Here is a 56,117-nt window from a genome sequence, read left to right on the forward strand (position 1 = left end):
GTTGCCTGCACGACTTCGGCCCGCGCGCCGACAAGCCGTTCGTGGCGCTGAACTGCGCGGCGATCCCCGAGCAGTTGTTCGAAGCCGAGTTGTTCGGGCATGAGAGCGGCGCGTTCACCGGGGCCTCCGGCAAGCGCATCGGCAAGCTGGAATACGCCGATGGCGGCACGCTGTTTCTCGATGAAATCGAAAGCATGCCCTTGGCTCAGCAGGTGAAACTGCTGCGGGTGTTGCAAGAGCAGAAGCTGGAGCGGCTGGGGTCGAACCAGAGCATTCGGGTGGACTTGCGGATCGTCGCGGCGACCAAACCCGACTTGCTGGATGAAGCGCGGGCCGGGCGTTTTCGTGAAGACCTGGCGTATCGCCTGAACGTCGCCGAGCTGCGACTGCCGCCGCTGCGGGATCGTCGGGAGGACATTCCGCTGTTGTTCGAATCCTTCGCCCAGAGCGCCGCCCAGCGCTTGGGCCGCACGTTCCCGCCGCTCAGTGGCGCGCAGTTGAGTCATCTGCTGAGTCATGACTGGCCGGGTAATGTGCGGGAGCTGGCGAACGTCGCCGAGCGGCAGGTGCTGGGGCTGGATGAACCGGTGCAGGGGATTGATCCGGGGCAGTCGCTGGCGGCGCAGCAGGAAGCGTTTGAGGCGCAGTGTTTGCGGGCTGCTTTGACCCGGCACAAGGGGGATGTGAAAGCCGTGCTTGAAGAACTGCAACTGCCGCGTCGTACGTTTAATGAAAAGATGCAGCGGCATGGGTTGAGTCGGGAAATGTTTTTGGTTGATTGAGTTCGGCTGGATATTTTTCGCGTGGCTGAAATCCATCCCCCTCACCCCAGCCCTCTCCCCCAAGGGGGCGAGGGGGAAAGGGAGCCGATTTGCGCTGGTTTTCAAACCTGAGTTCGACTCGATATCTCAGGTCGGTGCACCTCGAATAATCTACTCCGTCAGTCCCCTCTCCCTCCGGGCGGTCCGACGTTTCGGGAGGGCTAGGGTGAGGGGGCTTTTGATTCAAGCCCCCATAAGCGGAAATCCGCTCATTCATTCCGGATCATCGGCAAAATCCCGCTCAACCCATCTCCCCAGCCCCTCTAAACCGGCCCTCCCCCCGTTGGCACAGCTCCTGCTATAGCCCTCGCAGGCTGCGTTCCAACGCGCTCCACAAAAACAATTAAACGAAGGATCCTTCAATGGATAACTCCAACGCCCTGCCCCTTGGGTCGGCTGCCGTGCCGGCCAAAGAACGAACCACCGCCAGTCGCATCAAGTCGATCTTCAGCGGTTCCGTCGGCAACATGGTCGAGTGGTACGACTGGTACGTCTATGCCGCCTTCTCGCTGTACTTCGCCAAAGCCTTCTTTCCCAAAGGCGACACCACCGCCCAACTGCTCAACACCGCCGCGATCTTCGCCGTGGGCTTCCTGATGCGCCCGATCGGTGGCTGGCTGATGGGCCTGTACGCCGACAAGGTCGGACGCAAAAAGGCCCTGATGGCCTCGGTTTACCTGATGTGCTTCGGCTCGCTGATCATCGCCCTGAGCCCGGGTTATGAAACCATCGGTGTCGGCGCGCCGATCCTGCTGGTGTTCGCCCGCCTGCTGCAAGGCCTGTCGGTCGGTGGCGAATACGGCACCTCGGCGACTTATCTGTCGGAGATGGCGACCAAGGATCGTCGCGGCTTCTTCTCCAGCTTCCAGTACGTGACCCTGATTTCCGGCCAGCTCATCGCGCTGGGCGTACTGATCGTGCTGCAACAGTTCCTGACCACCGAAGAGCTGTACGCGTGGGGCTGGCGTATTCCGTTCGCCATCGGCGCGCTGTGCGCAATCGTGGCGCTGTACCTGCGTCGCGGCATGGAAGAAACCGAGTCGTTCACCAAGAAAGAGAAGTCCAAGGAAAGCGCCATGCGCACCTTGCTTCGTCATCCGAAGGAACTGCTCACCGTGGTCGGCCTGACCATGGGCGGTACGCTGGCGTTCTACACCTACACCACCTACATGCAGAAATACCTGGTGAACACCGTCGGCATGAGCATCTCCGACTCCACCACCATTTCTGCCGCCACGCTGTTCCTGTTCATGTGCCTGCAACCGATCATCGGCGGCCTGTCCGATAAAATCGGTCGTCGTCCGATCCTGATCGCCTTCGGCGTGCTCGGTACGATCTTCACCGTGCCGATCCTGATGACCCTGCACACCATCCAGACCTGGTGGGGTGCGTTCTTCCTGATCATGGCGGCGCTGATCATCGTCAGCGGCTACACCTCGATCAACGCCGTGGTGAAGGCCGAGCTGTTCCCGACCGAAATCCGCGCCCTGGGCGTCGGCCTGCCGTACGCACTGACCGTGTCGATCTTCGGCGGCACCGCCGAATACATCGCACTGTGGTTCAAGAGCATCGGCATGGAAACCGGTTACTACTGGTACGTGACCGCGTGCATCGCGGTGTCCCTGCTGGTGTACATCACCATGAAAGACACGCAGAAACACTCGCGTATCGTCACTGACTGATCGCAAAAAAACGCGCGAAGGTGCAAGACCTTCGCGCGTTTCTTTTCTGTCCGATTTCCCGATCAGGACAATTCGGCAACCCCCTGTTTGCTGCCATAGCGCTTCTGCGCATACGACGCCCCGACGATCATCACCAACAGAATCCCCGCCAGCACCGCCGACGAACCGATGGTGCCGAAATCCAGCCCACCCTTCTCATGGGACTTGGTCATCAAGTCGCCCAAGGTCGCGCCAAACGGCCGGGTCAGCACGAACGCCACCCAGAACAACGCCACCGACGAAATCTTCGTGAAGTACTTGAGCAGCACGACCACACCAATCGCCGAGCCGATCAACAGCGCGCCACCGGCAAAGCCCAGGCCGGAGTCGTCCGCCAGGTAATCGCCGAGCGCGGTGCCCAGGGTGTTGGAGAACAGAATCGCCATCCAGTAGAACATCTCGCCGCGAAAGCTCTGCACCTTGGTGACGTTGAGCGAGTCGCCGCTCAGGCGCCAAGCCGCGAAGATCGCCAGCAGGATCGCGATCAGGATCATGGAACCGGTGGCGTAACCCAGTTCCAGCGTGCGGTCCATGAAGTCGGACATGGTGGTGCCGGCGGTGCTGGTCGACAGGATCACGATCCAGTACAGCAACGGCTTGTAAGTCTTGGACATCAACTGCGCGACCAGCGTCAGGACAAACACGCTGATCAGGATCAGCGAGCTGATGGCGTAGCCGACGTTAAGGGTCATCGACAACAAATCCCCCGCGGTTTCCCCCAGGGTCGTCGCGCAGATTTTCATGACCCAGAAGGCCAGGGTGATTTGAGGCAGTTTGTTCATCGCGGGCAACGCTCCAGTGTGTGACGGCCGGTTTTTGGCTTTATGGCCGTGGGCAGACTGGCGTTGCGCGGGTGAAAAACCGGTCGGGAATCCATGAAAATTCTGTCACACACGCAAAAAACGGCGATTAATCACCGGTTAATGCCCCTGCCGCATCCTGCACCTACCTGATCGATTAACTGCGCGACGCTCGCTCCGACGACGAAAGCGAATTGAATGTGTCGCCCTTAATATCAATTTAATCGATTGTTTCTAGCATTATTTTGCGCTTTTTAATCAATTTAGTTGGCGTAGCATGAACCCCATGCGAAACACATCGCCAACGAATTTCGAATCTGGAGAACGACCATGAAAACCAAACTGATCCTCGCCCTGACCCTGTCCGTACTGGCCGCCAACACTTTTGCCGCCGACGGTTCGGACAAAACCAAATCCGCCGACTTCATTTCCGGCGCCAGCGCTGCCATCGAAACCAGCCACACCGGCGCCTACGCTGCCGATGGTTTCGATAAAACCAACGTTGGCAAAGCCGTTGCTGCCGATGGTTTCGATAAAACCGGCACTGCCAACGCCATCGCTGCAGACGGTTTCGATAAAACCGGTACCGCCAACGCCATCGCCGCTGACGGCTTTGATAAAACCGGTACCGCCGCTGCCATCAGCTGATTGCCAGAATGCAGACACCAAAGCCCGGCCATTGCCGGGCTTGTTCATTTCCAAAGGTCGGTATTTGATCTTCGCGGATCGGACTTGCACTATTGGTCGCTTATAGAAGCCTTCAGGATCACCCCGCCATGCCCGATGACATCCATTTCTACGAACCGGCCAACGGCCACGGCCTGCCCCACGACCCGTTCAACGCCATCGTCGGCCCGCGTCCCATCGGCTGGATTTCTTCGCAGGATGCCGAGGGCCGGCTGAACCTGGCGCCCTACAGCTTTTTCAACGCGTTCAACTACATTCCGCCGATCATCGGGTTCTCCAGCGTCGGTCGCAAAGACAGCCTGAACAACATCGAGCAGACCGGCGAATTCGTCTGGAACCTCGCCACCCGCCCGCTGGCCGAGCAGATGAACCAGAGCTGCGCGATGGTCGGCCCCGAAGTCAATGAGTTCGAACTGGCGGGGCTGACACCGGTGGCGTCGAAGGTGATTGCCGTGCCGCGCGTAGGCGAAAGCCCGGTGTCCTTCGAATGCAAGGTGACCCAGATCATTCAGTTGCAGCGCGCCGACGGCGAGACCGTGCCGAGCTGGCTGGTGCTCGGCGAAGTGGTCGCCGTGCACATTGCCAAGTGGCTGTTGAAGGACGGGATCTACGACACCGCCGCCGCCGAACCGATTCTGCGGGGCGGCGGGCCGGCGGACTATTTCCAGCTGGGGCCGGAGGCGTTGTTCAAGATGTGGCGCCCGGGGGCGACGAAGTAAGCGCTTACCAGATCAGCTCGGCGTCGTCGGTGACGCCCTTGAGCTTGTCCAGCTCATTGATCGCGGCTTCATCGGCGGCGATGGCGCCGGGGAAAACCTGATCGTTCAGCAGTTTGTGAAAGCGCGGTGCACCGCCGTCGACCAGGGCCTTGACGGCGATTGCCGCGTGATAACCCTTGTTGCCGCCCAACTCGACGGGGACGACAGCGGAAACCGCTTCGAAGTGTTCGAACTCTTTACGTGCCATATCGCAGGTCCTGGCTCAGTCGGATAAGCCAGACATTAAACATTCAACCGGCGAGTTTGTGTATCGGCGCAGTGCATTGCCCTACGGCCTGAGCGGCCGAGACTTCCTTGAACGTGTGGAAATCCAGGCTGTTGACCACCAGCTCCTGCACCAGCTCGGCAAAGATTTCCATCGACGGGCTGCTGAAATACGCAGTCATCGATTGCTGGTTGCTCCAGAAACCGGAGACCAGCCACAAATCCGGATCGCACTGCGAATGCTGCAAGGCAAAGCTCAGGCAACCGGGGGCGGCGCGGGACGGTTCGATCAGGGCGCTCAGGCGCATGCCGAGTTCCGCCGAACGTCCGGCACGCGCTCGAACGAAGGCCATATGACTGACGGGAATCTGCTTGGACATGTTCAACCCTCCCAGGGAGTCGCGTGGCAGCCGGGGACGGGCTGCGACAGGATTCAAGGTTAAGGGCCGCCCCCCATTCGCCGTTAGTCGATTCCTGCCGTCGCGTTGCACAATCCTGCGAGACTGTCGTGCAGACCTGTAACAAGTCGTGAATTGCTGTCACCGTCCTGTCACACCGGTTTCGGGCAACTCTGACGATCTGCGTCCTGCTATGGCTGGACAGGCCAACAACCCGATGCAGGATCAGGCAAGCATTTCGCAGGATATGTCTACCGCTTGCGCTTGCACAAACTTATGCTCTGCTCCCATTCCATCCCTTGCCGAGGAGGCTGTGCATGACGTCGTTCGATCGTTTTCAGGCGCCGCCCGATGCCGACATGGAAAAGCAGCGCGCGGAACTGGCGGCCATCATTCGCCGCAACACATCCGAAGATGGCAGTTATGCCACTGCCGTCGGCTCGCTGTTCATGTCGCGCCACACCCAGTCCCATGACTTCGCCCCGGTGCTCGCGCAACCGGCGCTGTGCATCATGGCCCAGGGTCGCAAAGAGGTACGGCTGGCGGACGAATTCTTCAATTACGACCCGCTTAATTACCTGGTGGTATCGGTCTCGATGCCGTTGAGTGGTCGGGTGGTGAATGTCTCGCCCGAAGAGCCGATCCTCGCCGTGCGCCTGGACATTGATCCTGCGGAAATCACCGCGCTGATCGCCGATGCCGGCCCGATGGGCGTGCCGACCCGTCCGACCGGACGCGGTTTGTATGTGGAGAAGATCGACAGCGCCATGCTCGATGCGGTGCTGCGTCTGGCCCGCCTGCTCGACGCGCCGAAAGACATCGCCATGCTCGCGCCGCTGATCCGCCGGGAGATTCTCTATCGCCTGCTGCGCAGTCCGCAGGGCCATCGGCTGTACGAAATCGCCATCGCCAACAGCCAGAGCCACCGCATCAGCCAGGCGATCAAATGGCTCAACGGCAACTTCGAACAGCCGCTGCGCATCGATGATCTGGCGAAGGAAGTGAACCTCAGCGTCTCGACCTTGCATCACCGTTTCAAGGCGATGACGGCGATGAGTCCGTTGCAGTATCAGAAGCAGCTGCGCCTGCAGGAGGCGCGGCGTTTGATGCTGGCAGAAGGGCTGGAGGCTTCGGCGGCCGGGTATCGGGTGGGGTATGAAAGTCCGTCGCAGTTCAGTCGCGAGTACAGTCGGCTGTTTGGGGCGCCGCCGTTGCGGGATCTGGCGCGGTTGCGGCTTTCGGTGTGAATTCAAAAGCCCCCCCTCACCCTAGCCCTCTCCCGGAGGGAGAGGGAACCGATTGGGGGATCTTGACGAGGTTCACCGACTTGAACGATCGGCTTTGAATCCAGAATCAGGTGGATCGACTGACTTGAATCCATAATCAAGTTGACCGATTGGCTTTGAATCCATAATCAAGTTGATCGACTGGCTTTTAAATCCATAATCGACTCGATCTTTTAGGTCGACGGACAGCGGCAGACACCTCGGTCGGCTCCCTCTCCCTCCGGGAGAGGGCTGGGGTGAGGGAGCGATTTTGAGCAGAAGCACAATCAGGCGCCGAGCACCCGACACGCCTCACTCGGCAACGTCACCGACACCGGATGCCCGATCCCCAACCCGAAGCCCTGACACGGCGTACTCAGCGCCGTGAAGGTCACCCCGGAACATTCCACCGTGGTCTCGATGGTCGCGCCGATATCCCGCACAAACGTCACCTTGCCCAGCAGGCGATTGCCCGCCGTGGCCTGGGGCGCCGACAGTTGCAGGTCTTCGGGGCGGATCAGCATTTTCACTTTCTGTCCGACCACGATGCTGCTGCAGATCGGCACTTGCAGGGCATCACCGCCCGGCAGCACGACCTTGCCATCGCCCAGCGCGGTGGCCGGGAAGATGTTGCCGGAGCCGATGAAGTCCGCGACGAACTCGTTGGCCGGATGGCGGTAGATTTCGATCGGCGTACCCACCTGCTGCACCCGATGCTCGCCCAGCACCACCACGATGTCAGCCATGGTCATGGCCTCGCGTTGATCGTGGGTCACCATGATCGTGGTGATGTTCAGGCGTTGTTGCAGTTGACGGATTTCCACCTGCATCGACTCGCGCAACTTGGCGTCCAGCGCCGACAGCGGTTCGTCGAGCAGAAGGATTTTCGGGTGCGAAGCAATCGCCCGGGCAATCGCCACTCGCTGACGCTGGCCACCGGACAGTTTCGCCACCGGACGATCAATCATCGGTTGCAACTGGATCAGCTCCAGCAACTCCACCACCCGCGCCTGTTGATCAGCCTTGCTCACACCGCGCAGTTTCAGCGGATAGGCGATGTTCTCGCCCACGGTCATGTGCGGGAACAGCGCCAGCGACTGAAACACCATGCCGAAGTTGCGCAGATGCGCCGGGGTGTGGCCGATGTCCTCGCCGTCCAGGCGGATCTCGCCGCCGGTGAGGGTTTCCAGCCCGGCGATCATGCGCAGCAACGTGGTCTTGCCGCAGCCCGACGGGCCGAGGAAGCACACCAGTTTGCCCTCGGGCAAATGCAGGTTGACGTCTTTTACCGCGCAGGCCGAGCCGTAGTGTTTCTCGACGTTTTCCAGAATCAGACCAGACATAAATCACCTCAAGAAATCAGAACGAAACGCCGCCCTCACCGACCAGCTTCTCCAGCGCCCAGATCAGGACGAAGTCGATCAGCACGATCAGCACGGCAAACGAGAACACGGTTGGGTCGAGCGAAGACACGGTGCGGCTGTACATCCAGATCGGCACGGTCATGACGTCGATGGTGTAGAGGAAATAGGTCACGGTGAATTCGTTGAACGAGACGATGAACGCCAGCAGCATCCCCGCCAGAATCCCCGATTTCATCAACGGCACCACCACATCGACGATGGCCCGCAACGGCGAAGCGCCGAGCATCTGCGCCGCCTCTTCGACTTCGCTGCCGATGGAAAGCATGGCCGCCGTGCAGTTCTTCACCACGAACGGCAGCGCCAGAATCACGTGAGCAATCACCAGCCGCGAGGTGGTCATGTGGAACGGCAGGCTGTCGAACACCAGCAGCAACGCCAGCCCCAGCACCACCATCGGGAACACCAGCGGCAGCGACATCAGCTGCAGCGCCACACCCTTGCCACGGAACTCGCAACGGGTCAGCGCGTAGGCCGCCGGCACCGCGATCAGCGTGGCGAAAATCATCGTCAGGCACGCCACCAGCAAACTGGTGCCCATGGCCTGGCCGAGGCTCAGCACATCGCTGGCATCGGGCGAAACGAAGGTGTGCCACGCCGCTTTGTACCACTGCAGGCTGTAGCTGCTCGGCGGGAAGTCAAGGTTAGACGCGCCGCTGAACGACATCACGATCATGGTCAGGATCGGCAACACGGCCAGGAACAAAATGATCCCGGAAAGAATGCCGGCGAACTTGCCGGTGTCGCCCGGCAACAGCGACTGACGCTTCTTGATCAGGGCACTCATTGCGAAGCCTCCAGCAGACGGCGACGGCGGCCGGTGATGTATTCGGACAAGGTCATGATGGCGAGCGTGGTGACGATCAGCACCACACCGGCGGCGGATGCGGCGGGCCAGTTCATCAGCGGGGCGATCTGGTCATGCACCATCACCGCGAGCATCGGCACGCGCCGACCGCCGAGCAAAAGCGGCACCACGAAGCTGCTGGCGTTGTAGGCGAACACCAGGGTCGCGCCGGTGATGATCCCCGGCAGACTCATCGGCAACACCACCTGACGGAACACTTGAAAGCGGCTGGCACCGAGGGTCGCGGCGGCTTCTTCATAGCTGCGAGCAACACCGCGCATGGCGCTGGCAATCGGCAGCACAGCCAGCGGGAACGCGGTCTGCACCAGGCCCATCAACACGCCGTTCTGGTTGTACAGCAACATGATCGGACGCTTGATCAGACCGAGGCCCATCAGGGTCTGGTTGAGCATGCCGCCAGGGCCGAGGATCACCAGCCAGCCATAGCTTTGCAGCAGCAGGTTGACCAGCAGCGGCAGCAGCACCGCCGCCAGAAAAATCCGTCGCACGAATGGCGAAGTCAGGCGCGACATGGTGTACGCCACCGGGATCGCCAGCACCACGGCGATCACCGCGCTGATCAGCGCCAGACGCAAGGTCAGCAGCAACGATTTGAGGTAGTAGGGTTCGAGCAACTGGGCGTAACTGGTCAGGCTGAAACCGGACCACTCCGCACCCTTGGTACCGACACTCATGCGCAGCACCAGCAGGCTGGCGGCAATCAGCACGCCGAGAAACAGCATCGACGGCGTGAGGAAAAACCACGCCCGCGCGGTCGGCGAAACACCGCGCGCCGGGCGCGCGTCACCCGCGCCGACCGGTTGGGTCAGGGATTGATGTTCCATAGCAATGATCTCGTCAATGGAAAAACAACTGACAGACACTGCCTTCAAATCCACCGAGAAACCTGTAAGAGCGAGCTTGCTCGCGATAGCAATCTGTCAGTGACATCACTGTCGACAGGTAGGCCGTCATCGCTGGCAAGCCAGCTCCCACAGGGGTTTGCGGTGTTCTGAAGGTTTGTGTTTGCGTCAGGAAGAAAAGATTTCCGTGTAGCGACGAATCCACTGGTCATGCACGGTCGCCAGGAAGGCGTTGTCGTGCATGATCGCCTTCTCCGCGATTTGCTCCGGCGTGAGGATGAACGGGCTCTTGCGCGCTTCGGCGGAGATGATCGCCTTGGCGTTGACCGGGCCGTTGAAGATGTCTTCGGCCATCTTGCCCTGCACCAGCGGGTCGAGGGAGTGGTCGATGAAGGCGTAGGCCAGGTCGGTGTCGCCCGGACGGTTCTTCGGCATTACCGACAGCATCAGGTCGGTGTAGAAACCTTCCTTCATGCCGAACGTGGCGCCGAGGCCATAGTTCGGGTCGCGGATCTGCTTGGGGAAAAACGCCGGGGCATACAGGCCGCCCATGTCCAGGGAACCGGTGCGGAACAGCTCGGCGATCTGGTTCGGGTTTTCGCCCAGGGTCACCACGCGGTCTTTCAGCTCGGCGAGTTTCTTGAAGCCCGGCTCGATGTTGTGCTCGTCACCCCCGGCCAGTTTGGCGGCGATGATGATCAGGTCCATGGCCTCGGTCCAGTTCGGCGGCGGCAGGAAAATGCTTGGTGCCAAATCGGCGTCCCACAGCGCGGCGTAACTGTCCGGCGCTTCCTTCTGGGTGCGGGTGCTGTAGACCAGACTGTTGCACCACAGCAGGTAACCGATGCCGTGACCGTTGGCCCCGGTGCGGTATTTTTCCGGGACGTCGACCAGGTTGGGAATACGGTTGAGATCGGGTTTTTCCAGCAGTCCGGCAGCCGCCAGACCTTCGGCGCCGACGCCAGCCAGGGTGATGATGTCGTACTGCGGGCGGTCACCACCGGCCTTGAGCTTGGCGACCATTTCCGAGGTGCTGCCGGTACGGTCGGCAATCACTTTGGCGCCGGTCTTGGCTTCGAACGTTGCAGCGATGTTGCGCAGTGCAGCGAGGCCCGTGTCATCGGACCAGGTCAGCAGGCGCAGGGTCTTGCCGGCAAAGCGGGTGTCGCTGGCACTGGCCCGGATGAAGGGCATGCTCATGGCCGCCGCGGCCACCGAGGCCACGCCGACGGTTTTGATGAATTGACGCCTGTTCAGATCGTGCTCGCCCATTTAGGACTCCCATTTTTTTTGTAAGTATGAGACTGATCGCAACCCTTGCATCTGCCTGACCGACATGGCTCAAGCGCCCGGTTTCAAAGGGCTTGAGCGTGGTCTGCGGGTTCATCCTGAGGTCGTGCAAAACACCTGACTATCGATAAAAACTCATTGGAGCCATGACGCCGGCGCATGCCTCGTTGCGAGGCATGCGCTGACCTTTTTCGGGCATTCAGAGCGCGCGAATCACGTGCTTGATTTCCTGAAATGCCGCCAGGCCCCATGGCCCCAATTCGCGGCCGATGCTGCTCTGTTTGTAGCCGCCCCACGCGGTCTGCGGGAAGATCACCTGCGGCGCGTTGAGCCACACCAGCCCCGCCTGCAGGGCGTTGGCGACCCGATCCGCGGTCTCGGCATTGCGCGTGACGACACTGGCGACCAGCCCGAACTGACTGTCGTTGGCCAGGGCAATCGCCTCCGCTTCCGAAGCGAAACTGCGCACGCAGATCACCGGGCCGAAAATCTCTTCACACCACAGCGCACTGTCGAGGGGCACTTCGGTGAAGATCGTCGGCTGCAAGAAATATCCGCGCGGCAGATCGGCCGGACGATTACCGCCACAGATCAGCTTGGCCCCGGCGCTGAGGCCACGGTCGATGTGACCGAGCACACGCTGGTACTGCGCCTGATTGACCAGCGCGCCCATCTCGACTTCAGGATCGAACGGATCGGCCACCCGGATTTTTTCCGCGCGGGCCTTCAGACGAATCAGGAATTCATCGGCGATTTCATCGGCAACCAGCACCCGGCTGGTGGCCGAGCACATCTGCCCGGCGTTGAAGAAACCGCCACCGCAGGCCAGTTCCACCGCCAGATCAAGGTCGGCATCTTCCAGAATCAGCAGCGAGGATTTGCCGCCCAGTTCCAGGCTCACGCCCTTCACGGTTTCAGCGGCGCGCTGCATCACCTGCACACCCACGGCGTTACTGCCGGTGAAGGAAATCTTGGCGATGCGCGGGTCCGCCGACAGCGGCGCGCCGACTGCCAGACCGGTGCCGCACACCAGGTTGAACACGCCTTTTGGCAGACCGGATTCGGCAATGATGGTCGCCAGTTCCAGCTCCGGCAGCGGTGTGACTTCCGACGGTTTGAGCACCACGCAGCAACCGGCGGCGAGAGCTGGCGCGAGTTTCCATGCGGTGGTGACCATCGGGAAATTCCACGGCACGATAAGCCCGACCACGCCGCACGGCTCGCGGCGCAGACGTGCGCTGAAGTCATCGCTGGGCAGCGGCACATTGCTGTTCTGTTTCGCATCGAGGCCTTCGGCGAGTTCGGCGTAGTACTCGAAGGTGGCGATCACGTCGTCGACATCGATGCCCGCTTCGAACTGCGGTTTGCCGTTGTTGCTCGACTGCAACTTCATCAGATGTTCGCGACCGTTGCGCACGCCATTGGCGATGCTGCGCAGTATCGCGGCGCGCTCGGCACCGGTGGTTTTCGACCAGCCCTTGAAGGCTTCGGTCGCCGCCGCTACAGCCTGGTTGACGGCGCTTTCGTCACCGCCATTGACCGTGGTCAGCAGCGCTTCGGTGGCCGGGTTGATGACGCGCAGGTGTTCGCGGCCGGCGGACCATTGGCCGTTGATGTACAGGCCGTCGAGTGTGGTCGGGAAATTGATCATTGGGCCACCGCCTTCATCCATTGGGTCTGGTCGATTTCGATCAGGGTCGGGCCCTGACGATCGGTGGCGACGCGCAGTGCACCGCGCAGGTGTTCGGCCGAGCTGATCGCTTCTGCTGCGCAACCCAGTGCCTTGGCCACACCGATGAAATCCGGGGTATAGATATCCACGCCCACCGGCTCGATGGCGCGGTTGACCATGTATTTCTTGATCTCTTCGTAACCCTGGTTATTCCACAGCAGGATGATCACCGGGGTGCGCGCTTCGACGGCGCTGGCCAGTTCCGGCAGGGTGAATTGCAGACCGCCGTCGCCGATCAGACACACCACCGGCGGACGTGCGCCGTGTTCGAGGTTGCCACCGAGCCACGCGCCGATCGCTGCCGGCAAGGCGTAACCGAGGGTGCCGTAACCGGTGGACGAGTTGAACCAGCGGCGCGGACGCTCCGGGTTGAACGTGAGGTTGCCGGTGTACACCGGTTGCGTGGAGTCACCGACGAACACTGCGTTCGGCAATTCGTGCAGCACGGTTTCGAGGAAACGGGTCTGGGCCAGCGTCGGGGCATCCCAGGTCGCGGCCAGGTCTTCACGCAGACGCGCGGCGCGTACCTGACCCCAATCGTTGCGGCGCTCGGCCAGCGGTTTGTGCGACAGCGCGCTCAGCAATGCTTGCACAGCGTTGCGCGAGTCGGCCACCAGCGCCACGTGAGGCGGGTAATTGCGCACGGTCTGGTCTGGATCGATATCGACGCGCAGCAACTTGCCGGAGATTTCGAAACCACCGGCGAAGGTGACGTCGTAGTCGGTTTCCGCCAGTTCGGTGCCGATCGCCAGCACCACGTCGGCATCGGCCACCAGAGCGCGAGTCGCCACCAGGCTCTGGGTCGATCCGATCAGCAGAGGATGGCTGGACGGCAGCATGCCTTTGGCATTGATGGTCAGGGCCACCGGTGCGTCGAGCAACTCAGCCAGTTCGGTGAGTTCGGCCGCTGCGTCGATGGCGCCGCCACCGGCGAGGATCAGCGGACGCTGAGCGCCGGCCAGCAGTTCAGTCATGCGGCTCACGGCGACCGGCGCAGCACCGGCGCGGTCGATGTTGACCGGCACGCTGGTCAGCAGTTCGTCGGCTTCTTCGACCAGCACGTCCAGCGGAATTTCGATGTGCACCGGACGCGGACGCCCGGCCTGGAACAGCGCAAACGCACGGGCCAATACGCCCGGCAATTCGGACGCCGACATCAGGGTGTGGGAGAACGCCGCCACGCCACCGACCAGTGCGCTCTGGTTCGGCAGTTCATGCAGCTTGCCGCGACCGCCGCCCAGTTGGCTGCGCGACTGCACGCTGGAGATCACCAGCATCGGGATCGAATCGGCGTACGCCTGGCCCATGGCGGTGGTGATGTTGGTCATGCCTGGACCTGTGATGATGAAGCACACACCCGGTTTGCCGCTGGTGCGGGCATAACCGTCGGCCATGAAGCCGGCGCCCTGCTCGTGGCGCGGGGTGACGTGGTTGATGCTCGAACGGGCCAGCCCGCGATACAGCTCCACGGTATGCACCCCGGGAATGCCGAACACCTGCTCGACCCCATAATCTTCGAGTAACTTGACCAGTACTTCGCCACACGTCGCCATGTCTTTGCCCTTCTTGTTCGTTGAGGCACCGGGCTTTAAAGGAACCGGTGATTGGCCTCATTGAAACGGGCGACCCGTAGCCGCAACAATCGATAAAAGCTCATACTAGCCATGTCCTCACGTCATACCTTGGATCCACATGAAACGACTGCCTCCCCTGCCCGCCCTGCACACGTTTCTGATTACCGCGCAGTGCTGCAACTTCACCCGGGCCGCCGAGCAGTTGCACATCACCCAGGGTGCGGTGAGCCGGCAGATCGCCGGGCTGGAGGAACATCTGGGTTATGAGCTGTTCATTCGCCTGGCCCGGGGCCTAGAGCTGACGGCCGAAGGTCGTGAATGGCTGCCACGGGTACAGCAGGTGTTCAGCCTGATCGGCGACTCGGTGGAGCAGATCGGCGCCAAACGCGAGACCCTGCAACTCAAGGCACCGAGCTGCGTGATGCGCTGGCTGTTGCCGCGTCTGCTGCAATGGCAGCGCGAGCGCCCGGACGTGCCGGTGAAACTCACGGCGTCGTTGCAGCACGGGGTGGACTTTCATCGCGAGCAATTCGACGCGGCGGTGATCTACGGCACCGCGCCCCACGACTCACCCGCGACCCTGCATCTGTTCGATGAGCAACTGACGCCGGTCTGCTCGCCGACACTGCTCAACGGTGGGCCGGCCCTGCACGCACCGGCAGACCTGCAACAGCATCTGCTGCTGCACCCGACTCACACGGATGACGACTGGACACTCTGGCTCGAAGCCGCCGAACTGCACTTGAGCAATATCGCCAGCGGTCAGCATTTCGAGACCCTGGATCAGGCGATGTCGATGGCGTCCCACGGGACGGGGGTGGCGATCGGCGACTGGTCACTGATCGGCGACGACTTGAACGCCGGGCGACTGGTGATGCCGTTCGATCTGAAGGTGAAGACGGGATTGGGCTATTACATCGTCGCGCCGGCGTCGGAGCCTTCGGCGAAATTGCAGGAGTTGATGGGGTGGTTGGTTGAGCAGGCTCATACGCGGTGAGGCCTTGCCCTCACCCTAACCCTCTCCCGGAGGGAGAGGGAACTGACCGAGGTGTCTTACGTAATACATCGACCTGAAAAATCTGGGCGATTATGGATTCAATACATCCCGTTCAAGTCGGCGTAATTTTCAAGCATCCCACGATCGGCTCCCTCTCCCTCCGGGAGAGGGCTGGGGTGAGGGGCTTTTCAGTACTTAATAACCGACAGTAAACCGCTGACGCGAATGCTTCGGCGTTTCCACTTCGTCGATCAGCGCAATCGCATAGTCGGCAAAGCTGATCGAGCTCTGACCTTCAGCACTCACCAGCAAGTCATCCTTGCCGACCCGGAACTTGCCGGTGCGCTCGCCTTCGAAGAACAGCGCCGACGGCGACAGGAACGTCCAGTCCAGTTCCTTCTCCTGACGCAAGGCCTCAAGAAACGCCGCGCCAGCGCTGGCCTCAGCCTTGTACTCGGCCGGGAAACCGGCGCTGTCGATCACACGAGTGCCGTCCGGCAGCAACAGCGAACCGGCACCGCCGACCACCAGCAGACGTTTCACCCCGGCCTGTTTCACCGGGCCGATCAGCGCGCTGGCCGGCACCGTGGCGAAATGCGCGGCGCTGATCACCACATCGTGGCCGGCGACGGCGTCCTGCAACGCGGCTGCATTCAGCACGTCGACATTCTTGCTGACCACACCGGCGCGGGCGCCGATCTTCGAGGTATCCCGGGCGATGGCGGTGACGCTATGGCCGCGACGCAGGGCTTCTTCCAGCAGTTGGCTGCCGGCACGGCCGGTGGCACCAATGATTGCGATCTTGCTCATGACATTCTCCAGTTGGCTTGAGAGTGCTGCGTTTTTCAGATTCGGGTTACCACTTCATCTCGCCCTTGGCGACTTTGGCGCTGAGCTCCAGCGAGCTTTCTTCGCCCAGTGTCGGGTAGCGTTTTTTCATCGCGGCGATCAGCGCGGCAGAGTCCTTGGCCTTGGCCGTTTCGGCATCGAATGCCTTGATGTAGTCGGCAGTGAATTTCACCGCTGCCAGCGAACGTGCGCTGTCACCCAGGTAGTGACCCGGCACCACGGTTTTCGGTTTCAGGGTTTCGATCGAGTGCAGGGTTTCCAGCCAGTCGGCGTGGGATTGCGCGGTCTGGGTGTCGGCCATCCACACGTGAATGTTCTCGGCGACAACCACACCACCGACCACGGCTTTCAACGAAGGAATCCACACGAAGCTGCGATCCGGTTGCTTGCCGTCCAGACCGACCACCTGCAATTTCTGACCTTCGAGCATCAGGCTGTCGCCCTTGAGCACGCCCGGCACGATGGTTTTGGCCGGCACGTCGGCGCCCATTTTCGGGCCCCAGAAGGCGAGTTTGCCGTCGACGGTTTTCTTGATGTGATCAACGGTGGGTTGCGAAGCCAGCACCTTGGCATCCGGAAAGGCTTTGGTCAGGGTGTCGAGACCGAAGTAGTAATCCGGGTCACCGTGGCTGATGTAGATGGTGGTCAGTTGCTTGCCGCTGGCGCGGATCTTTTCCACCACTTGCTCAGCCTGGGATTTGCCGAACTGCGCGTCCACCAGAATCGCGTCCTTCTCGCCGCTGACCAGCACCGAGGTCACCGGGAAGATCGCATGGGTGCCCGGGTTGTAGACATCGAGGGTCAGGTTCGCAGCCGCTGCGTGGGCAGCAAAGCCGAGGGTGGCGGTGGCCAGTAAAACGCGCTTGAGGGTGGTGAAGCCGATCATGGGTTGCTCCGCTGTTCGAATGCCGTGCTTGGCGATGGGGACAGAGCTTAGTTGCCAGACTCGTTACAAAAAATGCGATGCTTGAACATAGTTTGTTTCTGAAAGCGGGCAAATCATGGATCGTCTCCAAGCAATGCGGGTGTTTGTCACGGTAGTGGATCTGGGCAGCCAGTCGGCGGCGGCCGATCACCTGGACCTGTCGCGGCCGGTAGTGTCGCGCTATCTGGCGGAACTGGAAGACTGGGTCGGCGCGCGCCTGATGCACCGCACAACGCGCAAGTTGAGCCTGACCGCCGCCGGCAACGAAATCCTGCCGCGCTGCCGGCAGATGCTTGAGCTGTCCGGTGACATGCAGGCCGCCGTCAGCGAACCCGCCGATGCGCCACGGGGTTTGTTGCGGATCAGCGTCAGCACCTCGTTCGGCCAGGCGCAACTGGCCGATGCCATGGCGGCGTTCGTCAAAGCGTATCCGGGGGTGAACATCGACCTGCAAATGCTCGATCGCACCGTGAACCTGGTGGACGAGCGCATCGACCTGGCGATCCGCACCAGCAACGATCTCGATCCCAACCTGATCGCCCGGCGACTGACAGTCTGCCGTTCGGTGGTCTGCGCGGCGCCCGCCTATCTGCAGGAGCATCCGCAGCCGCAGCGCGTAGAAGATCTGAGCCGGCACAACTGCCTGACCCATTCCTATTTCGGCAAGAGCCTGTGGCATTTCGAGGAAGATGGCGAACCGGTTTCGGTGCCGGTGCAGGGCAACATCAGCGCCAACGAGGCCAGCACCCTGCTGCGCGCGACTCTGGCCGGCGCCGGGGTCGCGATGCTGCCGACCTATCAGGCCGGGGTGCATGTGCACAGCGGTGAACTGGTTCGCCTGCTGCCCCACGCCGAGCCTCGGCAGATGAACATCTACGCCGTCTATGCCTCGCGCAAGCACATGCCGGCGGCGCTGCGCTGTATGCTGGATTTTCTGGTGCAGCGCTTTCCCGAAAACCCGCAATGGGATCAGCTTTAAGCTGCAAGCGGAGAGCGGAGAGCCTGCGTCAATCTTGAAGCTTCAATCTTGAAGCTCGAAGCTTGCAGCTGCTCCCCTCTGGCCTATGCTGAAAGTAGTACCCAAGGGTATTCGTTCAGAGGTCAACGCCATGAACACCAGAACAAGAAGATACCTCGCGATTTTCATCACCTGCGCGGCCACGCTGGCGCTGTACGGCACCGCGGCATGGCGCGTGGAGCAGTTGCGGCAACTGCCCCGTGAGTACGCGAGCTGCAACTTCGAGCGCTGCATCCCTCACAACGCCACCCTCAACGCCCTGCGCTGATACAAGGCTCAGACGTCGTCGTTCTGCTCGGCCTTCAAGCGGTCGCGGAACGCCTTTGGCGAGATCCCCACCCGGCGCCGGAACAGGCGCGTGAAGTTGGTCGGATCGGAAAACCCCAACACCTCGGACATCTCGTAAATGGTCATGCTGGTGTAAGTCAGCAGACGCTTGGCTTCCAGCAATTGACGCTCGTGCATGATCTGCAACGCCGGCTGCCCCGCCAGTTCACGGCAGGTGCCGTTGAGGTGCGAGACGGAAATCCCCAGACGATGGGCCAGGTCTTCGACCTTGACGTGCTGGCGGTAGGTTTCTTCCACCAGCTGAATGAACCCGTTGAGGTATTCGCGCTGACGCTGCGGACGTTGCGTGGCGTTGTGACGGTGAATCGCCTGACGGCTGACCCAGACCATGATCACACTGACCAGCGAATGCATGAGCATTTCCCGCGCCGGTTGATGGCCGTTGTACTCGGCCTGCAACGCGGCGAACAGACTGTTGAGGTACTCCGCGTCCTTGCCCGCCGGATAGCTTTCGGCCTGGGCCAGGGCCTGCACCGCGCTACCCAGTTGCGCCTGCAAATGGTTGATCAACGGTGTGGCGAGGGTAACGACAAATCCTTCGACGTCCTCGGAAAAACGGAATCCATGCACCGATAACGGCGGCAGGATCTGGATCGCGGCTTCGTTCAGTTGCGTGCGTAGGCCTTCGATTTCAAGCTCTGCCTGACCTTTGAATACGAAGAGCAACTGGCACAAATCGGCGTGGCGGTGGGGTTTGATTTCCCATTGGTGTTCGCGGCTGCGTTTGGAAATGGTTTCACAGTGCAGCAAGTCAGGGGTCGGCCAGTCCAGGCTTTCACCGTAGAGCTTGAACACCGGAATCGAAGGCAGGTCAGGCTTGTTCATCACTTCAATCCAGGCCTCGAGGTTTGCGGGCGATAATCGCACCGATTGGCAGAATGTACAGGTATCGGCTCAGTTTTCACCTTCAATTGACAGACCCGCAAGGGAAAAATGCAAGCACTCGAATCCTGAAAATCATTCACCGGCCGTTGTCGCGTGAAGCTTGCGAGTCATAAAAACAATGAAAACGCTGAAAACCCAAGTCGCCATCATCGGCGCCGGTCCGTCCGGATTATTGCTCGGCCAACTGCTGCACAACGCCGGCATCGACACTCTGATTCTGGAGCGCCAGACACCTGACTATGTGCTCGGCCGAATCCGCGCCGGCGTGCTTGAACAAGGCATGGTAGAGCTGTTGCGCGAGGCTGGCGTGGGTCAGCGGATGGACGCCGAAGGTCTGGTGCACGGTGGTTTCGAACTGGCCCTCGACGGGCGCCGGATCCACATCGACCTGCAAGCCCTGACCGGTGGAAAAACCGTGATGGTCTACGGCCAGACCGAAGTCACTCGCGACCTGATGGCCGCTCGTCGGGAGACCGGTGGGCAGACAATTTACGAAGCCAGCCATGTCGTTCCCTGTGGCATGAAAAGCGACGAAGCCTATGTGACCTTCGAAAAGGACGGCGAAACCTGGCGCGTCGATTGCGACTACATCGCCGGTTGCGACGGTTTCCACGGCGTGGCCCGGCAGTCGATTCCCGAGGACTGCCTGAAAGTCTTCGAACGGGTGTATCCGTTCGGCTGGCTGGGGATTCTCGCCGACACACCACCGATTCACGATGAACTGGTCTACGCCCGCCACGAGCGCGGCTTTGCCCTGTGCAGCATGCGCTCGGCGACGCGCACCCGTTATTACCTGCAAGTGCCCGCCGAGGAAAACGTCGACGACTGGTCGGATCAGCGCTTCTGGGATGAGCTGCGCAATCGTCTGCCGGAGGATCTGGCGCAGAAACTGGTGACCGGTCCGTCGATTGAAAAAAGCATCGCGCCACTGCGCAGCTTTGTGGTCGAGCCGATGCAGTACGGACGGATGTTTCTGGTCGGGGATGCGGCGCACATCGTTCCGCCGACCGGTGCCAAGGGCTTGAATCTGGCGGCCAGCGATGTCAGCACGCTGTTCAGGATTTTGCTGAAGGTTTACCGCGAAGGTCGCACTGACTTGCTGGAGAAATACTCGCAGATCTGCCTGCGCCGGGTGTGGAAGGCCGAACGGTTTTCCTGGTGGATGACCTCGATGCTGCACCGCTTCGACGAGCACGATGATTTCAGCCAGCGGATCTGTGCTTCGGAACTGGACTACTTTGTCAGCTCGGAGGCCGGTCAAAAAACCATTGCAGAAAATTACGTCGGGCTTCCTTATGAGGCTATCGAATAGCCTGCTACCGACTTACACTGGCGAGCACTCACCCGCTCGCCGTGGCACTGCGGGTCAATCACTGCCCGCAGGTTCGCCCGTGACCAATCTCAACCATCCCGAAACGCCCAAACCGGCCATTCGCAGCGTGCTGGTCGCGCTGATGATGGCGATCTTCCTTGGCGCACTGGACCAGACCATCGTCGCCGTTTCCATGCCGGCCATCTCCGCACAGTTCAAGGACGTCAGCCTGCTGGCCTGGGTGATTTCCGGCTACATGGTGGCGATGACCGTCGCGGTGCCGATCTACGGCAAGCTCGGTGACCTGTACGGGCGGCGCAAACTGATGCTGTTCGGCATGGGCCTGTTCACCCTCGCCTCGCTGTTCTGCGGCATGGCCCAGAGCATGGAGCAACTGGTGCTGGCGCGGATTTTCCAGGGCATCGGTGCCGGCGGGATGATTTCGGTGAGCCAGGCGATCATCGGCGACATCGTCCCACCTCGCGAACGCGGGCGTTATCAAGGCTATTTCTCCAGCATGTACGCGGTGGCCAGTGTCGCCGGCCCGGTGCTCGGCGGTTACATGACCGAGTACCTGTCGTGGCGCTGGGTGTTCCTGATCAACCTGCCGCTGGGTCTTGGCGCGTACTGGGTGGCGCGACGCAACCTGATCGGCCTGCCGATTCCCCAACGCAAACCAATCATCGATTACCTCGGCACGCTGCTGATGATCATCGGCCTGACCGCGCTGTTGCTGGCGATCACTCAGGTCGGCCAGGGCCATGCGTGGCGCAGCAGCGAAGTGCTCGGGCTGTTCGCTTGTGCGGTGGCGGTGCTTGCGGTGTTCGTCTGGCATGAGCGGCGCGCCCGGGAGCCGTTGCTGCCGATGCACCTGTTCACCAACCGCAGCGCCCTGCTGTGCTGGTGCACGATTTTCTTTTGCAGCTTCCAGGCGATTTCCCTGATCGTGCTGATGCCGCTGCGCTTTCAGAGCGTGACTGGCGCGGGGGCCGACAGCGCTGCGCTGCACTTGCTGCCGCTGGCGATGGGTTTGCCGATCGGCGCGTATTTCGCCGGACGTCGCACCTCGATCACCGGGCGCTACAAACCGCAGATTCTGACCGGTGCGCTGCTGATGCCGATCTCGATCCTTGGCATGGCCTTCAGCCCGCCTGATGCGACGCTGCTCAGCAGCCTGTTCATGCTGCTCAGCGGGATCGCCGGTGGCATGCAGTTCCCGACTTCGCTGGTGGGTACGCAGAACTCGGTCGAGCAAAAGGACATCGGCGTCGCCACCAGCACCACCAACCTCTTCCGCTCTTTGGGCGGCGCGGTGGGTGTGGCGTTGATGTCGGCACTGTTGCTGGCATTGTTGCAGGACTCCAGTTTCGCCCACCTGACCGGCAGCTCGCTGATGAGCGAAGGGCATTCCGGCAACGTGCTGCTCGACGGTCTGAACGCCGCGCCCGGCGATGCGCAGAATGCCTTGCGTGCCGAATTGCTGGTGACGTTCCGGCATTTGCTGATGGTGAGCGCGGCGGTGTCGCTGCTCGGGCTGGCGGCGGCGATTGCGATGCCCAACCGGTTGCTGCGGGGCCGTGAGCACGGCGCCCGCTGACTGTAGAACACCGTATGACCTGTGGGAGCGACGGTGCGACGACTCGACTTGCTCGCGATTGCGGTTGATCAGTCGACATTTGCGTCACTGCTACATTGCTATCGCGAGCAAGCTCGCTCCCACAGGGGAAGTGCATTCAAGCACTGTAATAACCGACCGCCACCAGGAAATTCCCGACCTTCTTCAGGTAGGCATGCTTGTTCTCGACCTTGCCGGTCACCGGATTTTTCCAGCGGTATTCATACTCGCCCTCATCCTGTTTGCCGATCAACGACAGAATCGGCTCGCCCACCGGTTTGCCTTCCGGGTCGTCGACCTTGGCGAAATCGGTGTTGATCAGCCGCAGGTTGGTGCCGTGGGCGACGTAGCGGTGGTTGTCGAGATTGACCACGAACACATACAGGTCGTCCTGCAGGTAACCGCCCTTGAGCGAGTTGATCGCGGACAGCGTGCCCTTCTCGTCCTTGGTCAAATCGCTGGCCGCTTTGTCGAGCAACGCTTTTGCCTGCTCCGCCGACGCCCGCGGCAAGTAATAACCCACCGCCAGAATCCGCTGACCGATGCGTTGATAGTAAACGTGCTTGCGCTCGACCTTGCCGTCGGACCAGTTCTGCCAGCGGTATTCGGCCTGCTGGATGCCGTTGCCTTCCGGCACTTTCAAGGCGTCCTTGAAGGACTTCTGCAAGTCCGGCCCGAGGACTTCGCTGACGTCGCGACCGATCAATGCCGACGACGGCCCGCCGCTGGCGAGCATCACGCCCTTGGTGTCGACCACGAACACGTAACGGTCCTTGTCGACGAATTCGCCCTGGCGGCTGAACGCCGCGAACGCCTTGTCGCCGTTGTCGTGGTAATAGGCCAGCGCCTTTTCCAGCAAGGCGATGGCGGCCTTGCTGTCGTCTTTTTCCGTGGTGGCCGCATTGGCCTGACCGAAACTCAACAGCAGCACCGCGCCGAGCCAGGCCAGCTTGTGCACAAACCCCATGACGCATCCCTCGTTCTTGTTGGTGTTTCAAGAGCGTAGACGGCCTGAAGGCATGTATGGATATTCAGAAAGCTTCTGAATGTTGCTGTGGCGAGGGCGTTCGCGCCCTCGCCACACAAGAGGCTTACGGACGGGCGTTGAGTTGCTGTTGCAGGTTCTGGATCTGCGCTTGCAGGGTGTTGATGTTGCGGGTCATCTGCGCTCGGAACGCATCGAACTCGGCGGTGTTGGTGCCGCCCTGCGCAGCGGCCGGACGGTTGTCCTGCTCGCTCTTGAGGATGACGATTTCCTGCTCCAGACGATCGATCGCCGGGTTCGACCCACCTTGTTTTTTCAAAGCCGTAATGTCGGCACCGAGGCTCTTGAACTGCGCATCGAATCCCTTCACCTGTGCATCAAAGCTCTTGAGCTGAGCATCGAGCTTGCTGGTGTCGGCCGGGGTGCTTTTCAGCGTGGCCAGTTCGGCGCTCAGGGCTTTGACCTGGGCCTGCAACTGAGTGTTGGCGTTCTGTTGTTCAGTGGTCTGGGCGGTCATCTGCGCCAGCCGCTTGTCCAGATCCGTCGCCTGCCCGGCCACGCCCTGCTGCTGTTTGCTCTGATCCTGAAGCGCGCTTTGCAGCTGTTTGATCTGCAGCTTCAACGCTTCGCTGTCGGTGGTGACGTTGGTCTGGCTGGCCACGACCTTGCCGGAAATGTCCTGCAGGCGCCCCGCCGCTTCCTCACTGATGCGCGCGAAACTTTCCTGGGTCGCCACCAGTTGCTGCTCCATCAGCGAGATCTGCTGGAAGCTCCACCAGGCAAGACCAATGAAGGCGAAGAACAATGCGCCGACCAGTGCCCACAACGGCCCGGTGCTGGCGGCCTTGACCTTGACCACCGGCGGCGTGCGCGAATGCACGGTGGTGCGGGCGGTGACCGGAAAATCGTCGTCATCGAGGGTGTCGGCGCGCAGGCTCGGTACATCGTCGAAATCGTCGTGGGCATCGTTACGCATGGACATTGAGGCAACCTTTGTGAAACGCGGTGATGGCAGATTGGCGCGAAGTATAAACCCCGCGGCCGCTGGGGTTGACCCTCAAGCCGTGGCGCGGTTCAGTGCCGGCCGGCAGATTCGTATCAACGAATGTCCTGGGCCTTCCACCAGCCACAGAACTCATCGAGGGCCGTCCACAGACTGACTTTCGGATCGTAGTCCAGATAATGCCGGGCGCGACTGATGTCGAGGGTGAAATTTTTGTTCATCACCTGCATGCCCAGGCGCGACAGGGTCGGCTCGGGACGCCCGGGCCAGAGCTTGCACACCCCTTCGTTGAGCGCCGCCACGCTGTAGGCCAGACCGTAGGAACGGTACTTGGTGACCTGTGGGACTTCCATCTTGCGCATCACGTAATTGACCACATCCCACAGCGGCACCGGAGCGCCGTTGCTGATGTTGTAGGCTTTGCCCAACGCGGAGGCGTCGGCCAGCAGGCTGCTGAGCAATGCCTCGTTGAGGTTGTGCACGCTGGTGAAATCGACCTTGTTCAGACCGTTGCCGATGATCGCCAGACGGCCCTCGCGCTGCATGTTCAGCAAGCGCGGGAAGATGCTCATGTCGCCGGCGCCGGTGACGAAACGCGGGCGCAGGGCGAGGGTTTCGAGGCCGAATTCCTGGGCGCCGAAGACCTTTTGCTCGGCCAGGTATTTGGTCGCGGCGTAGTGATGCTTGAAGCGCTTGGGCACTTGCTCTTCGGTCAGGCCGAGATGGTCGCGACCGTCAAAGTAGATCGAGGGCGACGACAGATGCACCAGCCGCCGGACCCGTTGCTTCAGGCAGGCCTCGACCACGTTTTCGGTGACTTGCACGTTGCCCTGATGGAAGTCCTGATAACGGCCCCACAAACCGACCGCGCCGGCGCAATGCACCACGGCTTCGACATCGCTGCACAGCGCACGCACCAGATCCGGATCGCTCAAATCGCCTTGAACGAATTCGGCACCGCGACGCACCAGATGCTCGACACCCTCGGCCCGGCGACCGTTGACCCGCACGTCCAGGCCCTGCTCCAGGGCGAAACGCGCAAAGCGTCCGCCAATGAAGCCGCTTGCGCCGGTGACCAGAATTTTCATGTAGAGCTCCAACAAAACCAGCTGCAAGCTTCGAGCTTCGAGCTGCAAGGTAAATACAGTACGCAAGCGCTTTACTTGGCGCTTGCAGCTTGACGCTCGTAGCTGCTTTCAGGCCACCAGCCATTGCGCCGACGAGCGCACCAATTGCTCGGTCAACAGCCCGAGCAACTGACCGCCATTACGCCAATGATGCCAGTACAAGGGCACGTCGATCGGTTTATCTGGCAACAGTTCGCGCAGTACGCCGCGCTCCAGTTGCTCGCGCACCTGCAATTCCGGCACCAGTCCCCAGCCAAGCCCGGCTTCGGTCAGGCGGATGAAACCTTCGGACGACGGGCACAGGTGATGTTCGAAACCGCCATCGACGCCGAGGGAGGCGAGGTAACGATGCTGGAGAAAATCGTCCGGGCCAAACACCAGCGCCGGGGTGCGCGGCAATTGTTCGGCCCGCACGCCGTCGGGAAAATGCCGCTCGATGAACGCCGGACTGGCCAGCGCCCGATAGCGCATCGCTCCGAGCAGCACGCTGCGCGCGCCTGCCACCGGACGCTCACTGGCGCACAGGCAACCGGCCACTTCACCGGCGCGCATGCGTTTGAGGCCGACGGTCTGGTCTTCGACGATCAGATCGAGCAATAGATGTTGTTCGGCGCAGAAGTCGCCCACCGCCTCGGCCCACCAGGTGGCAAGACTGTCGGCATTCAGGGCGATTCGCAGCCGTTCCGGCAGGCCCTCTTCGTCCAGCGCCGGCACCAGCGTCTGCAAATCCCGTTCGAGCAGGCGCACCTGCTGCACATGGTTGAGCAGACGCCGGCCAATTTCGGTTGGCGACGGCGGTGTCCCGCGTACCAGCACCGGTTGGCCGACCCGAGCTTCCAGCAGTTTGATCCTTTGGGAAATCGCCGATTGCGAAAGGCCCAACACCTGCGCCGCGCGTTCGAATCCGGCCTGCTCGACTACGGCGGCCAGAGCGGAAAGCAACTTGTAGTCGAACATCAGTTTTCCTAATGAGCGATCAGCACTATTGGTTTTTCTTATACCGCGTCAACCGGGAGAATAGCCAGCAAGCACTCTTTATCAAGGACCACCATCATGGCTGGCGAAACCTCATTGACCACCCTGCTGCGCAGCATGAGCCCGCAGGTCAATGCCGGCGAATACGTGTTCTGCACCTTGCGCGACGGCCAGTTGCCGAGCGGTCTGGAAATCGTCGGCAGTTTCCGCGAACAGGAAGGCCTGACGGTAATTCTCGAACGTTCCCACGCCGAGCGCGCCGGTTTCAGCTTCGACTACGTCGCAGCCTGGATCACCTTGAACGTGCATTCGGCGCTGGAAGCCGTCGGCCTGACCGCCGCATTCGCCACCGCACTGGGTAAGGCCGGGATCAGTTGCAACGTGATTGCCGGCTACTACCACGATCATTTGTTCGTCGGTCAGGCCGACGCCGAACGCGCCATGCAAGTGCTGCGCGATCTCGCAGCCAACGCGGAGTAACCGTCATGTGGCAAAGCTATACCAACGGTTTGCTGGTGGCGTTCGGACTGATCATGGCGATCGGTACGCAGAACGCCTTTGTCCTGGCGCAGAGCCTGCGGCGTGAACATCACCTGCCGGTCGCCGCGCTGTGCGTCGCCTGTGATGCATTGCTGGTGGCGGCAGGTGTGTTCGGTCTGGCCACGGTGCTGGCGCAAAACCCGACCTTACTGGCGGTCGCCCGCTGGGGCGGCGCGGTGTTCCTGATCTGGTACGGCAGCCAGGCGTTGCGCCGGGCCTTCTCGAAACAGAGTTTGCAGCAGGGTGAAAACCAGACCGTGCGTTCGTTGCGGGCGGTGATGCTCAGCGCACTGGCGGTGACCTTGCTCAACCCACACGTCTATCTCGACACCGTTTTGCTGATTGGTTCTCTCGGTGCGCAACAGTCGGTGCCCGGCGCTTATGTCGTCGGCGCGGCGAGTGCTTCGCTGCTGTGGTTCTTCACCCTGGCGTTCGGCGCGGCATGGCTCGCACCGTGGCTGGCACGGCCGAGTACGTGGCGGATTCTGGATCTGCTGGTAGCGGTGATGATGTTCACGGTGGCGGGGCAATTGATATTGGCTTCCTGAATTATTCCAAAAGGCTCTGGAACCTCTATCCCACACAGTTGTTGCGTGGTTAAGCCGCACCCCCGGTGCTATGATCCGAACCCTGCGCCGCAAAGAGTAAAAACTCGCCGGTGCATTTCTGGCCGCCCGTGATCGGCCTTGCGCTCACCGCAACAGACCTGATTAGGAGAATCATCATGGCTTTCGAATTGCCGCCGCTGCCTTACGCACACGATGCCCTGCAGCCGCACATTTCCAAGGAAACCCTGGAATTCCACCACGACAAGCACCACAACACCTACGTCGTGAACCTGAACAACCTGGTGCCAGGCACCGAGTTCGAAGGCAAGACCCTGGAAGAAATCGTCAAGACTTCCTCGGGCGGCATCTTCAACAACGCCGCTCAGGTCTGGAACCACACCTTCTACTGGAACTGCCTGGCGCCAAACGCCGGCGGTCAACCAACCGGCGCACTGGCTGAAGCCATCAACGCGGCTTTCGGTTCGTTCGACAAGTTCAAGGAAGAGTTCAGCAAAACCTCGATCGGCACCTTCGGTTCCGGCTGGGGCTGGCTGGTGAAAAAGGCTGACGGTTCCCTGGCCCTGGCCAGCACCATCGGCGCCGGCAACCCGCTGACCAGCGGCGACACCCCGCTGCTGACCTGCGACGTGTGGGAACACGCTTACTACATCGACTACCGTAACCTGCGTCCTAAGTACGTCGAGGCGTTCTGGAACCTGGTCAACTGGAAGTTCGTGGCCGAGCAGTTCGAAGGCAAGACCTTCACCGCTTAAGCTGCACGCCAGACAAAAAACCCGGCTATTGCCGGGTTTTTTTTCTGCCCGCAGAAATCATCACGGATGCGTCGCATCACCAACAGGGCCTTTTCCCACACGTAAAGCAGCCCTTCTCGCCTTGCCCCCAAGCCACGGCGAACTACCATCAAAAGAGGAAAAATTGTCCGACGCCCCTCAAGTTGGAGGCCAAAACTACCGACACAGTACAAATAGGGCAAATACTCCAGACAGCAGCATTTCGGCCAAGGCCACGGACAAATTTTCCGCGGCTCGATTGTCCCTTTGACTGCCAACACGGGATTGCCAATACTCATGGCAACTTGACGCTACCCGCACGGAACAAGGAATAACCCTTTGAAGCTGGAACTCAAGAACAGCTTGTCGGTGAAGTTGCTCCGGGTCGTGCTCCTGTCGGCATTGATCGTCGGCGTGGTCTTGAGCTGCGCGCAGATCGTTTTCGATGCCTATAAAACACGCCAGGCCGTCGCCGGCGATGCCGAACGCATCCTCGACATGTTCCGCGATCCCTCAACCCAGGCGGTCTACAGCCTGGACCGGGAAATGGGCATGCAGGTGATCGAAGGCCTGTTCCAGGACGACGCCGTGCGCCAGGCCTCCATTGGCCATCCCAACGAAGCGATGCTCGCGCAGAAATCCCGTGAGCTGCAGCATTCCAACAGTCGCTGGCTGACCGACCTGATCCTCGGCCAGGAACGCACGTTCACCACCCAACTGGTGGGACGCGGCCCCTACAGCGAATATTACGGCGACCTGAGCATTACCCTCGACACGGCCACCTACGGTCAGGGTTTCATCGTCAGCTCGGTGATCATCTTCATTTCCGGCGTGTTGCGCGCCTTGGCCATGGGGCTGGTGCTGTATCTGGTCTATCACTGGCTGCTGACCAAACCGCTGTCGCGCATCATCGAGCACCTCACCGAGATCAACCCGGACCGCCCCAGCGAACACAAGATTCCGCAGCTCAAGGGCCACGAGAAAAACGAACTGGGGATCTGGATCAACACCGCCAACCAGTTGCTCGAATCCATCGAACGCAATACCCACCTGCGCCACGAAGCGGAAAACAGCCTGCTGCGCATGGCCCAGTACGATTTCCTCACCGGCCTGCCGAACCGCCAGCAATTGCAGCAGCAACTGGACAAGATCCTGGTGGATGCCGGCAAGCTGCAGCGCCGGGTTGCGGTGTTGTGTGTCGGACTGGATGACTTCAAAGGCATCAACGAACAATTCAGCTACCAGACCGGCGACCAATTGCTGCTGGCACTCGCCGACCGCCTGCGCGCCCACAGCGGTCGCCTCGGCGCCCTCGCCCGTCTTGGCGGCGACCAGTTCGCGCTGGTGCAGGCCGATATCGAGCAACCCTACGAAGCGGCGGAACTGGCGCAAAGCATTCTTGATGACCTGGAAGCGCCGTTCGCCCTCGATCATCAGGAAATCCGTCTGCGCGCGACCATCGGCATCACCCTGTTCCCGGAGGACGGCGACAGCACCGAGAAGCTGTTGCAGAAAGCCGAGCAGACCATGACCCTGGCCAAGACCCGCTCGCGCAACCGTTATCAGTTCTATATCGCCAGCGTCGACAGCGAAATGCGCCGCCGTCGCGAACTGGAAAAAGACCTGCGCGACGCCTTGCTGCGCGATCAGTTCTACCTCGTCTATCAGCCGCAGATCAGCTACCGCGATCATCGCGTGGTCGGCGTCGAGGCATTGATCCGCTGGCAGCATCCGGAACACGGTCTGGTGCCGCCGGACCTGTTCATCCCGCTGGCCGAGCAAAACGGCACCATCATCGCCATTGGCGAATGGGTGCTGGATCAGGCCTGCAAGCAACTGCGCGACTGGCACGATCAGGGCTTCGTCGATCTGCGCATGGCGGTCAACCTGTCCACCGTGCAACTGCACCACGCCGAGCTGCCGCGGGTGGTCAACAACCTGTTGCAGATGTACCGCCTGCCACCGCGGAGCCTGGAGCTGGAAGTCACCGAAACCGGCCTGATGGAAGACATCAGCACCGCCGCCCAGCACCTGCTGAGCCTGCGCCGCTCCGGCGCCTTGATCGCCATCGACGACTTCGGCACCGGCTACTCCTCGCTGAGTTATCTCAAGAGTCTGCCGCTGGACAAGATCAAGATCGACAAGAGCTTCGTCCAGGACCTGCTGGACGACGACGATGACGCGACCATCGTTCGCGCCATCATTCAACTGGGCAAGAGCCTGGGCATGCAGGTGATCGCCGAGGGCGTGGAAACCGCCGAACAGGAAACCTACATCATCTCCGAAGGCTGCCATGAAGGTCAGGGCTACCACTACAGCAAACCGCTACCGGCGCGCGAGCTGAGCATTTATCTCAAGCAGGCCCAGCGCAGCAACGCGGCCATCCTCTGAAATCTCCCCCTGCGAAGCCCGGCAAACCCCTTGATCCGCCGGGCGTGCTCTACGCTGTTGATCCAGCGCAACCCCCGCGCAAATAAGAAATATTTCCAGCTACAACCCTTTACACATAATGCGAAAGATTTGCATTATGTCGCAGCTTTTGCGCACCCCCGCGCCTGTCCACTCAATTACCGAAGCAGGATGTTCGCCATGATTCGTATGCCTCTGGCTACCGCCAGTCTGCTGGCCATCGCTATTTCCCTCGCCGGTTGCGGCGAAGGTAAAGACAAAGACAAGGCCGCCGCTCCTGCGCCGACCCCGGCTGCCAGCACCGCTGCACCGGCTGCGCCTGCTGCCGCCGGTAAAGTCGACGAGGCCGCCGGCAAAGCCGTTGTCTCGCACTACGCCGACATGGTCTTCGCCGTTTACAGCGATGCCGAATCCACCGCGAAAACCCTGCAAACCGCCATCGACGCGTTCCTCGCCAAGCCGAACGCCGACACCCTGAAAGCCGCCAAGGCTGCCTGGGTCGCCGCCCGCGTTCCTTACCTGCAGAGCGAAGTGTTCCGCTTCGGCAACACCATCATCGACGACTGGGAAGGTCAGGTGAACGCCTGGCCTCTGGACGAAGGCCTGATCGACTACGTCGACAAATCCTACGAACACGCACTGGGCAACCCGGGCGCCACCGCCAACATCATCGCCAACACCGAAGTACAGGTCGGCGAAGACAAGGTCGACGTCAAGGACATCACTCCGGAAAAACTCGCCAGCCTGAACGAGCTGGGCGGTTCCGAAGCCAACGTTGCCACCGGCTACCACGCCATCGAATTCCTGCTCTGGGGCCAGGACCTGAACGGCACCGGCCCTGGCGCCGGCAACCGTCCTGCGTCGGACTACCTGGAAGGCGCCGGCGCCACCGGCGGTCACAACGATCGTCGTCGTGCCTACCTGAAAGCCGTGACCCAGCTGCTGGTCAGCGACCTGGAAGAAATGGTCGCTAACTGGAAGCCGAACGTGGCCGACAACTACCGCGCCACCCTGGAAGCCGAACCGGCTGAAAGCGGCCTGCGCAAAATGCTGTTCGGCATGGGCAGTCTGTCCCTGGGCGAACTGGCCGGCGAGCGCATGAAAGTGTCCCTGGAAGCGAACTCCCCGGAAGACGAACAGGATTGCTTCAGCGACAACACCCACAACTCGCACTTCTACGATGCCAAGGGCATTCGTAACGTGTACCTGGGCGAGTACACCCGTGTCGACGGCACCAAAATGACCGGCGCCAGCCTGTCGTCGCTGGTGGCCAAAGTCGACCCGGCTGCCGACACCGCGCTGAAAGCCGATCTGGCCGCCACCGAAGCCAAGATCCAGGTCATGGTCGATCACGCCAACAAGGGTGAGCACTACGACCAGTTGATCGCGGCCGGCAACACCGCCGGCAACCAGATCGTCCGCGACGCCATCGCTTCGCTGGTCAAGCAGACCGGTTCGATCGAAGCCGCTGCCGGCAAGCTGGGCATCAGCGACCTGAACCCGGACAACGCCGATCACGAGTTCTGATCACAGCGTCCGCGTTAATAAAGGCGACCTTCGGGTCGCCTTTTTCGTTCTGGCTGACCTGACGTGCATCAAGCAAACGATAATTCCTCTTATTCAAACCCCCTCGCCCTGTTAGACTTTGCGCCTTTAAATTCGCCCCTCTTGCAGGAAGTCTGATGCCCTCGCTGCCTCTTCGCTTGTCCGCACTGTTTCTGGCCCTGGGCCTGAGTGCCTGCGATGACGCCCCGCGTTTCACCAAGGCCGAGCCGGGTGAGGCCCGTTCCGGCGGCGCGGCGACCGTGCGCAAGAGCGATCAGAACGCGTTTTCCCTGCCGTCGGCCAACCTGCCGCCTTCGCGGCGGGTGGACTTCAGCGTCGGCAACAGCTTCTTTCGCAGCCCGTGGGTGATCGCGCCATCGACCACCACGGCCCGCGATGGCCTCGGCCCGCTGTTCAACACCAACGCCTGCCAGAACTGCCATATCAAGGACGGCCGCGGCCATCCGCCGACGCCGGATGCGGCCAACGCGGTGTCGATGCTGGTACGCCTGTCGATTCCCGATGCGCCGGCCTATGCCAAGGTCATCGAGCAAGTGGGCGTGGTGCCGGAGCCAGTCTACGGCGGCCAGTTCCAGGACATGGCCGTCCCCGGCGTCGCGCCGGAAGGCAAGGTGCGGGTCGATTACACGCCGGTGCCGGTCCGCTTCAAGGACGGCACCGAGGTCGAGCTGCGTAAACCGGTCCTGCAGATCACCCAGCTCGGCTACGGCCCGATGCACCCGGACACACGTTTCTCGGCCCGCGTTGCACCGCCGATGATCGGCCTGGGCCTGCTCGAAGCGATCCCGGAAGAAGCGATCCTCGCCAATGCCGCCGCGCAGGCCAAAGAGAACAACGGCATCAACGGCCGGCCAAATCGGGTCTGGGACGATGAGCAGCAAAAGACCGTCATGGGGCGATTTGGCTGGAAAGCCGGCCAGCCGAACCTCAATCAACAAAATGTTCACGCGTTTTCTGGTGATATGGGCCTCACCACCAGCCTGAGACCGTTTGATGACTGCACCGACGCGCAAACCGCCTGCAAACAGGCACCGAACGGCAATGGCCCGGACGGCGAACCTGAAGTCAGCGACAACATCCTGCGCCTGGTGCTGTTCTACAGCCGTAACCTCGCCGTTCCTGCCCGCCGTGGGGTCAACGATCCGCAGGTGCTGGCCGGCAAGAATCTGTTCTTCCAGGCGGGTTGCCAGTCCTGTCACACACCGAAATACACCACCGCTGCCAACGCGGCCGAACCTGAACTGGCCAATCAAGTGATTCGCCCGTACAGCGATCTGCTGCTGCACGACATGGGCGAAGGCCTGGCGGACAACCGCACTGAATTCCAGGCCTCCGGCCGCGACTGGCGTACCCCGCCGCTGTGGGGCATCGGCCTGACGCAGGCGGTCAGCGGCCACACCCAGTTTCTGCATGACGGCCGCGCCCGCAACCTGCTCGAAGCCGTGCTCTGGCACGGCGGCGAAGCGAAGGCGGCGCAGCAACAGGTTTTGTCTTTCAACGCCGAGCAGCGTGCCGCGCTGCTGGCGTTCTTGAACTCACTTTAAACACTTAAAAGAATCGGGAGCCCGACATGTTCCGTCCCAAGCTGTTGTTCACCAGCCTTGCCGCACTGGCCCTCGGCGCGTGCTCGCCGCAGGATCCGCAAGCCGTCACCTCGGCGGCCATCGCCAAATCGGTGATCCTGCCGACCTACACCCGCTGGGTCGAAGCCGACAAACAACTGGCCGTCAGCGCCCTCGCTTACTGCCAAGGCAAAGAGTCGCTGGACACCGCCCGTGCCGACTTCCTGCACGCGCAGAAAGCCTGGGCCGAGTTGCAACCGCTGTTGATCGGCCCGCTGGCCGAAGGCAACCGTTCGTGGCAGGTGCAGTTCTGGCCGGACAAGAAAAACCTGGTCGGCCGTCAGGTCGAGCAACTGGTCACCGCGCAGCCGCAGATCGATGCCGCCGCACTGGCCAAGTCCAGCGTCGTGGTTCAAGGCCTGTCCGCTTACGAGTACATCCTGTTCGACGCCAAACCTGACGTCGCCAACGACGCGCAGAAAGCCAAGTACTGCCCACTGCTGGTGGCCATCGGCGAGCGTCAGAAACAACTGGCCGAAGAGATTCTCAGCAGCTGGAACAACACCGACGGCATGCTCGCGCAGATGAGCAAGTTCCCGAACCAGCGCTACGCCGACTCCCACGAAGCGATCGCCGATCTGCTGCGGGTACAGGTCACCGCCCTCGACACCCTGAAGAAAAAACTCGGCACGCCGATGGGCCGTCAGAGCAAGGGCGTACCACAGCCGTTCCAGGCCGATGCATGGCGCAGCCAGTCGTCGATGGAGTCGCTGGAAGCCAGCCTCGCAGCGGCCAAAACCGTCTGGGAAGGCGTCGACAACAAAGGCATGCGCGGCCTGCTGCCGGCTGAGCAAAAGCCGCTGGCGGACAAGATCGATGCAGCTTACGCGGCGTCGCTCAAACTGTTTGGCAGCACTCAGCGCTCGCTGACCGAAATGCTCAACGATGACGCCGGTCGCCAGCAGCTCAACGACATCTACGACAGCCTCAACGTCGTCCACCGCCTGCACGAAGGCGAGCTGGCCAAGGCGCTGGGCATCCAACTGGGCTTCAACGCCAACGACGGTGACTGATGAGGGCACGTGCCATGCTGCGACGCCAGGCTCTGACTTTAGGTAGTTTGCTGCTGGGAGCAGTGACACTGGGCGGCTGGACGCTGTTCAAACGCAAGGACCAAAGCCCGCTGCTGTTGTCGGCGCGGGACGACACCGATGGCAAGCATTACGCCGTCGGTTATCGGCTGGACGGCACCCAGGTGTTTGCCACCGAAGTCGGCCAGCGCTGCCACGACATCATCAATCACCCGACGCTGCCGATCGCGCTGTTCGTTGCCCGTCGGCCGGGCACCGAGAGCTACCTGATCGATCTGCGCAACGGTGCATTGCTGCAAACCGTGACGTCGCAGCCGAACCGGCACTTCTACGGCCACGCGGTGATCCACCACAGCGGCGACTACCTGTACGCCACCGAAAACGACACCACCGATCCGGGCCGTGGACTGCTCGGGGTGTACAAGTTCGAAGGCGAACGGCTGGTGCACAGCGGCGAGATTTCCACCCACGGTCTCGGCCCGCATCAGGTGTCGTGGATGCCCGACGGTGAAACCCTGGTGGTGGCTAACGGCGGGATCCGCACCGAGGCCGAAAGCCGGGTCGACATGAACCTCGACGCCATGGAGCCAAGCCTGGTGCTGATGCAGCGCGATGGCACCCTGCTGAGCAAGGAAACCCTCGCCCAGCAGATGAACAGCGTGCGCCACCTGGGGATCGCCAGCGACGGCACCATCGTTGCCGGCCAGCAATTCATGGGGCCTTCCCACGAGCGCTCGGAGCTGCTGGCGATCAAGCGACCGGGCCAGCCTTTCGTGGCGTTCCCGGTGCCGGAGCATCAGTTGCAGTCGATGGGTCATTACACCGCCAGCGTCGCCGTGCACAGCGACCTGCGTCTGGTGGCACTGACCGCACCGCGCGGCAACCGCTTCTTCATCTGGGACCTGGACAGCGGCGAAGTGCGCCTCGACGCACCGTTGCCCGACTGCGCCGGCGTCGGTGCGGTGAAGGACGGGTTTGTCGTGACCTCCGGTCAGGGACGTTGCCGCTACTACGATTGCCGTCAGAACGATCTGCTGGCCAAACCGCTGGATTTGCCCGCAGGGCTCTGGGACAACCATCTTCATCTGATGGCCTGAAATTCGCCGCCGGCCGTTCGGTCGGCGGCGCTGCTTTTTTGTATCGCCTCCCCTCATACCCGGTAAAAACTGGCAGTTGGAATCCCTGCCGGACTCGGGGTAATGTGCCCGCCTGTCTCGCCTGATTTTCTCCAAGGAACTGGAAATATGCTGCGTCGCCGCATGCTGATCATGTTGGGTGTTGTACTGCTGATCGTTCTGCTTCTCGCCGGTTACAAGGCCTTCTCGATCTATACGATGATCCAGGGCTTTTCCAAACCGAAGCCGCCGATCAGCGTCGCCGTGGCCACCGCCGTCGAGCGCCCGTGGCAGATGCGTCTGCCCACCGTCGGCACGCTGAAAGCGCTGCAAGGCGTCGACCTGAGCCTGGAGAACGCCGGCACCGTCACCGAGCTGAAGTTCGAATCGGGGCAGAAGGTCAAGGCCGGCCAGCCGTTGCTACAACTGGACAGCGCCGTCGAAGCCGCCTTCCTCGAAACCGCCAAGGCCGATCTCGGCCTCGCGCAGCTGGATTACGGTCGCGGCAGTCAACTCGTCGGCAGCAGCGCCATCTCCAAAGGCGAATTCGACCGGCTCTCGGCGCAGTTGCAAAAGAACAAGGCCACGGTCAATCAGCTCAATGCGGCGCTGGCGAAAAAACGCATCGTCGCGCCCTTCAGCGGCACCATCGGCATCCGCCTCGTCGACATCGGCGACTACCTCGCCAGCGGCACCAAGATCGCCACCCTGCAGGACCTGAGCAGCCTCTACGCCGATTTCTACGTGCCCGAACAATCGGTGCCGAAACTGGCTATCGGTCAACCGGTACAGATCACGGTCGCGGCGTATCCCGGCCAGCATTTCACCGGCGCCATCAGCGCCATCAACCCGATCGTCGAAAGCACCACTCGCAACATTCTGGTGCGCGCCACCCTGGCCAACCCCGATGGCAAGTTGCTGCCGGGCATGTTCACCAGCGTCGAAGTGCTGCTGCCGGATCCGCAGAAACACATCGTGGTCCCGGAAAGTGCGATCACCTACACCCTGTACGGCAACTCGACGTACGTGGTCACCCAGAAGAAAGCCGAAGATGGCACCGTCGAAAAAGACGACAAGGGCCAACCGGTACTGATCGCCGAGCGTCGGTTCGTCGAGACCGGCGAACGCCGCGATGGTCAGGTGATGATCAACAAGGGCGTGCAGAGCGGCGAACAGGTGGTGACGGCCGGCCAGATCAAACTGGACAACGGCGCCCACATTGCCATCAGCGACGACAAGACCCTCGGCGAGCAGAACAGTCCGCCCCGCGCCGACTGATCAAGGAAACCCCATGGCTTTTACCGATCCGTTCATCCGCCGCCCGGTGCTCGCCACCGTGGTCAGCCTGCTGATTGTGCTGCTGGGCTTTCAGGCCTGGAGCAAGCTGCCGCTGCGCCAGTACCCGCAAATGGAAAACGCCCTGATCACGGTGACCACCGCGTACCCCGGGGCCAACGCCGAAACCATCCAGGGCTACATCACCCAGCCGATGCAACAGAGCCTGGCCAGCGCCGAGGGCATCGACTACATGACTTCGGTCAGTCGCCAGAACTTCTCGGTGATTTCGATCTACGCGCGCATCGGCTCCAACAGCGACCGCTTGTTCACCGAACTGCTGGCCAAGGCCAACGAGGTGAAGAACAAGTTGCCTCAGGACGCCGAAGATCCGGTGCTGAGCAAGGAAGCCGCCGACGCCTCGGCGCTGATGTACATCAGCTTCTTCAGCAAGGAGCTGAACAACCCGCAGATCACCGACTACCTCTCACGGGTGATCCAGCCGAAACTGGCGACCCTGCCGGGCATGGCCGAGGCAGAGATTCTCGGCAACCAGGTGTTCGCCATGCGCCTGTGGATCGACCCGGTGAAACTCGCCGGCTTCGGCCTCAGCGCCAGCGACGTGACCAACGCGGTGCGCCAGTACAACTTTCTCTCCGCCGCTGGCGAAGTGAAAGGCGAGTACGTGGTCACCAGCATCAACGCCAACACCGAACTGAAGTCCGCCGAAGCCTTCGGCAAGATCCCGCTCAAGGTCAGCGGTGACAGCCGGGTGCTGCTCAGCGATGTGGCACGGGTCGAAATGGGCGCGGAAAACTACAACTCGATCAGTTCGTTCGGCGGCACGCCTTCGGTGTATATCGGGATCAAGGCCACACCCGGGGCCAACCCGCTGGAAGTGATCAAGGAAGTGCGCAAGATCATGCCGGAGCTGGAAGCCCAGCTGCCGCCCAACCTCAAGAGCGAGATCGCCTACGACGCCACGCTGTTCATCCAGGCCTCCATCGACGAAGTGGTGAAGACCCTGTTCGAGGCGGTGCTGATCGTGATCGTGGTGGTGTTCCTGTTCCTCGGTGCCCTGCGTTCAGTGGTCATTCCGGTAGTGACCATTCCGCTGTCGATGATCGGCGTGATGTTCTTCATGCAGATGATGGGCTACTCGATCAACCTGCTGACCCTGCTGGCGATGGTGCTCGCCATCGGGTTGGTGGTGGACGACGCGATTGTGGTGGTGGAAAACATCCACCGGCACATCGAGGAAGGCAAGACACCACTGGAGGCTGCGCTCGAAGGCGCACGGGAAATCGCCATGCCGGTGGTGTCGATGACCATCACCCTGGCGGCGGTGTACGCACCGATCGGTTTTCTCACCGGACTGACGGGGGCACTGTTCAAGGAGTTTGCGTTGACCCTGGCCGGGGCGGTGGTGATTTCCGGCGTCGTCGCCCTGACCCTGTCGCCGATGATGTGCGCCATGCTGCTGCGCCATGACGAAAATCCCACGGGCCTGGCCCACCGCCTCGACCGGATTTTCGACAGCCTCAAGCGTCGCTATCAGAGCATGCTGCACGGCACGCTCAATACCCGGCCGGTGGTGCTGGTGTTCGCGGTGATCGTGCTGTGCCTGATTCCGGTGCTGCTCAAGTTCACCAAATCGGAACTGGCACCGGACGAGGATCAGGGCATCATCTTCATGATGGCCAACGCGCCGCAACCGACCAACCTCGATTACCTGAACACCTACACCGACGAGTTCATCAAGATCTTCAAGGAGTTTCCGGAGTACTACTCCTCGTTCCAGATCAACGGCTACAACGGGGTGCAGAGCGGCATCGGCGGTTTCCTGCTCAAACCATGGAACGAGCGCAGTCGCACGCAAATGGAAATCCTCCCCGAGGTACAAGGCAGACTCGAGGGCATTCCGGGCCTGCAGATCTTCGGCTTCAACCTGCCGTCCCTGCCTGGCACCGGTGAAGGCCTGCCGTTCGAGTTCGTGATCAACACCGCCAACGACTACGAGCTGTTGCTGCAAGTGGCCGACCGGATCAAGAAGCGCGCCATGGAATCGGGCAAGTTCGCCTTCGTCGACCTCGACCTGGCTTTCGACAAACCCGAAGTGGTGGTCGACATCGACCGCGCCAAGGCTGCGCAGATGGGCGTGTCGATGCAGGATCTGGGCGGCACCCTCGCGACCTTGCTCGGCGAAGCCGAGATCAACCGGTTCACCATCGAAGGCCGCAGCTACAAGGTCATCGCCCAGGTCGAACGGGCCTACCGCGACAACCCGGACTGGCTGAACAATTACTACGTGAAAAACGCCCAGGGCGAACTGCTGCCGCTGTCGACCCTGATCACGGTGACCGACCGCGCACGACCGCGACAGCTCAACCAGTTCCAGCAACTCAACGCGGCCAAGCTGTCCGGGTTCCCGCTGGTGAGCATGGGCGAAGCCATCGACAGCGTGTTGCAGATCGCCCGGGAAGAGGCCCCGGCCGGGTTTGCCTTCGATTACGGCGGCGCCTCCCGCCAGTTCGTCCAGGAAGGCAGCGCGCTGTGGGTGACCTTCGCCCTGGCATTGGCGATCATTTTCCTGGTGCTGGCGGCGCAGTTCGAAAGCTTCCGCGACCCATTGGTGATTCTGGTGACCGTGCCGTTGTCGATCTGCGGGGCGCTGATTCCGCTGTTCCTCGGCTGGTCGAGCATGAACATCTACACCCAGGTCGGGCTGGTGACGCTGATCGGGCTGATCAGCAAGCACGGGATCCTGATCGTCGAGTTCGCCAACCAGTTGCGCAAGGAGAAAGGCCTGACACCCCGTGAGGCGGTGGAGGAAGCGGCGGCTATTCGTCTGCGCCCGGTGCTGATGACCACCGCGGCGATGGTGTTCGGCATGGTGCCGCTGATCGTGGCCACCGGCGCCGGTGCGGTCAGCCGTTTCGACATCGGGACGGTGATTGCCACCGGGATGTCGATCGGGACGTTGTTCACGCTGTTTGTCCTGCCGTGCGTTTACACCGTGCTGGCGAAACCCGATCCCACGGCATGACGCAGTAAAAAAAGCCATGACGCAATAAAAAAGGCCTCGCATCAGCGAGGCCTTTGGCTCTTCTAGAAAGAGATTTCAATCGATTCAACTCTGCGGCCTCATTCCTTGAGAGAGTCCGAACATGAACAGCAACAGATCATGGTCCGGCTGAGTGGCCACGGCGGCTTTCGCCACCCGTGGCATCGGGCAATGCGGATCGCTCGCCGAGGCACCGATCACCTGCATGCGTGGCTGTTCCCAGGCCGCCACCGCCAATGATGCAACTGCCAAGGCTCCTACCAGAAACAAACCTCGTGCAATTTCTAGTTTCATCGCTATAAACCTTTGATAGCGCTGCCAAACGCCGTCTCATAAAAGTAGACGAGTTTTTTCCAGTCCGTTGCGCTGAACGACGAGTGGCGACGCAATTGCTTCATGTCATGGGCGGCTGCGCGATAAGCGGTCAATCGCTGACGGCACTTTTCCAGATCGATCAGGGCGACTTCGACCTTGACCGACTCACCTTCGCCCGTCACCCGCACAAATACGTGCTTGATGTAGATGCAGCTGTGCTGCCAACGGCTCTTGTGCATGCGCGCGAGGTTTTCGGCGAGGTCCTTGAGCACGCGCTCATAGACAGCTTCGCCGTATTGCTCGCGTCCGCCGGCGGCTTCCCATTGCTCAAACTCCTGAAAGCCATCGAGCGACTTCGTCACCAACAGTGCACGCCATTTAAATTCGGGATCGGGCTGGGCACCGCAGAACACGATTTCAGGGACTCTGACGCCGAGCCGGGTCACGCCCGTCAGCGCATCGAGCTCGCGCAACACGGTCGGCCGTCCGAACGGGTGCAGCCAGCTGCGATAGATATGTCCGGTCTGGCGTTTGGCATACAGCAGCTGGCCGTCACGTCCCATGATCCGTTGCACACCACTTTCGCCACCCCGGCGTACATTGGGTTCCTCGACCCATTCGCCACGCTGGTTCCAGTAGTAGTCGAAGCGATCCTCGGGAGCGACTTCCGCTTCTGCTGCAAATTGCACTGCCATCCTGTTACCTCTTGCGTAATACGTAGACTCGCCACATGGCATAGAGCGGAATAAAGTCCAGTTGTTCCTGGATCCGGAACCCCGCGTCTTCAAATTCCTTTTCAACTGTAGCGGCCGGTAACACAAACCGGTTCTGGTAACCTTCCTGCCCACGCGTGCGCTCGGCGCGCTTGCGTTTCCAGGACTTGAAATTGCCGTCGACCCACAGCGAAATGATCACGCTGTCGCGAGTGACGCGCTCGAATTCGCGCAGAATCGCCCGGCGGTGCTCGGCTTCGCCGATGTGATGCAGCAGTCGCATGCAAAAAATGCTGTCGACGGCGTTATCGGGCAAGGCAATGTCGAACGCAGATGTGTGCAAGGGTTGTACCCGTTTCACCACATCCGCCGGTTGTGCCTGCATGGCGGTCTTGATCATCGACTCGGAATTGTCCGCACCGATGATCACCCGGTTGGGTTTTTCCGCGAGCATCGGCCAGAAACGCCCCGCACCGCACGGCAGGTCGAGTACCAGCCCCGGCTCACCGACCAGGGTCAGCGCCTTGCGGGCCATCTGCTGATCCCGCCAGTTGGACAAACGACGTCCCAGACCGTCCTGGTGCTTGCGCAGGTATTTCTGCGCATGTTTATCGTCGTACTTTTCGGAAAAATCGAGCTTGATCGGGCCGGCCATCACCAGGACTCCTGAATTACTGATGACGCCACCTTAAGCAGCGGCGTGTCAGCGTCAGGTCATCCCTTTGTGAAAAAAACGTCATGTAAATCGGCAATCTATTTCAAGGTTATACAGGAATTAGACAGGTTGGCGGGAGTACCCTCGTCGACCGGCTGATCTTCAGCGCTTGCCCAGATCGACCTCGAAACGGCAGCCATTGGGCTCCATCGTGCTCAACGTGACGCTCCAGCCCTGGTTCTCGCAGATGCGTTGAACCAGTGAAAGACCCAACCCCAGCCCTTCGCCGCGTTTTTCGTTTCCGCGTACAAAAGGCTGGAACATCGCCTCGCGTTTTTCCTCGGGAATGCCTACGCCCGAATCCTCGACCACGAAACCGTTCTCGTTGAGCGTCAGGCGAATGAACCCCTGCTCGGTGTAGTGCAAGGCATTGCGCAGCAAGTTGCCCATCACCGCATTGAGCAGCGTCGCGTTATAACAGGTGTCGGGCGGATTGCCCGGCTCGAAAATCAGCTGCAAGCCCTTGGATTCGATGGGTTCTCGCCACAGGCAAAGCAAACTGTCGGCCACTTGCGAGAGGTTATGCTGGGGCGCCGCGCCTGCGTCTTCACGCTGGGCGCGAGCGAGCATCAGGAAGGTCTGCACCAGCTCACGCATCTCTTCACTGGCCCGCGCAATGCGCTGAACCTGGGCCTTGCCGCGCTGATCGATGCCCGGATTTTCCAGCAGCAGTTCACAGGAGCTGGCCAATACCATCAGCGGTGTACGCAATTCGTGGCTGACGTCGCTGGTGAACAGGCGCTCCCGCGTCAGCGCCTGACGCAGGCGCCCAAGCGTGGCATCGAACGCCACTGCCAGTTCGCCCACCTCGTCAGCCGCATAGTCCGGCGCCAGTGGAGGTGCCAGCCCGAGCAACTGGTCGCGATGGCGCACCTGGCGGGCAAGACGCACCACCGGGGCCATCACTTTGCGCGCCAGCACCCAGCCAAGGAACACCGCCAGCGCCAGACTGAGCACGAAGCCCACCAGCACCACGGCGAACAGCACGCGCTCGCGTTCTTCAAAATCGCTTTGATCCTGCAGCAGCACGTAGCGGCGACCGTCGACCACCTCGACCATCGCGTGGTACGACAGCTGCTCGCGAAAGACTTCATGGAACCCCGAATCCAGGTGTCGCAGGTCCTTGGGCAGCTCGAAGTCGCCCGGCCCGCCGCTGAAGTAGAACAGTTGATCCGGCTCCGGCCGATGGCTCCAGTCCGAGACGTTGTCCATCAGCAGCAGGCGTTGCAGATCCCCGCCCAACCCGGCGGAAATCAGTTTTTCCTCGACCAGGTGCACGGTCGCGACGATGCCCATGGCAAACGCCCCGGCCACCAGCGCACTCATCAGCGCAAAGGCGATGATGATCCGCTGGGCAAGGCTTTGCTTAAACTCCATCGCGGCCCTCGGCCAGGCGGTAACCCACGCCGTGCACGGTGTGCAGCAGTGGCTTGGCGAATGGTTTGTCGATCACCTGGCGCAATTGGTGGACATGGCTGCGCAGGCTGTCGCTGTCCGGACAGTCATCGCCCCACAGCGCTTCTTCGAGAATTTCCCGACGCAAAACATGCGGGCTCTTTTGCATCAGCACCGCCAGCAGTTTGAGGCCGACCGGATTGAGCTTGAGCAGTTTGCCTTCGCGGGTCACTTCTAGGGTATCGAGGTCGTAGCTCAGATCGCCGACCTGCAGGGCCCGACGACCGCCGCCCTGGGTGCGACGCATCACCGCTTCGACCCGCGCCGCCAGTTCCGACAGCGCGAACGGCTTGACCAGATAATCGTCGGCTCCGGACTTGAAGCCCTGCAAGCGGTCATCGAGCTGATCGCGAGCGGTGAGCATGATTACCGGCGTATCGCGACGGGCGTCTTCGCGCAGGCGCTTGCACAGGGTGTAGCCGTCGATGCCTGGCAGCATGATGTCGAGCACGATCAGGTCGTAATGCTCGGTGGCGGCCAGATGCAGGCCCGACAGACCGTCCTGGGCGCAATCGACGGTATAGCCTTTGAGCCCCAGGTAATCGGCCAGATTGGCCAGGATATCGCGGTTGTCTTCGACCAATAGAATTCGCATGGGCACCTCCTACGTACACAGTAGCGGCCGTCTTGGCCCGCGCAGCTTACGGCCAAGTGTGGCTCACGGCTAGGCACCGAGTGGGTTGATTTGACTTAATTGCACGGATCGCCGGACTTGACGAGTTTTTCACGAGCGACCGACAAATCGCCGACAGAACCGGGCGCAGACTCACACGGTTGTGCTTCTTTGAAGACCTTACCGATGAAGGAATTGCCATGGTTTCGATCTCTGCCCGCCCTGCTTCAAGGCCTTTGAATGTATGGCTTTGCCTGGGCATTCCCGCCGTCGCGGCGGTCATTCTGGTGTTGCTGGAGCTGACCGACCTGGACATGGATCTGGCCCGGCTGTTTTACGATCCGGTCGCGGGCGACTTCATCGGCCGCCACAGTTACTTTCTCGAAGACATCCTCCACGACCGCGCCAAACAAGTGGTGATCGCCTTTTCGGTGTTATCCATCCTCGGGTTCATCGGTGCTTTTTTCATCGAACGGCTCAAACCATTCAAGCGTGAACTGGGTTGCCTGGTGTTGTCGCTGGGTCTGGCCACCTCGTTTGTCACGCCGGTGAAAGCCGTGACGGCGGTGCAATGCCCATGGAGCCTCGAACAGTTCGGTGGCCACGAAACCTACAGCAAACTGCTGGATCATCGCCCGCCGACCGACAAGCCCGGTCGTTGCTGGCCGGGTGGTCATGCGGCCACCGGTTTCACCTTGTTTGCGCTGTTCTTCGTGCTGCGTGACCGCCGCCCGCGGCTGGCCCGTCAGGCATTCATCTTTGCCTTTGCGCTGGGTTCGGTGTTTTCGATCAGCCGGATGATGCAGGGTGCGCACTTCTTCTCCCACAACGTGTGGACGGCGATCTTCTGCTGGCTGATCTGTCTGGGTTCGTATTACTGGATTCTGTATCGCCCGGCAGCCAAGAACCAGGCCACGACGTTGGCACAACCCGCCAACGCCTGACCCCTGAAACGCGGGCAATAAAAAACCCCGTCTGCTTTCGCAGACGGGGTTTTTCGTTACAGGGTGAGGCTGGCTTACATCATGCCGCCCATGCCACCCATGCCGCCCATGTCTGGCATACCGCCGCCAGCTGCACCTTCTTTCTTCGGTGCGTCAGCAACAGCAGCTTCGGTGGTCAGGATCAGACCGCCGATGGAGGCTGCAGCTTGCAGAGCCGAACGGGTGACCTTGGTTGGGTCCAGGATGCCCATTTCGATCATGTCGCCGTATTCGCCGGTAGCAGCGTTGTAGCCGAAGCTGCCTTCGCCGTTCTTGACCTTGTCGACAACCACGCTTGGCTCGTCGCCGGAGTTGGCAACGATCTGGCGCAGCGGCGCTTCAACAGCGCGGCGCAGTACAGCGATACCGACGTTCTGGTCAGCGTTGTCGCCTTTCAGTTCGGTCAGGGCTTCCAGAGCGCGGATCAGCGCAACGCCACCGCCAGGTACCACGCCTTCTTCAACGGCTGCGCGGGTTGCGTGCAGGGCGTCTTCAACGCGGGCTTTCTTCTCTTTCATTTCAACTTCGGAACCGGCGCCAACCTTGATCACTGCAACGCCGCCGGACAGCTTGGCCAGACGCTCTTGCAGTTTTTCACGGTCGTAGTCCGAGGAAGTCTCGGCAACCTGGGCACGGATCTGAGCGATACGGGCTTCGATGTCGCCTTGAACGCCAGCACCGTCAACGATGATGGTGTTTTCCTTGGACAGGGTCACGCGCTTGGCGCTACCCAGGTGTTCCAGGGTGGTGCTTTCCAGGCTCAGGCCGATCTCTTCGGAGATAACGGTACCGCCGGTCAGAACAGCGATGTCCTGCAGCATGGCCTTGCGACGGTCGCCGAAGCCTGGAGCCTTGACGGCTGCGACTTTAACGATGCCACGCATGTTGTTCACGACCAGAGTCGCCAGGGCTTCGCCTTCAACGTCTTCGGCAACGATCAGCAGTGGACGGCCGGCTTTGGCAACGGCTTCCAGCACTGGCAGCATTTCGCGGATGTTCGAGATCTTCTTGTCGACCAGCAGGATCAGCGCGCCTTCCAGCTCGGCAACCATGGTGTCCGGCTTGTTGACGAAGTACGGGGACAGGTAGCCACGGTCGAACTGCATGCCTTCTACAACCGACAGTTCGTTTTCCAGGCCCGAGCCTTCTTCAACGGTGATCACGCCTTCTTTACCGACTTTTTCCATGGCTTCGGCAATGATGTCGCCGATGGAGTTGTCGGAGTTGGCGGAGATGGTGCCTACCTGAGCGATAGCCTTGGTGTCGGCGCATGGCTTGGACAGGGCTTTCAGTTCTTTGACGATCGCGATGGTCGCTTTGTCGATACCGCGCTTCAGGTCCATCGGGTTCATGCCGGCAGCGACGGCTTTCAGGCCTTCGTTGACGATCGACTGAGCCAGAACGGTAGCGGTGGTAGTACCGTCACCAGCGTCATCGTTGGCACGGGAGGCAACGTCTTTGACCAGCTGCGCGCCCATGTTTTCGAAACGGTCTTCGAGTTCGATTTCCTTGGCGACGGAAACGCCGTCCTTGGTGATGGTCGGAGCGCCGAAGCTCTTCTCGAGAATCACGTTACGGCCTTTCGGGCCCAGGGTCGCTTTTACCGCGTCAGCCAGGACGTTTACGCCAACCAGCATTTTCTTGCGGGCGGAATCGCCGAATTTAACTTCTTTAGCAGCCATGATCGATATTCCTTAAATACTTTGTAGTAGCGGGAAAATGAACGGGGGTAATCAGCCTTCGATAACGGCGAGGATTTCGTTCTCGCTCATTACCAGCAGGTCTTCGCCGTCGACTTTCACAGTGTTGCTGCCGGAGTACGGACCGAACACAACCTTGTCGCCTACCTTCACGGACAGTGCGCGCACTTCACCGCTTTCCAGTGCCTTGCCCGGGCCTACAGCCAGAATCTCACCGTGGTTGGCTTTTTCAGCAGCCGAACCTGGCAGGACGATACCGCCAGCGGTTTTCTTTTCTTCTTCGCTGCGACGGATGACGACGCGGTCATGCAGAGGACGAAGCTTCATTGTCGATCTCTCCTAATTGTGGTTTTCATCGGCCGGTGTAGTCCCGGCGGGTTTAACGAATCCGGCCTGCGCCGGTTGCGGCTCGTCGAGCGAACCGCGGAAGTCTGTCCGGTTCAAATACCGGAAACCTTTCGGTGACCGATACATAAGGGCGCATAAGCTTATTACAAGGGCGGGGGCTAAAAAATTTTCACGCACATTGCATGAATTCGCCCCACAAACGAACACGGCACCCGAAGGTGCCGTGTCGACGTAGAAGTTACTTGGTGTCGCGGTGTTCGAATTCGCCTTCGATCACATCACCTTCGCGGCCAAGAGGCTGGCGCGGTGCAGGACCGCCGCGAGGTTGCAGGTCATCGGCGAACGCTCGCTGGCGCATGGCCTGTTCTTCGGCACGCTGGCGCATCTTGTTGGCGACCAGTCGACGACTGAACGGCAACAGCAGCACCAGACCGACCACGTCGCTGATAAAGCCCGGCAGGATCAACAGACCACCGGCCAGGGCCAGCATCAGGCCTTCCAGCATGGTTTGCGCAGGCAGTTCGCCGCGGTTCAGGCTTTCACGGGCACGCAGTGCGGTGGCCAGCCCGGCGACGCGCAGCACAAACACGCCGAACATCGAGCCGAGAATGATCAGCAGCAGGGCCGGGAAAAATCCGATCGATCCTGCCACTTTGACGAATACGAACAGCTCCAACACCGGGAACAGCAGAAAGAGCAACAAAAAAGGGCGCATCAAAGTTTCCTCAACGCAAGAAATGCCTTGCAGTAAGCCTTAGATGACGTCGCCCTTTCGTGAATTCAAGCGTCGGCCACCGCATTTTTTGGCCAGACCTCGGCGTGAGCCAGAGAAACCAAGGCCTCGCGCACTTGTATCGGCGTATGACAAGGCGCTTGAAACGGCAGCCAGTACAGCGCCTGACCGATGCGCAGGTGCATGCCTTCGGTGTCGATCCCGGCCAGTTGCGCCGGTACGGTTTTCGGCAGACCGGCGAGGTCGACGTAATGGGCGATGGCCTTGGCGTGGTCGCTGTTCATGTGCTCGACCATGCTGATTTCGGCCTTGCCGGCGAACGGGTTGGCCAGGGTCAGGTGATCGACCCAGTGGATCGCGCCAAAACCGCCGATGTAGCGATGGCGCACCGGATTGAGCACCCAGAAATCGAAATCGTGGGCCTTGTGGTAATTCTGCGAATCGGGGAAATAGCGGTAGTAACGCTCGGCGGCAGCTTCGATGGCGGCAGCGTCTTCGAGTTTTTCCGCCTCGGCCAGATAGGTCAGGCGACCAACGGCTTGCACATCGTCAGCCTCGCGCTCGCCCACCAGCAGCGAACATTTCGGATCTTTCTGCAGATTGTGAGTGTGCTGGGCGATGCGGCTGATCAGGATCAGCGGCCGGCCCTGGTCGTCCAGGCAGTAGGGAACCACAGAGCCGAATGGAAAACCGGGCATTGATTTGGAGTGGGTCGACAGCACGCCACGGTATTCCTTGAGAAGCAATTCTCGGGCATTCTTAGCCGCTTCAACGCTCAATTTATGACTCCTTAAATAGAATCCGTCGACAAAACGGACAGGCGCATGGGTTTTGTCCCACTCGCCATCGGGCAGTTCTCATGTGCAACAGGCTGCTGGCCGGTGCAGATCGAGAGGCTACCTGTAAGGACCACTCTGACCTGCTCTCGGGGGCATGCGAATGCAACTCAACGACAAAGTAATCATTATCACTGGCGGTTGCCAAGGCTTGGGCCGCTCGATGGCCGAGTATTTCGCGGGCAAGGGCGCGAAGCTGGCGCTGGTCGACCTGAACCAGGAAAAACTCGACGACGCGGTCGCGGCCTGCAAGGCCAAGGGTGTCGAGGCGCGCAGCTACCTGTGCAACGTCGCCAACGAAGAGCAGGTGACGCACATGGTTGCCCAGGTCGCCGAAGACTTTGGCGCGATCCACGGCCTGATCAACAACGCCGGGATCCTGCGCGACGGCCTGCTGCTCAAGGTCAAGGACGGCGAGATGACCAAGATGAGCCTGGCCCAATGGCAGGCGGTGATCGACGTCAACCTGACCGGCGTGTTCCTCTGCACCCGTGAAGTGGCGGCAAAAATGGTCGAGCTGAAAAACAGCGGCGCGATCATCAACATCTCGTCGATCTCCCGCGCGGGCAACGTCGGCCAGACCAACTACTCCGCCGCCAAGGCCGGTGTGGCGGCAGCGACCGTGACCTGGGCCAAGGAACTGGCGCGCTACGGCATTCGCGTGGCGGGCATCGCACCGGGCTTCATCGAAACCGAAATGACCCTGGGCATGAAGCCGGAAGCGCTGGAAAAAATGACCTCGGGCATTCCGCTCAAGCGCATGGGCAAGCCGGAAGAGATCGCCCACTCGGCGGCGTACATCTTCGAGAACGACTACTACACCGGCCGGATTCTGGAGATGGATGGCGGGTTGCGCATCTGACCTCTGTCGCGTAATGAAAAACGCCCCGGTGCACAGGCACCGGGGCGTTTTTGTTTAAACCACAGCCATCAATCGTCGCTGATGGTGATGTTCGGCATCGCCGGCGAAGCCGCTTCCTGCAACACGATCCGCGCGCCGACGTGGCGGGCCAGCTCCTGGTAAACCATGGCGATCTGGCTGTCCGGCTCGGAAATCACCGTTGGCTTGCCGCCATCGGCCTGTTCGCGGATCAGCATCGACAGCGGCAACGAAGCCAGCAGCTCGACGCCGAACTGGGTCGCCAGCTTCTCGCCACCGCCCTCACCGAACAGATGCTCGGCGTGTCCGCAGTTCGAGCAGATGTGCACGGCCATGTTTTCCACCACGCCCAGTACCGGAATGTTGACCTTGCGGAACATCTCCACGCCTTTACGCGCGTCCAGCAGCGCCAGATCCTGCGGTGTCGTGACAATCACAGCACCGGCCACCGGGACTTTCTGCGCCAGGGTCAGCTGGATGTCGCCGGTGCCTGGCGGCATGTCGATCACCAGATAATCCAGGTCGCCCCAAGCGGTTTGCGTGACCAGCTGCAGCAGCGCGCCGGAGACCATCGGCCCGCGCCAGACCATCGGCGTGTTGTCGTCGGTCAGGAACGCCATCGACATCACTTCCACGCCATGGGCCTGCAACGGCACGAACCACTTCTGATCCTTGATCTGCGGTCGGGTGCCCTCGGGAATGCCGAACATGATGCCCTGACTCGGGCCGTAGATATCGGCGTCGAGAATCCCGACCTTCGCACCTTCGCGAGCCAGCGCCAGCGCCAGGTTGGCGGCGGTGGTGGATTTGCCCACACCGCCCTTGCCCGATGCCACGGCGACCACGTTCTTGACGTTGGCCAGCCCTGGGATCTGTGCCTGGGCCTTGTGCGCGGCGATCACGCTGTTGACTTCAACCTTGGCCGACACCACGCCGTCGAGGTTTTCGATGGCCAGTTGCAGCAATTGCGCCCAGCCGCTCTTGAACAGACCGGCGGCATAACCGATTTCCAGTTGCACGCTGACGCGATCGCCGGTGATTTCGATGTTGCGCACGCAACCGGCGCTGACCGGATCCTGGTTCAGGTAAGGGTCGGTGTATTGGCTGAGGACGGCTTCCACCGCTGCGCGAGTGACGGCACTCATGGGCAACTCCGATAACAAGACTGGGAAAAGATGGCGGGTATCCTACCCCTTCTGTCCTCCGGACGGCATGCCCGGCAACGATTTGCAGAGGTGAAATATCTTTCCCGGCGCTTTATAGTGGCCGACCTCCGTTTCATCAAGTAGCGAAGCCCCACATGTCCGAACCACGCAAGATTCTCGTCACCAGCGCCCTGCCCTACGCCAACGGTTCGATCCACCTTGGCCATATGCTGGAATACATCCAGACCGATATGTGGGTGCGCTTCCAGAAGCATCGTGGCAATCAGTGCATTTATGTCTGCGCCGACGACGCCCACGGTTCGGCGATCATGCTGCGCGCGGAAAAGGAAGGCATCACCCCGGAACAACTGATCGCCAACGTCCAGGCCGAACACAGCGCCGACTTTGCCGAGTTCCTGGTGGACTTCGACAACTTCCACTCCACTCACGCCGAAGAAAACCGTGAGCTGTCGAGCCAGATCTACCTGAAGCTGCGTGACGCCGGGCACATCGCCCAACGTTCGATCACCCAGTATTTCGACCCGGAAAAGAAAATGTTCCTGGCCGACCGCTTCATCAAGGGCACCTGTCCGAAATGCGGCACCGAAGACCAGTACGGCGACAACTGCGAAAAATGCGGTGCAACCTACGCGCCGACCGACCTGAAGGATCCGAAGTCGGCGATCTCCGGCGCCACCCCGGTGCTCAAGGATTCCCAGCACTTCTTCTTCAAGCTGCCGGACTTCCAGGAAATGCTGCAGGCCTGGACCCGCAGCGGCACCCTGCAAGACGCCGTGGCCAACAAGATCGCCGAATGGCTGGACGCCGGCCTGCAACAGTGGGACATCTCCCGCGATGCGCCGTACTTCGGCTTCGAGATCCCGGGCGAGCCAGGCAAGTACTTCTACGTGTGGCTGGACGCGCCGATCGGCTACATGGCCAGCTTCAAGAACCTCTGCAACCGTACGCCGGAGCTGGACTTCGACGCGTTCTGGGGCAAGGACTCCACCGCCGAACTGTACCACTTCATCGGCAAGGACATCGTCAACTTCCACGCCCTGTTCTGGCCGGCGATGCTCGAAGGCGCGGGTTTCCGCAAGCCGACCGGGATCAACGTGCACGGTTACCTGACCGTCAACGGTCAGAAGATGTCCAAATCCCGCGGCACCTTCATCAAGGCCCGTACCTACCTGGATCACCTGTCGCCGGAATACCTGCGCTACTACTACGCGGCCAAACTCGGCCGTGGCGTGGACGACCTCGACCTGAACCTCGAAGACTTCGTGCAGAAGGTCAACTCCGACCTGGTCGGCAAAGTGGTCAACATCGCCAGCCGTTGCGCCGGTTTCATCCAGAAGGCCAACGCCGGTCTGCTGGTGGACACCAACGCCGCGCCGGAACTGACCGAAGCGTTCCTGGCTGCTGCGCCGAGCATCGCCGACGCCTATGAGGCCCGCGACTTCGCCCGTGCCATGCGCGAAACCATGGCGTTGGCCGACCGCGCCAATGCCTGGATCGCCGACAAGGCGCCATGGTCGCTGAACAAGCAGGAAGGCAAGCAGGATGAAGTCCAGGCGGTCTGCGCCACGGCGATCAACCTGTTCCGTCAGTTGGTGATCTTCCTCAAGCCGGTGCTGCCGCTGCTGGCTGCCGATGCCGAGGCGTTCCTCAACGTCGCCCCGCTGACCTGGAACGACCACACCACCCTGCTGGCCAACCACCAGCTGAACGAATTCAAACCGTTGATGACCCGCATCGACCCGGTAAAAGTGCAAGCCATGACCGACGCCTCGAAAGAAGACCTGACCGCCAGCCAGACCGACACCGGCGCCGCCGCGCCTGTCGGCAACGGCGAACTGGCCAAGGATCCGCTGTCGCCGGAAATCGACTTCGACACCTTTGCCGCCGTCGACCTGCGTGTGGCGCTGATCGTCAAGGCCGAACACGTCGAAGGCGCGGACAAGCTGCTGCGTCTGACCCTCGACATCGGTGACGAGCAACGCAACGTGTTCTCGGGGATCAAGAGCGCCTACCCGGATCCGTCCAAGCTCGACGGTCGCCTGACCATGATGATCGCCAACCTCAAGCCACGGAAAATGAAGTTCGGCATCTCCGAAGGCATGGTGATGGCGGCCGGCCCTGGCGGTGAAGAAATCTACCTGCTGAGCCCGGACAGCGGCGCCAAGCCGGGTCAGCGCATCAAGTAAGGTTCTGCCCTGACAGATCCCACAGGCGTGCTCCGTGCGCCTGTGGGATTTTTCATATCTGGCCCGCCCTCCACGGCTGCCGGATAATGCCTAACCTTAAGTGACACCCCCCGTTGCCACCGGCAGAACCATGACCGAACTCGTGCTTACGCTCTTCAGTGCTGCGCTGATCAACAACTTTGTGTTGCACTGGCCGCTGGGCGTCGATCCGCTGCTGGCCGGCGAACGCCGTCAGGTACATGCGCTGGGGCTGGCAACGTTGTGCCTGATGCTGATTGTCGGCGTGGCGGGTTATGCGATCTGGCATTGGCTACTGGTGCCGTTGCAACTGGAATTCCTGCGGCTGTTTGTATTCCTGCCGCTGAGCGTCCTGCTGATCACGCCGTTGCTGAAGTTGCTGACGCGTTGGCGACCCGATATGCCGTTCGACGGTTTGTGGCCGCTGCTGCTGGGCAATGCCGGTGTGCTGGGGCTGACGCTGATCAACGCGCAAGCGGACAAAGGCCTGTTTCATGCGACAGCGCTGAGCCTTGGCGCCGGTCTGGGTTTCTGGCTGGTGTTGAGCCTGTTCAGCGATTTGCGTGAGCGCACGGCCGACAACGATATTCCCCTGCCCTTTCGTGGCCTGCCGATCCTGTTGATCGGCGCCGGACTGATGGCCGTGGCTTTTCTCGGATTCAGTGGACTGATCAAAACATGAGTCTGATTCAACGCATCGATGCCCTGCTGCCGCAGACCCAATGCGGCAAGTGCGGCCATCCCGGATGCAAACCCTACGCTGAAGGCATTGCCGACGGCGAGCCGATCAACAAGTGCCCGCCGGGTGGCGACGAAACCATCGCGGCGCTGGCCGAACTGTTGAAAATCCCGGTGCTGGAGCTGGACATCAGTCGTGGTTCGGCGCCGCCGCAAGTGGCCTACATCCGCGAAGCCGAATGCATCGGCTGCACCAAGTGCATTCAGGCCTGCCCGATCGACGCCATTGTCGGCGCAGCGAAGCTGATGCACACCGTCATCATCGACGAATGCACCGGTTGCGATCTGTGCGTGGCGCCCTGCCCGGTCGATTGCATCGAGATGCACCCGCTGCCTTTGGGCACACTGCCGGTGGTAGGCGGTCTGGCCGCCAGCCTTGAAGAACAACAGGCCCGCGCGGCCAAACGCGATCACGCCCGACAACGCTTTGAACGGCGCAATGCTCGCCTGCAACGCGAAGAACAGCAGAAGCAGGCCGAGCGCGAGGCCCGGGCACAGCGCGCGGCACAGGTCGAAGTCGCCGCCACCACGCTCGATCCGGTGCAGGCGGCGCTGGAGCGGGTGCGCGCGCAAAAGGCCGCGACCGCCGATGCTGCGCTGAAAAAAGCCAAGATCGACGTGGCCATGAGCCGGGCGCAATTGAACAAGTCGCTCAAGGCGTTCGGTCATCCGCCGACCTTCGATCAGCAATCGCAATTGATCCTCCTGCAACAGCAGTTCGAGGCGGCCGAACAGGCACTGGCGAAGCTGGAAAACAGCGCGGCACCTGCGCCGGTCGTGGCCGCCCCGGCAAAGGACGCCGATCTGAAGCGGGCGAAAATCCAGTTGGCGATGCGCCGCGCCGAGCTGAAAAAGGCGCAAACCGCAGTAGCCCCGCCAGCCGAGATCGCCTTACTGGAGCAAGCGCTGCGTGACGCCGAACAGGCGTTGCACAACGCCGAAGCGGCCAGCGATCAACCGGCGCCCGAGCTTGTGCGTGTCGAGAAACGTCCGATCGACGACCACCTTCGTAAACTGAAAACCGAATTGGCCTACGCTCGCGCCGACCTGAACAAACTGCAACGGCGCGACGGCACGCCCGCCGATATCCTCGAAAAGGCCCGCGCCCGCCTGCAAGACGCAGAGCGCCAGGTACAAGCCCATGTCACCCATTGAAACCGGAGACGAGCGCCTGCAACAGGCGATGAAGCTGGTTTTGCTGGCGACATTGCCGGGATGGCTGGCGTTGTTCTGGTTTTATGGTTGGGGCGTGTTGATCAACCTGATTCTGTCCGTTGTCACAGCTTTGGGCGTTGAAGCCGCCGTGACTTATCTGCGCCGGCAACCGCTGCGGGCCAACTTGAGCGATGGCAGCGCGGTGGTCAGCGCGACGTTGCTGGCAATTGCCCTGCCGCCTTATTGCCCGTGGTGGCTGACGGCCACGGCAATCGCCTCGGGCCTGCTGCTGGGCAAACATCTGTACGGTGGTGTGGGCCGAAACCCGTTCAATCCGGCCATGCTCGGCTTCGCGCTGGCCATGGTGATGTTTCCTCAGCCGATGACCCACTGGCCGGGCCATGGCATGGATCTGGCGGCGGCTTTTGGCCAGGTGTTCAATCTGGGCGCGCAACCGGATGCCTGGGTTCAGGCCACCGCGCTGGACAGTCTGCGCATCAATAAAAGCCTGACCATGGACGAACTGTTTGCCGGCAATCCGGCATTCGGGCGCTTTGGCGGGCACGGCGTTGAATGGATGAACCTGGCGTTCCTCGCCGGTGGGTTGTTCCTGTTGCAGCGTCGAGTGTTTGGCTGGCATGCGCCGGTCGGCATGCTCGCCAGCCTGTTCGTGATCAGCCTGCTGTGCTGGAACGGTTCGGGATCCGACTCCCACGGCTCGCCACTGTTTCACCTGCTGAGCGGCGCGACGATGCTGGGGGCATTTTTCATCGTCACTGAACCGGTATCGGGGGCAAAAAGTCCGCTCGCCCGCCTGCTGTTCGGCGTCGGCGTGGGCTTGCTGACTTACGTGATTCGCACGTGGGGTGGTTACCCGGATGGCGTGGCGTTCGCGGTGCTGTTGATGAACCTGTGCGTGCCGGCGCTGGAGCGCTTCGCGATGGCCCGTCAGGCGCAGGTGGCGCCATGAACCGGACGAGCAGCCTGATCACACTGGCGTTGATTACTGCGTTGGGCATCGGCGTGACGTGGTTGGTGCAACGCAGCAACGCACCTCAGATCGCCGCCGAACAGCGTCTGCTTGAAAGTCGCAAGCTGTTGGACGTGCTGCCGGTCGACGCTTACGACAATCAGCCGCTTGAACAACCTCTGGCGCTGACC

General features: G+C 61.2%; 53 protein-coding genes (2 of these 53 only partly in view). 27 read left to right on the forward strand and 26 right to left on the reverse strand.

The annotated features are described in order from the left end of the window. Both GQX66_RS06575 and GQX66_RS06580 read left to right on the forward strand, forming a co-directional pair. A protein-coding gene (locus GQX66_RS06575; RefSeq protein WP_134020373.1) for a sigma-54 dependent transcriptional regulator crosses the window boundary here: on the forward strand, positions 1–782 show its 3' portion. Its footprint begins 547 nt before the window's first position; the window shows 782 of its 1,329 coding nt (coding positions 548–1,329); its start codon lies off the left edge, out of view; it ends in the stop codon at positions 780–782. Between the two features lie 401 nt (positions 783–1,183). After that, entirely contained in the window at positions 1,184–2,503 is a 1,320-nt protein-coding gene (locus GQX66_RS06580) for an MFS transporter (RefSeq protein ID WP_011335686.1), read from the forward strand. Between the two features lie 62 nt (positions 2,504–2,565). Here GQX66_RS06580 and GQX66_RS06585 read toward each other — a convergent pair whose 3' ends face one another. Then, positions 2,566–3,324, reverse strand: a complete 759-nt coding sequence (locus GQX66_RS06585; RefSeq protein WP_085745240.1) for a hypothetical protein — start codon at positions 3,322–3,324, stop codon at positions 2,566–2,568. 348 nt (positions 3,325–3,672) lie between these two features. Here GQX66_RS06585 and GQX66_RS06590 point away from each other — a divergent pair, with 348 nt between their 5' ends. Beyond that, positions 3,673–3,990, forward strand: coding sequence for a hypothetical protein (locus tag GQX66_RS06590; protein ID WP_085606678.1), 318 nt, complete (start codon positions 3,673–3,675; stop codon positions 3,988–3,990). A 128-nt stretch (positions 3,991–4,118) separates the two neighbouring features. Next, complete coding sequence (locus GQX66_RS06595) at positions 4,119–4,748, forward strand: flavin reductase family protein (RefSeq protein WP_085745241.1); 630 nt, start codon at positions 4,119–4,121, stop codon at positions 4,746–4,748. A 4-nt stretch (positions 4,749–4,752) separates the two neighbouring features. Here the strand turns inward: GQX66_RS06595 and GQX66_RS06600 are convergent, their stop codons facing one another. Further along, complete coding sequence (locus GQX66_RS06600; protein WP_007960172.1) at positions 4,753–4,995, reverse strand: hypothetical protein; 243 nt, start codon at positions 4,993–4,995, stop codon at positions 4,753–4,755. Positions 4,996–5,038: 43 nt separating this feature from the next. Continuing rightward, positions 5,039–5,392 carry an antibiotic biosynthesis monooxygenase family protein gene (locus tag GQX66_RS06605; protein ID WP_085745242.1) on the reverse strand — a complete coding sequence of 118 codons (354 nt, stop codon included), beginning with the start codon at positions 5,390–5,392 and terminating at the stop codon, positions 5,039–5,041. 335 nt (positions 5,393–5,727) lie between these two features. Between GQX66_RS06605 and GQX66_RS06610 the strand changes: the two genes are divergently transcribed. After that, on the forward strand, positions 5,728–6,657 hold the full coding sequence (locus tag GQX66_RS06610; RefSeq protein WP_039765922.1) for an AraC family transcriptional regulator: 930 nt from the start codon (positions 5,728–5,730) through the stop codon (positions 6,655–6,657). A gap of 305 nt (positions 6,658–6,962) precedes the next feature. Here the strand turns inward: GQX66_RS06610 and GQX66_RS06615 are convergent, their stop codons facing one another. The 6 genes from GQX66_RS06615 to GQX66_RS06640 form a co-directional block, all read right to left on the reverse strand. After that, positions 6,963–8,018 carry an ABC transporter ATP-binding protein gene (locus GQX66_RS06615; protein ID WP_007960168.1) on the reverse strand — a complete coding sequence of 352 codons (1,056 nt, stop codon included), beginning with the start codon at positions 8,016–8,018 and terminating at the stop codon, positions 6,963–6,965. A 16-nt stretch (positions 8,019–8,034) separates the two neighbouring features. Next, positions 8,035–8,883, reverse strand: coding sequence for an ABC transporter permease (locus GQX66_RS06620; RefSeq protein ID WP_064599073.1), 849 nt, complete (start codon positions 8,881–8,883; stop codon positions 8,035–8,037). Continuing rightward, positions 8,880–9,788, reverse strand: coding sequence for an ABC transporter permease (locus tag GQX66_RS06625; RefSeq protein ID WP_102718053.1), 909 nt, complete (start codon positions 9,786–9,788; stop codon positions 8,880–8,882). The genes GQX66_RS06620 and GQX66_RS06625 overlap by 4 nt, the downstream gene beginning before the upstream one ends. A gap of 186 nt (positions 9,789–9,974) precedes the next feature. Then, on the reverse strand, positions 9,975–11,078 hold the full coding sequence (locus GQX66_RS06630) for an ABC transporter substrate-binding protein (RefSeq protein WP_085606688.1): 1,104 nt from the start codon (positions 11,076–11,078) through the stop codon (positions 9,975–9,977). 217 nt (positions 11,079–11,295) lie between these two features. Further along, positions 11,296–12,747, reverse strand: coding sequence for an aldehyde dehydrogenase family protein (locus GQX66_RS06635; RefSeq protein WP_102687224.1), 1,452 nt, complete (start codon positions 12,745–12,747; stop codon positions 11,296–11,298). Next, entirely contained in the window at positions 12,744–14,381 is a 1,638-nt protein-coding gene (locus GQX66_RS06640) for a 5-guanidino-2-oxopentanoate decarboxylase (protein ID WP_240867640.1), read from the reverse strand. The genes GQX66_RS06635 and GQX66_RS06640 overlap by 4 nt, the downstream gene beginning before the upstream one ends. 139 nt (positions 14,382–14,520) lie before the next feature. On the opposite strand from GQX66_RS06640, the gene GQX66_RS06645 reads away from it, so the two are divergent. After that, complete coding sequence (locus GQX66_RS06645; RefSeq protein ID WP_129973307.1) at positions 14,521–15,399, forward strand: LysR substrate-binding domain-containing protein; 879 nt, start codon at positions 14,521–14,523, stop codon at positions 15,397–15,399. Between the two features lie 195 nt (positions 15,400–15,594). On the opposite strand, the gene GQX66_RS06650 is transcribed toward GQX66_RS06645, so the two are convergent. Both GQX66_RS06650 and GQX66_RS06655 read right to left on the reverse strand, forming a co-directional pair. Continuing rightward, a complete protein-coding gene (locus GQX66_RS06650; RefSeq protein ID WP_129973306.1) occupies positions 15,595–16,209 on the reverse strand; it encodes an NAD(P)-dependent oxidoreductase in 615 nt (204 codons plus the stop codon). 46 nt (positions 16,210–16,255) lie between these two features. Next, positions 16,256–17,134 (reverse strand): MBL fold metallo-hydrolase, encoded by an 879-nt coding sequence (locus GQX66_RS06655; protein WP_240867643.1) that lies wholly within the window; start codon positions 17,132–17,134, stop codon positions 16,256–16,258. 115 nt (positions 17,135–17,249) lie between these two features. On the opposite strand from GQX66_RS06655, the gene GQX66_RS06660 reads away from it, so the two are divergent. Then, positions 17,250–18,152 (forward strand): LysR family transcriptional regulator, encoded by a 903-nt coding sequence (locus tag GQX66_RS06660; protein WP_218568795.1) that lies wholly within the window; start codon positions 17,250–17,252, stop codon positions 18,150–18,152. Between the two features lie 130 nt (positions 18,153–18,282). Then, entirely contained in the window at positions 18,283–18,459 is a 177-nt protein-coding gene (locus tag GQX66_RS06665) for a hypothetical protein (protein WP_007953274.1), read from the forward strand. Between the two features lie 8 nt (positions 18,460–18,467). Here the strand turns inward: GQX66_RS06665 and GQX66_RS06670 are convergent, their stop codons facing one another. Further along, positions 18,468–19,364, reverse strand: coding sequence for a helix-turn-helix domain-containing protein (locus tag GQX66_RS06670; protein WP_240867646.1), 897 nt, complete (start codon positions 19,362–19,364; stop codon positions 18,468–18,470). Between the two features lie 178 nt (positions 19,365–19,542). Here GQX66_RS06670 and pobA point away from each other — a divergent pair, with 178 nt between their 5' ends. Both pobA and GQX66_RS06680 read left to right on the forward strand, forming a co-directional pair. Beyond that, the gene (pobA, locus tag GQX66_RS06675) at positions 19,543–20,736 is read left to right on the forward strand and encodes a 4-hydroxybenzoate 3-monooxygenase (RefSeq protein ID WP_134020385.1); all 1,194 of its coding nucleotides are present in this window, start codon (positions 19,543–19,545) and stop codon (positions 20,734–20,736) included. A gap of 79 nt (positions 20,737–20,815) precedes the next feature. Beyond that, a complete protein-coding gene (locus GQX66_RS06680) occupies positions 20,816–22,333 on the forward strand; it encodes an MDR family MFS transporter (protein ID WP_102718060.1) in 1,518 nt (505 codons plus the stop codon). 136 nt (positions 22,334–22,469) lie between these two features. On the opposite strand, the gene GQX66_RS06685 is transcribed toward GQX66_RS06680, so the two are convergent. The 4 genes from GQX66_RS06685 to GQX66_RS06700 all read right to left on the reverse strand — a co-directional run bounded on the left by GQX66_RS06685 (position 22,470) and on the right by GQX66_RS06700 (position 26,423). Further along, positions 22,470–23,318 carry a cache domain-containing protein gene (locus GQX66_RS06685; protein ID WP_240867656.1) on the reverse strand — a complete coding sequence of 283 codons (849 nt, stop codon included), beginning with the start codon at positions 23,316–23,318 and terminating at the stop codon, positions 22,470–22,472. Positions 23,319–23,442: 124 nt separating this feature from the next. Beyond that, positions 23,443–24,318 carry an ATPase gene (locus GQX66_RS06690; RefSeq protein WP_085745254.1) on the reverse strand — a complete coding sequence of 292 codons (876 nt, stop codon included), beginning with the start codon at positions 24,316–24,318 and terminating at the stop codon, positions 23,443–23,445. 116 nt (positions 24,319–24,434) lie between these two features. Then, entirely contained in the window at positions 24,435–25,427 is a 993-nt protein-coding gene (locus GQX66_RS06695) for an NAD-dependent epimerase/dehydratase family protein (RefSeq protein WP_240867664.1), read from the reverse strand. 108 nt (positions 25,428–25,535) lie between these two features. Beyond that, positions 25,536–26,423, reverse strand: coding sequence for a LysR family transcriptional regulator ArgP (locus tag GQX66_RS06700; RefSeq protein ID WP_064383809.1), 888 nt, complete (start codon positions 26,421–26,423; stop codon positions 25,536–25,538). A gap of 96 nt (positions 26,424–26,519) precedes the next feature. On the opposite strand from GQX66_RS06700, the gene GQX66_RS06705 reads away from it, so the two are divergent. From GQX66_RS06705 to GQX66_RS06750, 10 genes are all read left to right on the forward strand, one after another. After that, positions 26,520–26,921 carry an ACT domain-containing protein gene (locus tag GQX66_RS06705; protein ID WP_240867665.1) on the forward strand — a complete coding sequence of 134 codons (402 nt, stop codon included), beginning with the start codon at positions 26,520–26,522 and terminating at the stop codon, positions 26,919–26,921. 5 nt (positions 26,922–26,926) lie between these two features. Then, positions 26,927–27,529: a LysE/ArgO family amino acid transporter gene (locus GQX66_RS06710; RefSeq protein WP_007953256.1), complete on the forward strand. Its 603-nt coding sequence runs from the start codon at positions 26,927–26,929 to the stop codon at positions 27,527–27,529. Positions 27,530–27,705: 176 nt separating this feature from the next. Next, positions 27,706–28,302, forward strand: coding sequence for a Fe-Mn family superoxide dismutase (locus GQX66_RS06715; RefSeq protein ID WP_003227660.1), 597 nt, complete (start codon positions 27,706–27,708; stop codon positions 28,300–28,302). A gap of 357 nt (positions 28,303–28,659) precedes the next feature. Next, positions 28,660–30,711, forward strand: coding sequence for a bifunctional diguanylate cyclase/phosphodiesterase (locus GQX66_RS06720; protein ID WP_011335711.1), 2,052 nt, complete (start codon positions 28,660–28,662; stop codon positions 30,709–30,711). A gap of 198 nt (positions 30,712–30,909) precedes the next feature. Further along, a complete protein-coding gene (locus tag GQX66_RS06725) occupies positions 30,910–32,256 on the forward strand; it encodes an imelysin family protein (RefSeq protein ID WP_236191404.1) in 1,347 nt (448 codons plus the stop codon). Positions 32,257–32,411: 155 nt separating this feature from the next. After that, positions 32,412–33,839 (forward strand): di-heme oxidoredictase family protein, encoded by a 1,428-nt coding sequence (locus GQX66_RS06730; protein ID WP_240867668.1) that lies wholly within the window; start codon positions 32,412–32,414, stop codon positions 33,837–33,839. A 26-nt stretch (positions 33,840–33,865) separates the two neighbouring features. After that, positions 33,866–34,930, forward strand: a complete 1,065-nt coding sequence (locus GQX66_RS06735) for an imelysin family protein (protein ID WP_240867670.1) — start codon at positions 33,866–33,868, stop codon at positions 34,928–34,930. Between the two features lie 14 nt (positions 34,931–34,944). Continuing rightward, on the forward strand, positions 34,945–36,045 hold the full coding sequence (locus GQX66_RS06740) for a DUF1513 domain-containing protein (protein WP_236191400.1): 1,101 nt from the start codon (positions 34,945–34,947) through the stop codon (positions 36,043–36,045). A 147-nt stretch (positions 36,046–36,192) separates the two neighbouring features. Further along, the gene (locus tag GQX66_RS06745; protein WP_085610855.1) at positions 36,193–37,341 is read left to right on the forward strand and encodes an efflux RND transporter periplasmic adaptor subunit; all 1,149 of its coding nucleotides are present in this window, start codon (positions 36,193–36,195) and stop codon (positions 37,339–37,341) included. A 13-nt stretch (positions 37,342–37,354) separates the two neighbouring features. Further along, positions 37,355–40,384: a multidrug efflux RND transporter permease subunit gene (locus GQX66_RS06750; protein WP_240867672.1), complete on the forward strand. Its 3,030-nt coding sequence runs from the start codon at positions 37,355–37,357 to the stop codon at positions 40,382–40,384. An 84-nt stretch (positions 40,385–40,468) separates the two neighbouring features. Here the strand turns inward: GQX66_RS06750 and GQX66_RS06755 are convergent, their stop codons facing one another. From GQX66_RS06755 to colR, 5 genes are all read right to left on the reverse strand, one after another. Continuing rightward, positions 40,469–40,696, reverse strand: coding sequence for a hypothetical protein (locus GQX66_RS06755; protein WP_011335717.1), 228 nt, complete (start codon positions 40,694–40,696; stop codon positions 40,469–40,471). Between the two features lie 2 nt (positions 40,697–40,698). Then, a complete protein-coding gene (locus GQX66_RS06760; protein ID WP_240867676.1) occupies positions 40,699–41,412 on the reverse strand; it encodes a lipopolysaccharide kinase InaA family protein in 714 nt (237 codons plus the stop codon). Between the two features lie 4 nt (positions 41,413–41,416). Beyond that, a complete protein-coding gene (locus tag GQX66_RS06765; RefSeq protein ID WP_085745263.1) occupies positions 41,417–42,085 on the reverse strand; it encodes a class I SAM-dependent methyltransferase in 669 nt (222 codons plus the stop codon). 162 nt (positions 42,086–42,247) lie between these two features. After that, positions 42,248–43,522 carry a HAMP domain-containing sensor histidine kinase gene (locus GQX66_RS06770; RefSeq protein WP_085745264.1) on the reverse strand — a complete coding sequence of 425 codons (1,275 nt, stop codon included), beginning with the start codon at positions 43,520–43,522 and terminating at the stop codon, positions 42,248–42,250. Further along, a complete protein-coding gene (gene colR / locus GQX66_RS06775; protein ID WP_007953224.1) occupies positions 43,512–44,195 on the reverse strand; it encodes a two-component system response regulator ColR in 684 nt (227 codons plus the stop codon). Before colR ends, GQX66_RS06770 begins: the two co-directional genes overlap by 11 nt. A 218-nt stretch (positions 44,196–44,413) precedes the next feature. On the opposite strand from colR, the gene GQX66_RS06780 reads away from it, so the two are divergent. Then, the gene (locus GQX66_RS06780) at positions 44,414–45,157 is read left to right on the forward strand and encodes a phosphatase PAP2 family protein (RefSeq protein WP_102687212.1); all 744 of its coding nucleotides are present in this window, start codon (positions 44,414–44,416) and stop codon (positions 45,155–45,157) included. Between the two features lie 74 nt (positions 45,158–45,231). Here GQX66_RS06780 and groL read toward each other — a convergent pair whose 3' ends face one another. From groL to GQX66_RS06800, 4 genes are all read right to left on the reverse strand, one after another. Next, on the reverse strand, positions 45,232–46,878 hold the full coding sequence (gene groL / locus GQX66_RS06785) for a chaperonin GroEL (protein WP_007953220.1): 1,647 nt from the start codon (positions 46,876–46,878) through the stop codon (positions 45,232–45,234). 51 nt (positions 46,879–46,929) lie between these two features. After that, entirely contained in the window at positions 46,930–47,223 is a 294-nt protein-coding gene (locus tag GQX66_RS06790; protein ID WP_011335724.1) for a co-chaperone GroES, read from the reverse strand. 259 nt (positions 47,224–47,482) lie between these two features. Further along, on the reverse strand, positions 47,483–47,959 hold the full coding sequence (locus GQX66_RS06795) for an FxsA family protein (protein WP_007953217.1): 477 nt from the start codon (positions 47,957–47,959) through the stop codon (positions 47,483–47,485). Between the two features lie 65 nt (positions 47,960–48,024). Continuing rightward, entirely contained in the window at positions 48,025–48,756 is a 732-nt protein-coding gene (locus GQX66_RS06800; RefSeq protein WP_085745266.1) for a HugZ family protein, read from the reverse strand. A 160-nt stretch (positions 48,757–48,916) separates the two neighbouring features. On the opposite strand from GQX66_RS06800, the gene GQX66_RS06805 reads away from it, so the two are divergent. Next, a complete protein-coding gene (locus GQX66_RS06805) occupies positions 48,917–49,675 on the forward strand; it encodes an SDR family oxidoreductase (RefSeq protein WP_011335726.1) in 759 nt (252 codons plus the stop codon). 68 nt (positions 49,676–49,743) lie between these two features. On the opposite strand, the gene apbC is transcribed toward GQX66_RS06805, so the two are convergent. Continuing rightward, the gene (gene apbC / locus GQX66_RS06810) at positions 49,744–50,838 is read right to left on the reverse strand and encodes an iron-sulfur cluster carrier protein ApbC (protein ID WP_085745267.1); all 1,095 of its coding nucleotides are present in this window, start codon (positions 50,836–50,838) and stop codon (positions 49,744–49,746) included. A gap of 155 nt (positions 50,839–50,993) precedes the next feature. Between apbC and metG the strand changes: the two genes are divergently transcribed. From metG to GQX66_RS06835, 5 genes are all read left to right on the forward strand, one after another. Then, positions 50,994–53,045 carry a methionine--tRNA ligase gene (gene metG, locus GQX66_RS06815; RefSeq protein ID WP_240867695.1) on the forward strand — a complete coding sequence of 684 codons (2,052 nt, stop codon included), beginning with the start codon at positions 50,994–50,996 and terminating at the stop codon, positions 53,043–53,045. Between the two features lie 130 nt (positions 53,046–53,175). Further along, positions 53,176–53,745, forward strand: coding sequence for an Rnf-Nqr domain containing protein (locus GQX66_RS06820; RefSeq protein ID WP_102687208.1), 570 nt, complete (start codon positions 53,176–53,178; stop codon positions 53,743–53,745). After that, a complete protein-coding gene (gene rsxB, locus GQX66_RS06825; RefSeq protein WP_134020404.1) occupies positions 53,742–54,956 on the forward strand; it encodes an electron transport complex subunit RsxB in 1,215 nt (404 codons plus the stop codon). Before GQX66_RS06820 ends, rsxB begins: the two co-directional genes overlap by 4 nt. Next, positions 54,943–55,926, forward strand: coding sequence for an RnfABCDGE type electron transport complex subunit D (locus GQX66_RS06830; RefSeq protein WP_240867719.1), 984 nt, complete (start codon positions 54,943–54,945; stop codon positions 55,924–55,926). The genes rsxB and GQX66_RS06830 overlap by 14 nt, the downstream gene beginning before the upstream one ends. Beyond that, positions 55,923–56,117 carry the beginning of an RnfABCDGE type electron transport complex subunit G gene (locus tag GQX66_RS06835; protein WP_134020410.1) on the forward strand. 411 nt of this gene lie beyond the right edge of the window, so only the first 195 of its 606 coding nucleotides appear in the window; its start codon is at positions 55,923–55,925; its stop codon lies beyond the right edge, outside the window. Before GQX66_RS06830 ends, GQX66_RS06835 begins: the two co-directional genes overlap by 4 nt.

Source organism: Pseudomonas sp. B707 (assembly GCF_022496685.1).
GTDB classification, from domain to species: Bacteria; Pseudomonadota; Gammaproteobacteria; order Pseudomonadales; family Pseudomonadaceae; genus Aquipseudomonas; species Aquipseudomonas paraglycinae.

What these genes read in the sequence shown, in the direction of transcription:
- GQX66_RS06580 (WP_011335686.1), top strand. Translation starts at nt 1,184, where the DNA reads ATGGATAACTCCAACGCCCTGCCCCTTGGGTCGGCTGCCGTGCCGGCC.
- GQX66_RS06585 (WP_085745240.1), bottom strand. Translation starts at nt 3,324, where the DNA reads ATGAACAAACTGCCTCAAATCACCCTGGCCTTCTGGGTCATGAAAATC.
- GQX66_RS06590 (WP_085606678.1), top strand. Translation starts at nt 3,673, where the DNA reads ATGAAAACCAAACTGATCCTCGCCCTGACCCTGTCCGTACTGGCCGCC.
- GQX66_RS06595 (WP_085745241.1), top strand. Translation starts at nt 4,119, where the DNA reads ATGCCCGATGACATCCATTTCTACGAACCGGCCAACGGCCACGGCCTG.
- GQX66_RS06600 (WP_007960172.1), bottom strand. Translation starts at nt 4,995, where the DNA reads ATGGCACGTAAAGAGTTCGAACACTTCGAAGCGGTTTCCGCTGTCGTC.
- GQX66_RS06605 (WP_085745242.1), bottom strand. Translation starts at nt 5,392, where the DNA reads ATGTCCAAGCAGATTCCCGTCAGTCATATGGCCTTCGTTCGAGCGCGT.
- GQX66_RS06610 (WP_039765922.1), top strand. Translation starts at nt 5,728, where the DNA reads ATGACGTCGTTCGATCGTTTTCAGGCGCCGCCCGATGCCGACATGGAA.
- GQX66_RS06615 (WP_007960168.1), bottom strand. Translation starts at nt 8,018, where the DNA reads ATGTCTGGTCTGATTCTGGAAAACGTCGAGAAACACTACGGCTCGGCC.
- GQX66_RS06620 (WP_064599073.1), bottom strand. Translation starts at nt 8,883, where the DNA reads ATGAGTGCCCTGATCAAGAAGCGTCAGTCGCTGTTGCCGGGCGACACC.
- GQX66_RS06625 (WP_102718053.1), bottom strand. Translation starts at nt 9,788, where the DNA reads ATGGAACATCAATCCCTGACCCAACCGGTCGGCGCGGGTGACGCGCGC.
- GQX66_RS06630 (WP_085606688.1), bottom strand. Translation starts at nt 11,078, where the DNA reads ATGGGCGAGCACGATCTGAACAGGCGTCAATTCATCAAAACCGTCGGC.
- GQX66_RS06635 (WP_102687224.1), bottom strand. Translation starts at nt 12,747, where the DNA reads ATGATCAATTTCCCGACCACACTCGACGGCCTGTACATCAACGGCCAA.
- GQX66_RS06640 (WP_240867640.1), bottom strand. Translation starts at nt 14,381, where the DNA reads ATGGCGACGTGTGGCGAAGTACTGGTCAAGTTACTCGAAGATTATGGG.
- GQX66_RS06645 (WP_129973307.1), top strand. Translation starts at nt 14,521, where the DNA reads ATGAAACGACTGCCTCCCCTGCCCGCCCTGCACACGTTTCTGATTACC.
- GQX66_RS06650 (WP_129973306.1), bottom strand. Translation starts at nt 16,209, where the DNA reads ATGAGCAAGATCGCAATCATTGGTGCCACCGGCCGTGCCGGCAGCCAA.
- GQX66_RS06655 (WP_240867643.1), bottom strand. Translation starts at nt 17,134, where the DNA reads ATGATCGGCTTCACCACCCTCAAGCGCGTTTTACTGGCCACCGCCACC.
- GQX66_RS06660 (WP_218568795.1), top strand. Translation starts at nt 17,250, where the DNA reads ATGGATCGTCTCCAAGCAATGCGGGTGTTTGTCACGGTAGTGGATCTG.
- GQX66_RS06665 (WP_007953274.1), top strand. Translation starts at nt 18,283, where the DNA reads ATGAACACCAGAACAAGAAGATACCTCGCGATTTTCATCACCTGCGCG.
- GQX66_RS06670 (WP_240867646.1), bottom strand. Translation starts at nt 19,364, where the DNA reads ATGAACAAGCCTGACCTGCCTTCGATTCCGGTGTTCAAGCTCTACGGT.
- pobA (WP_134020385.1), top strand. Translation starts at nt 19,543, where the DNA reads ATGAAAACGCTGAAAACCCAAGTCGCCATCATCGGCGCCGGTCCGTCC.
- GQX66_RS06685 (WP_240867656.1), bottom strand. Translation starts at nt 23,318, where the DNA reads ATGGGGTTTGTGCACAAGCTGGCCTGGCTCGGCGCGGTGCTGCTGTTG.
- GQX66_RS06690 (WP_085745254.1), bottom strand. Translation starts at nt 24,318, where the DNA reads ATGTCCATGCGTAACGATGCCCACGACGATTTCGACGATGTACCGAGC.
- GQX66_RS06695 (WP_240867664.1), bottom strand. Translation starts at nt 25,427, where the DNA reads ATGAAAATTCTGGTCACCGGCGCAAGCGGCTTCATTGGCGGACGCTTT.
- GQX66_RS06700 (WP_064383809.1), bottom strand. Translation starts at nt 26,423, where the DNA reads ATGTTCGACTACAAGTTGCTTTCCGCTCTGGCCGCCGTAGTCGAGCAG.
- GQX66_RS06705 (WP_240867665.1), top strand. Translation starts at nt 26,520, where the DNA reads ATGGCTGGCGAAACCTCATTGACCACCCTGCTGCGCAGCATGAGCCCG.
- GQX66_RS06710 (WP_007953256.1), top strand. Translation starts at nt 26,927, where the DNA reads ATGTGGCAAAGCTATACCAACGGTTTGCTGGTGGCGTTCGGACTGATC.
- GQX66_RS06715 (WP_003227660.1), top strand. Translation starts at nt 27,706, where the DNA reads ATGGCTTTCGAATTGCCGCCGCTGCCTTACGCACACGATGCCCTGCAG.
- GQX66_RS06725 (WP_236191404.1), top strand. Translation starts at nt 30,910, where the DNA reads ATGATTCGTATGCCTCTGGCTACCGCCAGTCTGCTGGCCATCGCTATT.
- GQX66_RS06730 (WP_240867668.1), top strand. Translation starts at nt 32,412, where the DNA reads ATGCCCTCGCTGCCTCTTCGCTTGTCCGCACTGTTTCTGGCCCTGGGC.
- GQX66_RS06735 (WP_240867670.1), top strand. Translation starts at nt 33,866, where the DNA reads ATGTTCCGTCCCAAGCTGTTGTTCACCAGCCTTGCCGCACTGGCCCTC.
- GQX66_RS06740 (WP_236191400.1), top strand. Translation starts at nt 34,945, where the DNA reads ATGCTGCGACGCCAGGCTCTGACTTTAGGTAGTTTGCTGCTGGGAGCA.
- GQX66_RS06745 (WP_085610855.1), top strand. Translation starts at nt 36,193, where the DNA reads ATGCTGCGTCGCCGCATGCTGATCATGTTGGGTGTTGTACTGCTGATC.
- GQX66_RS06750 (WP_240867672.1), top strand. Translation starts at nt 37,355, where the DNA reads ATGGCTTTTACCGATCCGTTCATCCGCCGCCCGGTGCTCGCCACCGTG.
- GQX66_RS06755 (WP_011335717.1), bottom strand. Translation starts at nt 40,696, where the DNA reads ATGAAACTAGAAATTGCACGAGGTTTGTTTCTGGTAGGAGCCTTGGCA.
- GQX66_RS06760 (WP_240867676.1), bottom strand. Translation starts at nt 41,412, where the DNA reads ATGGCAGTGCAATTTGCAGCAGAAGCGGAAGTCGCTCCCGAGGATCGC.
- GQX66_RS06765 (WP_085745263.1), bottom strand. Translation starts at nt 42,085, where the DNA reads ATGGCCGGCCCGATCAAGCTCGATTTTTCCGAAAAGTACGACGATAAA.
- GQX66_RS06770 (WP_085745264.1), bottom strand. Translation starts at nt 43,522, where the DNA reads ATGGAGTTTAAGCAAAGCCTTGCCCAGCGGATCATCATCGCCTTTGCG.
- colR (WP_007953224.1), bottom strand. Translation starts at nt 44,195, where the DNA reads ATGCGAATTCTATTGGTCGAAGACAACCGCGATATCCTGGCCAATCTG.
- GQX66_RS06780 (WP_102687212.1), top strand. Translation starts at nt 44,414, where the DNA reads ATGGTTTCGATCTCTGCCCGCCCTGCTTCAAGGCCTTTGAATGTATGG.
- groL (WP_007953220.1), bottom strand. Translation starts at nt 46,878, where the DNA reads ATGGCTGCTAAAGAAGTTAAATTCGGCGATTCCGCCCGCAAGAAAATG.
- GQX66_RS06790 (WP_011335724.1), bottom strand. Translation starts at nt 47,223, where the DNA reads ATGAAGCTTCGTCCTCTGCATGACCGCGTCGTCATCCGTCGCAGCGAA.
- GQX66_RS06795 (WP_007953217.1), bottom strand. Translation starts at nt 47,959, where the DNA reads ATGCGCCCTTTTTTGTTGCTCTTTCTGCTGTTCCCGGTGTTGGAGCTG.
- GQX66_RS06805 (WP_011335726.1), top strand. Translation starts at nt 48,917, where the DNA reads ATGCAACTCAACGACAAAGTAATCATTATCACTGGCGGTTGCCAAGGC.
- apbC (WP_085745267.1), bottom strand. Translation starts at nt 50,838, where the DNA reads ATGAGTGCCGTCACTCGCGCAGCGGTGGAAGCCGTCCTCAGCCAATAC.
- metG (WP_240867695.1), top strand. Translation starts at nt 50,994, where the DNA reads ATGTCCGAACCACGCAAGATTCTCGTCACCAGCGCCCTGCCCTACGCC.
- GQX66_RS06820 (WP_102687208.1), top strand. Translation starts at nt 53,176, where the DNA reads ATGACCGAACTCGTGCTTACGCTCTTCAGTGCTGCGCTGATCAACAAC.
- rsxB (WP_134020404.1), top strand. Translation starts at nt 53,742, where the DNA reads ATGAGTCTGATTCAACGCATCGATGCCCTGCTGCCGCAGACCCAATGC.
- GQX66_RS06830 (WP_240867719.1), top strand. Translation starts at nt 54,943, where the DNA reads ATGTCACCCATTGAAACCGGAGACGAGCGCCTGCAACAGGCGATGAAG.